Source organism: Pseudomonas sp. TH34 (assembly GCF_016650865.1).
In the GTDB taxonomy this organism is placed as follows: domain Bacteria; phylum Pseudomonadota; class Gammaproteobacteria; order Pseudomonadales; family Pseudomonadaceae; genus Aquipseudomonas; species Aquipseudomonas yamanorum.
The window spans coordinates 173015-230685 of record NZ_JAEKFB010000032.1; the positions used below are offsets into that span (position 1 = coordinate 173015).

The following is a 57671-nucleotide window of genomic DNA, read 5'->3' on the forward strand; positions in this document are numbered from 1 at the left end:
CCCGATGATCAACCAGCTCGGGCTGGATCTGTTGTTGTTCAGCTTTATCGAGAAGACTGTGATCGACACCCTGGGCAAGTTGAAGCGTGCAGGCATTGATATTCCCATCGCTATCAACGCTTCGGCACGCACGCTCTGCGCCCATGGCCTGGCCACGAGACTTGCGCAAAAGATGCATCGGGCGGGGTTGCCTTGCAAACGCCTCAAGATCGAGCTGACCGAAGACTTGGCGCCCGACAGCGAGCTGGCCCTTTCAGCCTCGATCACTGCTTTGCGCGCCAAAGGCTTTCCGGTGTCCCTGGACGACTTCGGTGCCGGCGCCGCGACGTTGTCCCTGCTGTCACGCATGCCATTCGACGAGATGAAGATTGACGGAGCCCTGGTGCGTGCGGTGGGCCAGTTTGCCCACTCTTCAGAAATCATCTCGGGGATCGTCGGCCTGGCGCAGTTGTTCAATATCAACTTGATCACCGAAGGGATTGAAGATACCGAAAGCATCGAGTTGCTGAGCAGGCTGGGCTGCAACACCGGGCAGGGTTTTGCTCTGGCCCGGCCCATGGAGAGCGATGTATTCCTGAGCATGATCACCGCCTAGGGATGCGCTTACGTCCATTATTCCTGCAAACATCGCCTCGCGTGTGCTGAAACAATCACGGCGTGGTTAAACGGTATCTTCACCCCTGCTGGAGCCGAATTGAGAGATGGTCTTTAATCAATTAGTTATCCGGCTACTTTCGAGTGTCCATTGGCATCCATGAAAACCATACGCATAGCGATCCTTGATGATCATGCAGTGGTACGCCACGGCCTTGTCAGCCACCTCGCCGAAGAGTCATCCATCGAGATTGTTGGCGTCTATGAAACCAGTCGCGAACTGATACGCGGCATGGCGACGATGCCCGCCAACGTCTTGCTGCTGGACTTTGCTCTGGGACGGGATGAACTCGACGGCGTCTCCCTGATTCGCGCCTTGCGAAGCCGCTTCCCTGACTGTCGTATTCTGGTGCTATCAAGCCATCATGAGTCGGCTACCGTTTCGCTTGCCTTGCGTGTAGGAGCGCGCGGTTTTGTAGGCAAAGATGAGGGACTGGGAAGCCTGGTGAAGGCGATTCGTACCGTTGCTTCGGGCGCCATTTACCTGAGTGCCGATATGTCTTACCAGGTGGCCGACGCAGCCAGGCCCGGCGAGTTGACGCAAACGCCTATCAGCGACAACGCCTTGCAGCGAGCGGCATTGTCGGCACGTGAGCAGGAAGTGATCCGCTGCTATCTGGAAGGCATGACCGTGACGGAGATCGCCGAGAAGTTCAATCGCAGTATCAAGACCATCAGTACGCAAAAGGCCACGGCTTTTCGCAAACTTGGGGTCACCTCCAATAACGGTTTGTTCAAGATCATGAAAACCCTGGACTAGACATGATGACCAGGAACCGCGTTCGTTGGGGCACCAGCCTGTGCCTGTTAATGGCCGCAACATGGGCTAACGCCGGCGCGCGGCCTCCCGGACCTGATTTAAGCGTCGAGGAAAGAGTCTGGATCGAACATCATCCGGTATTGCGTGTCGCCGTAGTGGGCAGTCTTTCTCCAATCGAATACGTGGAGAACGGCCGCCTCAAGGGGCTGTCAGCTGAATACTTGCAGCTGATTGCCCACAAGACCGGCATGAAGATCGACTACGTTTCCGCTCACTCGATCCAGGATCGCATAGAGCTGCTGATGACCGGTAAGGCAGACCTTATCTCCACTGTCAGGCTTAATGGGCCCGGAGGTAAAAATCCTCGGCTGCTGCTGACTTCAGCCTATTTGAATACCACCACGGTCATCATCACCCGCACCGGGCGCCCGCCTCTTTTCGAGGCCGAACAGCTGGACCGGTTGACCGTGACCCTGCCCTACTTCGACCGCTACAGTGATTTTCTCGCGACGAAGGCACCTGGGGCGAAACTGATCATCGGCGGCAGCGCCATGGCGATGCTGCAGCAAGTTGCCGAAGGAACCGCTGACGCTGCGGTTGCCACCGAAGCCTATCTGCTGCCGTTCCTCTATCGACAGTTCCAGGGCCAGCTGCAGATATCCGGGGTGCTCACCGGTATGGCATCGCAAATTGGCATGGGTACTCGAAAAAACGAGCCTTTACTGCACTCAATCATCCAGAAGACGCTGGACTCGGTCACCCCTGACGAAGTTCGCGTCCTGCACGCTAACTGGCTGCGCGAACATGCCACCCAGGAACTGCCGCTCAGGGAAGTCGTATCCCACTACCCTCACGAGATCGCGTTAATTGTCCTGGTGGTAGTGCTATTGCTCATCACGATTTACCAAACCCAGCGCATGCGTCAGCGCGCCGAGCGCAACGAACGGGAAAAGGCGATGTTCCTGGCCGTAATGAGCCATGAAATCCGCTCGCCGATGAACGCGGTGGTGGCTGCCGTCGAACTGCTGCGCAACACGCCACTGGACAAGCAGCAACAGCACTTTGCCGACTTGGCCAACCACGGCGCTCAGTCGTTATTGAGGCTGCTCAATGACGTACTGGATATTTCCAAGCTTGATGCCGGACAGGTCAGACTCGACTACGAGCCGGTGAACATCTACACCCTGGTGCATAACGTCGTTGACCTGCATCGCTTGCGGGCCCAGGAGAAACATCTATCGATCAGCACCGATGGCGAATCCCACCTGCCGCTGTTGATGCTCGACAGCACCCGCATTGGGCAAGTGCTGCACAACCTGCTATCCAATGCGATCAAGTTCACCGAAATCGGTGGCGTGGAAGTTGCCTATGTGATCAGTGACCTGCCTTCATCGCGCAACAAGCAGCTGCGCTTGACCGTCACCGATACCGGTATCGGTCTGAGCCCGGAAAGCCAGGCTCGCCTGTTCCAGCCTTACAGCCAGGCAGCACAATCCTATAAGCGCTCCGGTGGCACAGGCCTGGGGCTGGTCATCTGTCGCGACTTACTCAAACTCATGGGCGGCACCCTCACGCTGGACAGTTCGCTGGGCAACGGAACGCGCGTTGAATTGTCGTTGACCGCGGAGTTGGCGCCGCCCGATTCGACGGAGGCTGAAACCGTACTCCCCGCTACAAGCTGGTCAGCGGCATCCTCACCAAAGGCCTTGCGCGTTCTGGTAGTGGAGGACACCGTCGCCAACCAGGCCGTATTGCGGGCACAGATCGAAGGCTTCGGCTGCACCGCGGTGATCGCCAGAGATGGTGCCCAGGCCGTGGACTGCTTTGAACAAGGCACCTACGACCTGATCTTGATGGACTGCGACTTGCCAGACCAGGACGGCTATTCGCTGACCCGTCTGTTCCGCATGATCGAACAGGATGCCGCACAAACGCGTTGCCCCATCATTGCGATATCCGCCTCTACAGGCAACGGGCACGTCACACGCTGTTTTGATGCGGGCATGGATGGCATCCTCAGTAAGCCGATCGGCCTCGGAAAATTACAGGATGCCATCGAGTTATGGTGCGGCGTAACGCTGACGTTACTGCCACAACCCTTCGCCCACCGGTACACGGTGGACCACCAACAGATCCGTGAAGCGTTGGAGCGGGATCTACAGGCGCTGCTTGAAGGTATGGTGCTACAGAGACTGGAGCCTGCCCTGCACGCCACCCACCGTCTTCACGGTGCTGCACGCAGCATCGAGTGGACAGCGGTGGCCCGTGAATCGGGGCAGTTGGAGGTCCTGCTCAGAGCGGCCACGCCGTGGAGCGACCCAAGCTACCTCACGACCTTGCAGGCGCTGATTCACGAGTTCCGCACCACTACGTTCAGTCACCCTGTTTCCGAGTATCCCGCTCCTCCTCCGCTGGATTGAGATTCGTGCCTGTGATTTCAGAGCAGTCTGATTGGATCCCCCGCTCTCGCGCCTGAAAATCGGCCGTGTCATCTGACGACAAACTCAACCGCACCCAAGGTTTGACTGATGGATCCTTTGCACGAGATTCAAAGACGGCAACTCAGGCTGATCGAGTCAGCGTCCATCAACGAAGCCTGCGCGATTGACTTGCTGAGCCTGTTGCGCAGATTGACAGCGGCCGAAGCCAATAATGTCCTGAATATGATCACGCTGCTGCAAAGCGAGGCGGAATTCCTGCGCAGGCTTTCGAAAGAAATGGCCATCCGGGATTACGGGATGCTCGCTGGTTAGCGTGATCACACGTGGCCTGAGTGTCGCCACCCCGTCAAAAGCCAAACAACTCACTCCCCACGAGCGCTTTTAGCTCCTGGATCCTGATCACGTACGACGAGGGCAGTTGTGAGCTGTCATTCAAGCCGTCCTGCCGGCCTCAGTCACCATAAGTGACAAGTCCCTGGATTTCGGTAGTTTTCCGTAGAAAAGAAAAAGACGCCGAAGCGTCTATTGCATAAATCACAGGCAAAAAAAAGCCACTCGTTAGAGTGGCTTCTTCTTTGTGTTTGGAGCGGGAAACGAGACTCGAACTCGCGACCCCGACCTTGGCAAGGTCGTGCTCTACCAACTGAGCTATTCCCGCGTCTTGGTGATGCGCATTCTATAGAATCCTCATCACCCGTCAACCCCTTGATTCAAAAAAGTTTTATTTCTTTTCAACCTCGGTGCGCAGATGCGGCCAGGCGGCGCGCAAATATTGCAGCATGGACCACAAGGTCAGCCCCGCGGCGATCAGCAGCAAGGCGTAGCCCAGCAATACCCAGAAGGAGAAATCCGACGGGTTGGCCAGCAGGATCACCAGGGCAAGCATCTGCGCCGCGGTTTTCCATTTGCCCATGTTGGACACGGCCACGTGGGCACGGGCGCCGATTTCGGCCATCCATTCCCGCAGGGCCGAGACGACGATCTCGCGACCGATGATCACGGCCGCCGGCAAGGTCAGCCAGAGGTTGCCATGTTCCTGCACCAGCAGCACCAGGGCGACCGCTACCATCAGTTTGTCGGCCACCGGGTCCAGGAACGCGCCAAACGGCGTGCTCTGCTCCAGGCGGCGGGCCAGGTAGCCGTCCAGCCAGTCGGTGGCAGCCGCGAAGGCGAAGACCGAACTGGATGCCATGTAACTCCATTCGTACGGCAGGTAAAACAGCAAAATGAAAATCGGAATGAGCAGGACGCGTAGTACGGTGATCAGATTAGGGATATTCATCGGCACAACTGGCTACGAGGTGAGAAGGCATTCTACTCGCTGTGCAGATTTGCATAAATCAACTCTGCGAGCTTTTTACTGATACCGGGAGCTTTGGCTATTTCTTCGATGCTGGCACGGGACAGCTCCTGCAAGCCACCAAAATGTTTTAACAAGTCCCGCCGCCGCGTTGGCCCGACCCCCGCCACCCCTTCCAGGGTTGAGGTACGCCGGGTCTTGCCACGTCGGGCGCGGTGGCCGGTGATGGCGAAACGGTGGGCTTCGTCGCGGATCTGCTGGATAAGATGCAGCGCCGGGGAGTCGCCCTTCAAAGTGAACTCATGGGCGGCATCATTCAAGTACAAGGTTTCAAAACCGGCCTTGCGGGTGGCCCCCTTGGCCACGCCGAGCAGGATCAGGTCGGGCACCGCCAGTTCATTGAGCACGTCGCGGGCCATGGACAGCTGGCCCTTGCCACCGTCCACCAACAGGATGTCCGGCAGCTTGCCCTCGCCGTCCTTCAGTTTGCTGAAGCGGCGGGTCAGGGCCTGGTGCATGGCGGCGTAGTCATCGCCCGGGGTGACGCCTTCGATGTTGTAGCGCCGGTAGTCGGACTTGATCGGTCCTTCTGGCCCGAACACCACGCAGGAGGCCACGGTGGCCTCACCGCTGGAATGGCTGATGTCGTAGCACTCGAGGCGCTGGGGCGGCTCGTCAAGGTTGAGGACTTCGGCCAAAGCGTCAAACCGTGCGGCGACGTGCTGCCGGTTGGCCAGGCGTGCGCCCAGGGCCTGTTCGGCATTAGTCACGGCCAGTTGCTGCCAGCGGGCCCGGGTGCCGCGTACGCGGTGGCTGATGTCCAGCTCGCGGCCGCGCAATTCGTGAATCGCTTCGATCAGCGCCGGGAAGTCCTCGTGCACCACGTTGACGATCAGTTCACTCGGCAGGTCGCGCTCGGGGCTGCTGACGTAGTACTGGCCAAGGAACGCCGCCATGACTTCGGCGACCTCCTCTTCTATACCGGTCTGGGGGAAGAAGTTCTTGCTGCCCAGTACCCGGCCGCCGCGCACGCTGATCAGGTGCACACAGGCGCCGCCCGGGTTGACGAAGGCCGCGATGACGTCGACGTCACCGGTGCCGCCCTCCATGCTCTGCTGGTCCTGCACGCGGCGCAGCAGGGAGATCTGGTCGCGCAGTTCGGCGGCGCGCTCGAAATCCAGGGTGCTGGCCGCTTGCTCCATGGCGCCGGACAGTTCATCGGCCAGGGCGTTGCTGCGGCCTTCGAGGAACATCACCGAATGGCGCACGTCCTCAGCGTATTCCGCAGGCTCAACCAGACCTACACATGGCGCCTTGCAGCGCTTGATCTGGTACTGCAGGCATGGGCGGTTGCGGTTCTTGTAGAAACTGTCTTCGCACTGGCGCACGAAAAACGCCTTTTGCAACAGGCTCAGGCTTTCGCGGATGGCGCCGGCGCTGGGGTAAGGCCCGAAGTACTTGCCCTTCTGCTTCTTGGCACCGCGATGGATGCTCAGGCGTGGGAAGTCGCCGTCCGAGAGAAACACGTACGGGTAGGACTTATCGTCACGCAGCAGGATGTTGTAGGGCGGCCGCCATTCCTTGATCAGCGTCTGCTCAAGGAGCAGCGCCTCGGTTTCATTGGCGGTGATGGTGGTTTCCACCTGGGCGATACGCGCCACCAGTGCCGCCGTCTTCGTTGCCAGGCCGGTCTTGCGGAAGTAACTCGCCAGGCGGCTCTTCAGGTTCTTGGCTTTACCGACGTAGAGCAGGCGCGCTTCGCTGTCGAACATGCGATACACGCCGGGACGGCCACTGCAGGTTGCAAGGAACGCACTCGGATCGAATTGGACCTTTATTTCAGGAGCTGTCATTTCAGGCGCTGGCATCTACCATACCGTGGCGTACCGCCAGCAGGGTCAATTCAACATCACTGCTGATGGAAAGCTTTTCGAAAATCCGATAACGGTAGGTGTTCACGGTTTTCGGCGACAGGCACAGCTTGTCGGAGATCGACTGGACTTTTTGACAGCCGACAATCATCAGGGCGATCTGGATTTCCCGCTCCGACAGCGCATCGAACGGCGAGTCGCTGGTGGGCTGGAACGACTTGATCGCCAGCTGCTGGGCAATCTGCGGGCTGATGTAGCGTTGGCCGGCAAATACCAGGCGAATGGCCTGGACCATTTCCGCCAATCCCGCGCCTTTTGTCAGATAGCCAGCCGCGCCCGCTTGTAGCAGCCGTGTAGGAAAAGGATCTTCCTCACACACGGTCACTACCACGACTTTGATATCCGGATGGCTGCGCAACAACTTTGTAGTGGCGCCAAGACCGCCGATCCCAGGCATCTTGACGTCCATCAAAACCACATCGGGCTTCAACTCCCGGGCCTTGATCAGGGATTCCTCCCCTGACTCGGCCTGGCCGACTACTTGCAGGCCATCGATGTCAGCCAGCATTCGTGTAATGCCTGTACGAACGAGATCATGGTCATCGACTACTAGCACCCTAATCAAGCAGACACCTCGCGATATGGTCTTATAGGTTGCTGAACACCTTAGCAAAAAACCACGGCGCAGACCTAGCTGCAAGCGTCATATATATAGAGTTTCAATGCACAACGGGCCGCCGCCGAGTGGCGGGCGGCTCAATTTCCTGGGTAAAAGGTCAGGAATCCGGGGCCGATGACCGGTTTTTTCCATTGGTGGAGAGTGAATGCTCGGCCAGGGTAGAAGTCAGGCGATGGATTGCATCCTGGTCTTCCTTGAACATCGCACGGTAGTTGCCCAGCACTTTTTCTTCGATTTGGCTCAGATTTTCCAGTTGGGTCGGCGTCGGCGTGCCGGTCAACACGTACAGGATATCGACACCTTTTTCTGCCACCCGGGACAAGTAATCGGCCTTGGGCGCACGGCCGCCATTTTCGTATTTCCCCTGTGCGTTAGCTTCTACACCTCCTATTTCACCAAAAGTTTTCTGCGACAGGCCAAGTCGCTCTCTTTCTTGCCTTAACCGGAAACCGATTCCACTCATTTGGATGTATGATCCTATTTGGCACACCCCAAGAGGTGACACACTCATCTCGTTTTACACAAACTTGAACGGTTTTGAACTATGCCCGGTATTCGCACTGCTGCACAAGCCAAGGCTTGGCTGGAACATCAAGGTAAGTCTGTTCAAGCGTTCGCCCGGGAACATGGCGTGGACCCGGCAACCACTTATCAAGTGCTCGCTGGGCGCAAAAAGGGACGGCGGGGAGAAGCCCACAAGGTCGCGGTCCTGTTAGGCATGAAGGACGGGATCATCCCGGTTGAGGACGAAACCGTAAGGCAAGATCAGGAAGTCATTTCTTGAAGTCAGTATGCGCTTATTAAAACCAAGTGCCTGTTTTCCCAAAATTGGCAGTACTCACACCTGATCACGGCCGGCAATTGCGCTCCATGCGCCAGAAGCAATCCTCCGCATCTACGATTTCCAGGCCCTTGCGTTGATACAGCCGTCGCGCCGGGTTGGTCTTGAAAACGGTCAACCGTAAAAGACCCAGCCCTTCCGCGCGCGCCTTGTACACCATCTGCTCGATAACCCAGCCGCCAGCCCCTTGATGACGAAACGCCTCAAGGATGTGCAATTCGCGGATATACAACGCTTTGGGGTCACGACTCAGACTGATGAAACCCAGCACCTGGGTATCGCGACAGATCAACCAGTTTTCCCGACCCGCCCAGGCGGTATCGAACCCGGCATCGGACCAGGACAAGTCGTATTGGCGATAATAGTTGCCCATGGCCTGATGGGTCAGGGTTCGGGCGAAGGCCAGGTGCTGGCTGGTTGCAGCCTGTAGTTGAAACGCCATGTGCCTGCGCCTCCTAAATCGCCACCTGTTCCCCGCGCCATTGGCCAGCGCTGCTGCGACGTGCAATCACCAACGAATCGCCCACACCAGGGGCGGCTGCGATCAAAGTGCCGTCAGCGCCCCAAATCGCACTGCGTCCGGCGCAGGTCCAGCCACCGGTCGGGCCACCGTGATTGGCCATCAGCACCAGCATTTGGTGCTCGGCGGCGTAGCCTTGTAGCAACGTCGTATCGGGAGCGTAGCCGCCTTCGCTGATCAGCACACCCGCAACGTAGATATTCGCCCCGGCTTCGGCTGCCTGCCGTGGGTGGCTGGGGTGGGAGAAGTCTGCACATACCGCCAGGGCAATCCGGTCGTTACCCCATTCAAGGGCGGCCCCGCCCTGCCCTGCAGCAAAGGCCGCTTCTTCACCGGGATGCAGATGCTGCTTGGTATAGACCGCCACCGAACCATCCGGCCCCAGCACCAGCGCGCCGATCAACACCTCACTGCCGGCCCCCAGGCGAATCGGCATGCCCACCACGGCGGTGATGCGCAACTCACGGGCCATCTCCCGCAGCGGCGTCAATACTTCATCGTCAGGCGCAATCGCCAATCCGGCGGCCAACGCTGGTTCGTACCCCGTCAGCGACAGTTCCGGAAACACCAGCAATTGCACACCATGCTCTGCCGCCGTGCGCATGAATGCCAAGTGACGCGCGATATTTCCGGGCACGTCGCCGGCAATGGAGATGGATTGGGCAGCAGCAATCGTGAAGGCAATCATGGTCGCATCCAGGCAATCATCGTGAAGTCCGTGCAGCATATCGACACTTGGGTCATAGCCGTAAGTACCCACACTCAATAGAAATTACTGATTGAATCCACCCGCTCGCCTCAGTTAAGCTCCCACCATCATTTGGAGACACACCATGTTGCAACTCACCCACATTCAGGTTTGCCCTGCTGCCAGCGCCCAGCGCTCGGTCGTGGCTGCCCGTGTGAGCGGTTTGAGCGCACTGGTCAGCTTTTATTTTGGGTATTGGTTTAGCCACTGGCGCGCCTGATACCTGAAATCGGCGCCCACTACTCAAGGGGTCGCCTACCAGAGAAATCTAACCCCCGGTCGGCTCCCCGACCGGGGGTTTTGTTTTTTCAGCCCTTATTATTTTTGCCACACACCGAACACTTAAAGGACTCACGACATGAACTACGCCACCTATTACCGCTACGACACCTCCACCGCCTGGCGATTTAGCAAGCTCCGTTCGGGACAGCCTGCCGCCTCCGATCGGTCACCTATTGGTGGCAAGCCAACACTCGTAGCCAATACGGCCAATTGTCGAACACCCCAGTAGGGCAGAGCGTGCGGGAACAGCCCGCTGCTTGCCCAGGAAGCCCGAATATGAACTCCTCGATCGCCGCTCTGCCTGTTTCTACCCTGTCCTGCGCCAATGAAGCGCTGACCCAGCGTTTGCCCAGTGCCCTTGAGCTCAAGCACCAACTGCCCCTGAGCCCATTCCTCAACGAACAGATCCACGCCCATCGCCAAGCCGTGCGCGCCATTCTCAAGGGCGAAGACTCTCGCCTGCTGGTGATTGTCGGTCCGTGCTCGATCCACGACCCGGAATCGGCCATGGAATACGCGCGCAACCTGAAAAAACTGGCCCATGAAGTCAGTGACCAGATGCTGCTGGTGATCCGCGCCTACGTCGAAAAACCCCGCACCACCATCGGTTGGAAAGGCCTGGCCTACGACCCGCACCTGGATGGCAGCGACGACATGGCCGCAGGCCTGACCCTGTCCCGGGAACTGATGCGTGAAATGCTGCGCCTGGGCCTGCCGGTCGCCACCGAGCTGCTGCAACCGATGGCTGCCGGCTACTTCGATGACCTGCTGAGCTGGGTCGCCATTGGCGCGCGCACCACCGAATCGCAGATCCACCGCGAAATGGCCAGCGGCCTCGGCATGCCCGTGGGCTTCAAGAACGGCACCGACGGCGGCGTCGCCATCGCCTGTGACGCTATGCGCTCCGCCGCGCACCCGCACCGCCACTTCGGCGTCGACAGCCAGGGCCATCCGGCGATCATCCAGACCCCGGGCAACCCCGATACCCATCTGGTATTGCGCGGCGGCCACCGTGGGCCGAACTACGATCGTCAGAGCGTGGCCCAGGTACACGCCGACCTGGCCAAGAGCAAAGTCGCGCCGCGGATCATGGTCGACTGCAGCCACGCCAACAGCGGCAAAGACCCGCTGCGCCAACCGGCAGTGTTCAACGACGTGCTGGAGCAGCGCTTGCAGGGCGACACGTCGCTGATCGGCATGATGATCGAAAGCCACCTGTTCGAAGGCTGTCAGCCGTTGAGCCCGTCGATGAAATACGGCGTGTCGATCACCGACGGCTGCCTGGGCTGGGACGGCACGGAGCAGTTGCTGCGCAGCGCTGCCGAGCGGCTGCGGGCACACAATCCCGCCTGACAATGAAGATCAAATGTGGGAGCTGGCTTGCCTGCGATGGCGGTGTATCAGTTACCTGACAGGCTGACTGATGCACCGCCATCGCGGGCAAGCCCGGCTCCCACACTGGTTCTTCACTGAGTTCAGGCTAGTGGATAAAGAGCCTCATCAAACTGCGCCAACTTCGGAAACACCAACGGCTGGTCATCCGCCAACCCTTCCAATCGCTGCTGGTAACGGTGCAGAAAATCCTGCCGAGCCTCGGCGCTGATATACGGCACATGCCACGCCACAAACGGCTTGAGCACTTCAAATCCGACATACGCCAGCGTGCCACGCAGAATCGGCCGCAGCATGTCCTCCAACGGCCCATGAATCGCCCCCTCGCCAAACATATGCTCGCGTCCGCCGAGGGTCACCGTGACCAGCGCTTTCTTGCCCGCCAGCCCGCCCTGATCATAAAACCGCTTGCCGCCGTAACACACGCCCGACACCAGCACCCGGTCAATCCAGCCCTTGAGCATCGCGGGCGCCGAGAACCAGAAGATCGGGAAGTTGAGGATCAGCAGATCAGCCCACAGCAGCTTGTCCAACTCCTGCTGGATATCCGCCGCGATGGATTGGCTTTTCACCCCCAGGCGCTGCTCCAGGGCATACACCAGGTAGTCGGGGTTCTCCCGGGAGGTGAAGTCCGAGGCGCTGGCTACGGGATTCCAGTTCATCGCGTACAAATCACTGACCTGCACCTCATGCCCCTGCGCTTGCAGGGTGGCGATGGCCTGGTCACGCAAGGCCGCGGTAAACGACTGCGGCTCGGGATGGGCATGGACAATCAACACCTTCATAAAAACTCCTCAAGAAGTTAGGGCGGCCCGTTCGGCCAGCAAATGGTCGAGCCAGTCGGGGTCCATTTCCGGCTCCGATGAAAACAGCAGGCCGGTGTAGTCCTGATACGGCGGGGTGAAGATCGCGCTGCGGCTGCCCTGGTCCACCACCCTGCCCCGCTGCATCACCACCACTTCGTCGGCAATGGCGCGCACCGTGGCCACGTCATGGGTGATAAACAGGTAGGCCACGCCCAACTGCTGCTGAATTCGATTGAGCAGTTTCAGCACGCCCTCGGCGACCAACTGATCCAGGGCCGAGGTCACTTCGTCGCAGATGATCAGTTGTGGGTCGGCCGCCAGGGCGCGAGCGATGCAGATCCGTTGCTTCTGGCCGCCGGACAGTTCTCGGGGCTGACGCTCCATGAACGTGGCCGGGTCCAGCTCGATCATCTCCAGCAACTCGGCGACCCGGGCGCGCATGGCCTTGCCCTTGAGGCCGAGGTAGAAGGTCAGCGGCCGGCCGATGATGTCGACGATGCGCTGGCGCGGGTTCAACGCGGTATCGGGGATCTGGTAGATCATCTGGATCCGTCGCAACTGCTCCTTGCTGCGCCGACGAAAGTCCGCCGGCAACGCTTCACCGTCATACAGCACCTGCCCCGCCGTAGCCGGCAGCAACCCGGTAATCAAGCGTGCGGTGGAGCTTTTGCCGCTGCCGGACTCACCGATCACCGCCAACGTCTGGCCGCGATGCAAGCTCATCGACACGTCATGCAGCACCGGCTGATGCCCGTAGCTGGCGCACACCTGACGCACTTCCAGCAACGGCACCTGCTGCTGCGGACAGGCCTTGGGTTCGGTGCGAAAGCTGCGCACCGCCCACAGGGATTTGGTGTAGTCCTGCTGCGGGGCGCTGAGCATGGTGCGGGTCTCGGCCTCCTCCACCAGCTTGCCGTGGCGCAGCACCATGATGCGGTCGGCCATCTGTGCGACCACCGCCAGGTCATGGCTGATATACAGTGCGGCGCTGCCGAAGGTTTTTACTGCATCGCGAATCGCCGCCAGCACTTCGATCTGGGTGGTGACGTCGAGGGCGGTGGTAGGTTCGTCGAAGATGATCAGGTCGGGGTGGCAGGCCATCGCCATGGCGGTCATCACCCGTTGCAGTTGCCCGCCGGACACCTGATGCGGATACCGTTGACCGATGGTTTCCGGATTGGGCAGGCGCAGCACGCGGTACAACTCCACCGCATCCCGTTCAGCCTGGGCGCGACTGATACCGCCATTGATCACGGCGGTTTCCACATGCTGGTCAATCAGCCGGTGGGCCGGGTTGAACGACGCGGCGGCGCTCTGCGCAACGTAGGCAATCCGCAGTCCTCGAAGCTTGCGCAAGGCTTCGGGTTTGGCCTGCAGCAGCTGAATGCCGTCAAAGCACACCGAGCCACCGGTGATGCGGCAACCGTCGCGGGCAAAGCCCATGGCCGCCAGGCCCAGGGTTGATTTACCCGCGCCAGACTCACCAATCAACCCCAACACCTCGCCCCGCTGCAAGGTCAAATCGATGCCCTTGATCAACGGATGCCAGGCGTCTTCGTAATGCCCTTCAATCTGCAGGTTGCGGATTTCCAGCAATGGCTTGTCCATCCTCAACACTCCTTCAGGCCGCTGGATTTATGCAGCATCCAGTCGACGACAAAATTCACGCTGACGGTGATCAACGCCACTGCCAGCGCCGGCAGCAACGGGCTGATATCGCCGAAGGTAATCAGCACCGCATTGTCGCGGACCATGCTGCCCCAATCGGCGGTGGGCGGTTGAATGCCCAGGCCAAGGAACGACAGCGCGCTGATAAACAAAAACACGAAGCAAAAGCGCAGGCCGAATTCGGCAATCAACGGCGCGGCCGCGTTGGGCAGCACTTCGCGGGTGACCAGCCACCAGAGCCCTTCCCCGCGCAGCCGCGCGGCTTCGACAAAATCCTGCACCACCACGGTCATCGCCACGGCCCGGGACAGGCGAAACACCCGGGTGGAATCCAGCAGTGCAATCACCAGCACCAGCGAGGTGGCATTGGTGCCCACTACGCTGAGAATCAGCAAGGCGAAGATCAGTTGCGGGATCGCCATCAGGATGTCCACCACCCGCGACAACCCTTGATCGACCCAGCCGCCCTTGATCGCCGCAATCAAGCCGCTCAAGCCACCCAGTAAAAACGCCAGCACCGTCGTCAAAAAAGCGATGCCCAGGGTGTTGCGCGCGCCATACACCAGGCGGCTGAACATATCCCGCCCGAGGTTATCGGTGCCCAGCAGGAACTGGCCGCTCCAGGGTGCAAACCCGTCGCCCACCACCTGGGTTTCCCCATAGGGCGCGAGCACCGGTGCAAACAGCGCCACCAGCACGTACAGCACGATGACCAGCAGGCCGAACTTCGCGCTCAATGGCGCCCGGGCCAGTTGTGTGAGAAGGCTCATGGTCTACCCCTTGGGATGCATCAGGCGTGGGTTGGTGGCGATGGACAGCACATCGGCGCCGGTATTTAGCAGGATGTAGGTGGCAGCAAAGATCAGGCTGCACGCCTGCACCACCGGGATATCGCGCTTGGACACCGAGTCCACCAGCAACTGGCCGAGACCCGGGTAGACAAACACCACCTCCACCACCACTACGCCCACCACCAGATACGCGAGGTTGAGCGCGATCACGTTGACGATCGGCGCCAGGGCATTGGGCAACGCGTGGCGCCAGATAATCCGCGACTGGCTGATGCCCTTGAGCCGGGCCATTTCGATATACGGGCTGGCCAGCAGGTTGATCAGCGAGGCGCGGGTCATGCGCATCATCTGCGCAATCACCACCAGGCTCAGGGTGGCCACCGGCAGCACCGAACGCTCGAGGATGGTGCCGAATGAGGCGTCCGGCGCCAGGTTGGACAGGCTGGGAAACCAGCCCAGCTTGACCGAAAACACCAGGATCAGCAGGTAGGCGACGAAGAACTCCGGGAACGACACCGCGCTCAGGGCCGAGGTGTTGAGCAGGCGGTCGAACCAGCTATTGCGGTACAGCGCGGCAAGCATGCCCAGCACCAGCGCCAGGGGCACCGAAACCAGCGCGGCCAATGCCGCCAGGCGCAAGGTGTTGCCCAGGCGTGCGCCGATCAGTTCGGCGATGGGCCGCTGGTTGGCCAGGGACGCGCCGAGGTCGCCGTGCAGCAGGCGCAGCAGCCATTGCACGAAGCGGCTCAGGGGCGGCAGGTCCAGTCCCAACTGCGCCCGAAACGCCGCCACGGTTTCCGGCGTAGCGGACTGGCCGAGCATGGCCTGGGCGATATCGCCGGGCAGCATGCCGACCGCCAGGAAGATGATCACCGAGACGGCGAACAACGACAGCAGGCCAAGGGCGAGGCGTTGGAGTACCAGTTTGAATAGGCTATTCATGTTCGGTTCTCATGAGTTGGGCATGTGCTCGAAGGCGACACAGGACCAATGTGGGAGCGGGCTTGCTCGCGAAAGCGGTGTATCAGCCAATACAGATAGAGACTGATCCACCGCATTCGCGAGCAAGCCCGCTCCCACATTTGATTGGTGGCGTTTCTGAAATCTTCACGCCTGCCACCACCGCTCGATCAGCCGCAACCCATCCAGTTCCCCATACGGCGCCGTCAGCGGTCCATGGCTGATGCGGTTCGAGCGGGCCGCCACGGAGCTGGCGAACAACGGCACAATCGCCCCGCCGTCGTCCCGGCACAGGCCCTGCATTTCGTTGTACATCTCCTGGCGCAGCGGCGCGTTCATCTCGCCTCGTGCTGCGTTGAGCAACTGGTTGAAGCGGTCGTTATCCCAATGGGTTTCGTTCCACGCCGCGCCCTTGGCGTATCCGATGCTGAACATGCGGTCGGCGGTCAGGCTGCTGTACCAGAACGAGGTGGTGAATGGCTGCTTCATCCAGATGTTGGAAAAGTACCCGTCCGCCGGCTCGCGCACCACGTCGATATCAATCCCGGCCTGGCGTGCCTGTTCCTTGAACAGCACCGAGGCGTCCACTGCGCCGGTGTAGGCGGCATCGGAAGCTTGCAGGCGCACCTTCAGCGACTCGACACCGGCCTTGCGCAGGTAGAAGCGCGACTTGTCCGGATCGTAGGTACGCTGCTCGAGGGCAGCGTTGATAAAACGGCTGCCGGGCTGGATCGGATGGTCGTTGCCCACCAGGCCATAGCCATGCAGCACCGAGGCCAGCAGGGTTTCGCGGTTGATCGCATGCTTCATCGCCATGCGGATGTCGTTGTTCTTGAACTCGTTGCTGTCGCAGAGCATCGGGAAGGTGTAGTGCTGGGCGCCTTTGGTTTCTTCGATGACCAGCGTGGGATTGCGCTTGAGCAAGGCCACGGTTTTCAGGTCGACCTTGTTGATCACGTCCACTTGCCCGGTGACCAGCGCATTGACCCGCGCTGCGCCGTCGGCAATCGCCAGCAGCTCGGCGCTGGCGAAGTGTGCCCTGCCCGGCTTCCAGTAATCAGGGTTGCGCTCCAGGTCCATGCGAACGCCGGGCTCGAAACTTTTCAGGCGATAGCCGCTGGTGCCGATCCCGGCCTGCCAGTCGGCGGCACCGTCCTTGGCGGGCATGATCACCAGGTGGTAATCGGCGACCACATAGGCGAAATCGGCATTGCCCGAATGCAGTTCGAATACCACCGCATCGCTGCCCTTGGCGCTGACACTGGCCACATCGCCGATTACCGTTTTGGCCGCCGACGTGGAGTTGGCTGCCAGGTGATGGTTGATCGAGGCCACCACATCGTCAGCGGTCAGGCTTTTGCCGTTATGGAAGGTCACGCCCTGGCGCAGCTTGAAGGTCCAGATGCGCGCGTCGGGCGTCGACTCAAAGCTCTCGGCCAATTCGGGGATGGCGCTGCCGTCCACCGCGATTTCCGTGAGGGTGTTGTACACCGCCGAAAAGCCGACGAAGGTGAAGGTGTCGACCCAGGAGCCTGGGTCGCGGGAGTCGGTGGTGCTGCCGCCGGCCAGCCCCATGCGCAGCACACCGCCCGCCTTGGGCGTGGCCTCTTCGGCGAAGGCCTGCAGCGGCAGGCCTATGGAAAACGCGGCGGCCACGGCACCGGCTACGGCGCTGTGTTTGAGGAAATCCCGTCGGTGCATCGCTTGAGTCATTTTGTTGTTGTTTTCGCTCATGGTGTTGCTCCTCTAAAGGTTCACACAGGCATGCTTCAACTCGATCAAGGTCACGCCGTTGCGCTTGAAGCCGTTACGCAAATCCGTCTGCAGCTCATCCAGGTTCTGCGGCTCGCTGACCGTGCAGCCGAACGCCCGCGCCAGGGCGGCGAAGTCCGGGTTGCGCGGCAGTACGCCGATGGGTTCGATGTCCAGGTTCAGCATGTCGTCGCGAATCTGCCCCAGGGCGTCGTTGTTCCACAGCAACACCACCAGCGGGCTGTCCAGTTCTTCCACCGCTGTGGCCAGTTCCTGGGCGGTGTAGAGAAAGCCGCCGTCGCCCACCAGCACCAGGCCGGGCCGCTCCGGCGCGCCGAACTTGGCGCCGATACCGGCCGGCAGGCCGTAGCCCAAGGTGCCGTAGCCGGTGGGATGCAGCCAACTGCGGGTGGCATTGCTGGGGAAGGTGTAGTTACCGGTGTAGGCCAGTTGGGTCATGTCACTGCTGATGAAGGCATTGGTGGGCAACTCGGCGGCGACGCGGTCGAGAATCGCCTGGTGAATCCGTTGCAACGGACCATGGCCGCTGCTGACTGCCTGGCGTAACGTCGCGACCGCAGCGGTGGCGGCATCCACGTTGCGCGGCGTGGCTGGCAAGCGTTCCAGCAAAGCCAGCGTCGTTTGCCGGGCATCACCGTGCAACGCGACGGCGCAAGGATAGAAATCGTTGAACTTGCGCGGGTCGATATCCACTCGCAGCAGCTCGCCGTTAATCGGCAGGCGCTCACGCCAAAAATCCGTATCGGCCATTTCTGTACCGATGGCCAACACCACGTCCGCCTCGGCGATGAGCTGCCAGCCGGGCTCGACGCACAAGGTCGAACCGGCATTCAGCGGATGCGCCACTGGCAACAAGCCCTTGCCGGCAACACTGCTGAAAAACGGCGCCGCCAACTGCGTACTCAAGCGCTGCAAGGCATCGGCGGCCAACAGTGCGCCGCCACCGGCAATCATCATCGGACGCTTGGCCACAGCCAGTTTCGCCACGGCCTGATCGAGGCTTTCCGCCGATGGCAGACCTCGCCCGGGACGGCGCACCACCTCATTGCTCCAGTCCCGTTTGATCGGTGCCGACAGCACATTCAGTGGCACCGAAATATGCACCGGCCGTGGCCGTTCACTGTCGAACACCGCGTAGGCCCGCGCGATCAACTCCGGCAAATCCTCGGCGCTCAACGCCACCGCCGAAAACGCGGTGATGGGCGCGGTCATCGCGCGCTGGTCCTGGGTTTCATGCAGGCAACCCCAGCCCTTGCCGAGGCTGGCGGTGTGGTTGACGCTGGAAATCACCAGCAGCGGAATCGAGTCGGCGTACGCCTGGCCGATCGCCGTGGCGGCATTGGTCACCCCTGGCCCGGTGATGATGAAACACACGCCTGGCTTGCCGCTGACCCGCGCATAACCGTCGGCCATAAAGCCGGCGCCCTGCTCGTGGCGAGTCAGCACATGCCGAATGCCACTGCCGGGTAAGCCGCGATACAACTCCAGCGTGTGCACGCCGGGAATCCCGAATACGGTGTCGACGCCATAGTTGGCCAGCAATCGCACCAGGGCCTGGCCGCCCGTCAAGGTTTTGCTTTGCATTGTCATCTCCTTCACACCTGGGCGAGACGGATCAATGCATCGACCGCCGTGGCGCCCCGGGCATTGACCAGCAATGGGTTTACATCGAGTTCCAGCAACTGCCCGGCGTTGGCGCAGGCGTAGTCGGCCACCGCACGAATCGCCGCCACCAGCGCCTCCATGTCGGCCACTTCCCGCCCGCGAAAGCCTTGCAGCAATGCGGCGCTGCGCAGGCTGAGCAAGGCATTGCGGATCGCATCGTCGGTGGTCGGCAGCAACAGGCTGCGACTGTCCTTAAGCAATTCCACCAGGATTCCACCGGCACCGATCACCAGTGCCAGGCCGAAATCGTTTTCGCGTTTGATGCCCACAATCAGCTCGGCCAACGGCGGCGTGGCCATGGATTCCAGTAGCAGGTGATCGAACGGTACACCCGGCGCGTAGGCAGCAATCCGCTCACGCATATGGGCCAGGGCCGCAGTCAAGGCGAAGCCGTCCCTCAGGTTGAGCGCCACAGCGCCCGCCTCGGTTTTATGCGGGAGGTCGGCACTGACTGCCTTGAGTACCAGCGGATAGCCCAGCACTTTGGCATCGGCGATGGCCCGCGCTGGCGTGCTCAAGACACCGGCCGGCGTGGTCAGGCCGAAAGCACGCAACGCCTGCTTGGAATCCCACTCGTTAAGCGACTGTCCGAGTGCTTCCAGCGCTTGCGGGCACAGCGGCACCAGTACCGATTCGCCACGGGCCAACAGCGCCCGGCGATTGTTTTGGTAGTCGGCAATCCGGCCCCAGGCCGCCAGCGCGTCTTCCACGCCCTGCAACGCCGCAACACCTTGTGCATGCAGGCGCTCGCGAGCGTGAGCCGGCAACAATTCGGGGAATGCCGAGGTGACAAAGCCGGTCTTGCCATGGCGAGTCAGCGCACTGCAAAACAGCTCCAGCAGCAGGTCGCATTCCTTGCGCTCACCGGTAAATTCCGCCGGGTAGTCGAGCACCAGCATCGCCGCATCCGCTTCGGTGCGCAGTGCCGTATCGAGCATGGTATTGAGGGCTTCGCTGTTGCCCCAGATGGCCGTGGTGAAATCCAGCGGGTTGACCAGGTTGGCGTAGCTCGGCAGTACCTGCGCCAGTTCCGAACGCTGGCCCTCATCGAGTTTGGGCAGGCTTAAATCGTTGCGCTCGGCGTAGTCGGCAATCAACCCGGCATCACCACCGGAACAGGCCAGGGCGATCAGGCTGTTGCCCGCCGGCAAGTTACCGCAGGCCGCAGCTTTCAGGGTTTCGACAAAACTCACCGGGCCACTGACCCGGATCACGCCCAGGCGCGCAAACAGGCTGTCGTACAACGCGTCTGAACCCGACAACGAACTGGTATGACTCAAGGCCAACTCGGCGCCGATCTGCGACACGCCGGTTTTCAGGGCGATGATCGGAATGCCTTTTTCCAGGGCCTTATGGGCCGCACGGGCGAATCCCGGCACATTCTTCAAGCCTTCCAGGTGCAAGCCGATGGCCGTGACGCGCGGCTCGTCGAGCAGCACATCCATCAACTCGGCAACCCCCAATTGTGCCTGGTTGCCCACCGACGCCATATAGGCCACCGGCAGCGAACGGTCGCTCATGGACAGGTTGTAGGCAAAGTTGCCGCTCTGGGTCAGCACCGCAACGCCCTTCTCTACCGGCTTGCCGCCATGGGCCACCGGCCACAATGCCGAGCTGTGCAGGTAATCCAGCAGGCCATAGCAATTGGGGCCCAGCAGCGCCATCTCGCCAGCCGCCTCGAGCAGTTGTTGCTGCAAGGCCTGGCCCTCGGCGCCGGTTTCGGCAAACCCGGAGGCGTAGCAGATGGCGCCACCGGTACCTATGGCCGCCAGTTCGGCGACACAGGTCAGGGTCAGCTCGCGATTGGTAGCGATAAACACCGCGTCCGGACCGCACGGCAAATCGGCCACGCGACGCACGCAGGGAACGCCATCAAGGCTGTCATGTTGCGGGTTGACCAGCCACATCTGGCCGTCAAAACCACCTTCGGCGCAGCGCTTGAGGGCACGGGCCATGCTGCGCCCACCGACAAACGCCAGGTGACGGGGCGCCAGCAGGCGCTTGAGATTGTCGCGAATAGCCTGGGACATAAGCGTTCTCCCACCCGATCAGCGCAACAGCGGCCGCAAGAGCTCGCGGGCAATAATGTGGCGCTGGATTTCCGAAGTGCCTTCCCAGATCCGTTCGATCCGCGCGTTGCGCCAGATGCGCTCCACCGGCCCTTCGTCCATCAAGCCCATGCCGCCGTAAATCTGCACGGCCTCATCAGCGACCTTGCCCAGCACCTCGCTGGCAAACAGCTTGGCCATGCCGGCCTCGCCGTCGGTCATGGTGCCCTGGTCCATTTTCCAGGCAGTGTTCAGGGTCAGCAGTTCGGCCGCGCGGATTTGCGTGGCCATGTCGGCGAGCTTGAACGAGATGCCTTGATAGGTGCCGATGGGCTGGCCGAACTGTTTGCGGTCGGCCGCCCATTGCAGGGACACGTCCAGCGCACGCTGGGCCTGGCCAACGCAGTTGGCGGCCACCATCACGCGGCCTGCGGTCAGCCAGGCGTTGGCGACCTCCCAGCCTTTGCCGACTTCGCCGAGGACTTTTGAGGCTGGCACGCGGCAGTCGTCGAAGAACATTTCATAGGTGTGGTAGCCGCGGTTGCTGACGCACTTGGGACCTCGGCGAATGGTCATGCCCGGCGTGCCACGGTCCACCAGGAACGAGGTCACGGCGTTGCGTTGGCGACCGTTGTGTTCGTAGGTGTCGGTAACGGCAAACACGATGGCGAAATCCGCGTGGCCGGCGTGGCTGATGAAGTGCTTGCTGCCATTGAGCACAAAGTCATCACCGCTGCGCACGGCGCGGGTCTTGATCGCATTGGCGTCGGAACCGGCCCCCGGTTCGGTCAGGGCAAAGCAATCGATCTTCTTGCCCTGCACGCACGGCAACAGGTACTCGCCAATCTGCGCGCCGGTGCAGGCCATGAGGATTTTCGAGGGCCGGGCGACAAACACATGCAGCGCCCAGGAGACCTTCGACAACTCCCGTTCGATCAACGCCTGGGACAGGTAATCCAGGCCGCCACCGCCGACCTCTTCCGGCATGTTGAAGGCATAGAACCCGGCGGCAATCGCCTTGTCCCGGATCTGCGCGGCGAGCTCCGGCGAGACTTCATCGGCGCGGTCCACCGCCTCCTCGTGGGGCAACAATTCCTTGGCAACAAAACTGCGTACCGCGTCCACCAACATGTCTTGTTCTTGGCTGGGCTGGAAATTCATGGCGCTACCTGTCGATCGTTCGAGGGGTGTTTTGAGGAGGAATCAGTTGCCGGAGAAGTTCGGTGGGCGCTTTTCCATCGAGGCGCGCAGGGCTTCAGCACCGTCGGCGCTGCGTCCACACAGCAAACCGGCGGCGAGTTCCGCCTGAAGCTGCTCGGGCAGGCTGCGCCCGGCGCCTTCGCGGATCAGGGTTTTGGTCTGGGCAAACGCAAAGGTCGGGCCGTTGGCCAGGCGCGTGGCCAGGTCGGCGACGTGGACGTGCAGTTGCTCGTCGGCAACGACTTCGCCCACCAGCCCGGCGGCCAGGGCGCGGTCGGCGCTCCACAATTCATCGAGGAACAGCAGGCGCTTGGCTTGCTCGCTGCCGATCAGGCGCGGCAGATGCCAGCTGGCACCGGCGTCCGGCGAGTAGGCCATGCTGGTGTAGCCAGCCTTGAAACGTGCCGATTGCGCGGCTACACGCAGGTCGCAGCACAGGGTCAGGTCCATGCCGGCGCCGACGGCCGTGCCGTTGATGGCGGCAACGGTGGGTTTGTCGAGGGTGTGCAGGCGGGTCATCAGGGCGTGGGCGGTTTCGGTCCAGCCGTAGGTTTCGAGGGCGCCACGGGCTTCGGCGTCGGCCCATTCAGCCAAGTCAGCACCGGCGCAGAAGCTGCGACCAGTGCCGGTCAACACCACCACACGTAAGGCCGGGTCGCTGTTGAAACCGTCCAGCAATGCATGCAGGTGCTTGAGGGTCGGGATGTCCAAGGCGTTGCGCTGGGCGCCGCGATTAAGGGTGATCCAGGCAACGCCTGCTTGCACTTGAGTGAGCACGGACGGATCTGTAGTCATGGAATCCTCGAATTATTTTAATTGGCTTGAGGGGTGCGACATGGGGCGATACTAAACGAGTGTTCAGTAAGGAGGCAATCGGGTAACTGCAAATATTTTTCGAGGGGAAAATGCCGGTCCGGACATTGCGTCCAGGCGGCGCGGAATCGTCAGTTCAGGGTTTGATCTGGAAGCGTTTGCGGCCGCCGGACTGCAAGCCATCGACCCAGGCTTCGCAGATCTGGATGCCCTGTTCCGGGGTGAAGGTACCGGGATTGAGCCCCGATTCCAGCCACAGGCCATCGAGCAAGGCGCTCAAAGCGATGGCTGCCAAATCGGCGTCGAACTGCTTCCAACCCTCCTCCTCGGCCATGTCCACCAAAGCCGAGCGCATGATGGTGCGGTACTCGCCATAGGAATGTTCGTGGGCCTGGTTGATCGCCGGGGCCGTCTTGACCGCGCCCCAGAACACCAGCCAGGCATCCAGCAGTTGCGGGTCCAGCAACTCGGGGGAAAACGAGCCGTGAAAGAACGCCGACAGCCGCTCCCGCGGGCTGGGCGGCGCCTTGGCCATGGCGTCACGCAGCAAGTCCATGACTTGCCGGGTGATAGACCGATAGGCCTCGGCCACCAGCTCATCCTTGCCCGAATAGTGATGACTGATCAGCCCCACCGACACCCCGGCCTCGGCGCTGATCTTGCGGATCGACGCGCCCTGGAAGCCGTCGCGCTTGAGGCACACCAGTGTGGCCTGGACCAGATTGGCCTTGCGCAACTCCGGTTCCATACGGGAGAAACGGGATTCCTGGGTCATGAGGCGGTGTCCTTGGGTAGAGTCGGCTGGACGACTCTACCTCACTCCCGGAAACCCGGCGACACCCGATCCAGCAACCGCAGTAATGCCGCCCACGCCAGCTGCATGGCGTCCAGGTCTGCCAGCTCGCCCTCTTCCAATGAGCGGCCAGGCTCATTGAACTGCCGCTCGGTGTATTCACACACGTCTGCAGGCGGCAGGATCAGCTTGCCGCACGCCTGGGCGGCGATCTGGATATCGCAGGCCTTCTCCAGGTAGTACATGCGCAGGAAGGCCTGGCTGACCGTCTCCCCCACCGTCAACAAACCATGGTTGCGCAGCATCAACACCGGTTTGTCGCCGAGGTCGCGCACCAGTCGCTGCTGCTCGTCCATGTCCAGCGCCACGCCTTCGTAGTCGTGGTAGGCAACCTTGCCGTAGAACTCCATGGAAATCTGGTTGACCGGCAACAGCCCGCATTCCAGCGCCGCCACCGCACACCCGGCGCGGGTGTGAGTGTGCAGCACGCACTGGGCGTCTTCGCGGGCGCCGTGAATCGCGCTGTGAATCACAAACCCCGCCGGGTTGACGCCATGGGTCGAAGCCTCGACCGCGCGCCCGTCCAGGCCGATCTTCACCAGGCTGGACGCCGTGATCTCCTCGAACATCAGCCCATAGGGGTTGATCAAAAAGTGATGCTCGGGCCCGGGAATACGCACCGAGATATGGGTGAAGATCAGGTCGCTCATGCGAAAGTGCGCGATCAGCCGGTAGCAGGCAGCAAGCTCTTCACGCAGCTGTCGTTCGGTGGCCCCAGTCATTTTTATTCTCCAGGCGGGTGGTTGATGTGGCTGACGCTAATCCAGTCGCCAGTAAAAAAACAAGTTGATTTTTTACTGAGGCTGACCTCCTATAGAAAAATAATAACAACAGCGCCTAGAGTATCCGCACCATGTCGCCCCATGCCTTTCCGCATCTTTTTGAACCGTTGACGCTGCGCGGCAAACGCCTGAAAAACCGCATCATGTCCAGCGGGCACGACACCTCGATGCCCACTGACAACCGGGTCAACGAGCAGTTGATCGCCTACCACCGGGCACGTGCCGAAGGCGGTGTCGGGCTGATTGTGTTGCAGGTGGCCGGCGTGCATGACAGCGCCCGCTACACCTCCCATGTGCTGATGGCCACGGATGACAGCTGCATCGACGGCTACCGCCAACTGGCTGAAACCTGCCATGCCCACGGCACCGTGGTGCTGTCGCAGATTTTCCACCCGGGACGGGAAATCATGGAGTCGGCGGATGGCTTGCTGGCGGTGGCTTACTCGGCGTCAGGGGTGCCCAACGAGCGGTTCCGGGTGATGCCGCGCGCCCTTGACCAGTTGATGATTGACGAGATTGTGGCCGGCTACGGCGCGGCGGCGAGGCGCCTACATCAGGCGGGGATTGACGGCGTGGAAGTGGTCGCCAGCCATGGGTATCTGCCGGCGCAATTTCTCAACCCGCGAGTGAACCGCCGCACCGATGGCTACAACGGCGAGCTTGAACAACGCCTGCGTTTCCTGCGGGAAATCATCGCCGCAGTACGGGCAGAAACCGACGAACAGTTCATCATCGGCCTGCGTATTTCAGCCGATGAGCGCGACCCCGAAGGCCTGACGGAAGATGACTCCCTGGCGGCCGTGCAACAGCTGCAATCACAGCTGGATTATGTGCACATCGTCGCCGGCACCTCGGCTTCCCTCGGTGGCGCGATCCATATCGTGCCGCCCATGGCTATTGCTCCGGCTTACCTGGCGACAGAAGCCGCAACGTTCAAGGCCAGCCTGTCGATTCCGCTGTTCGTCACCGGGCGCATCAACCAGCCCCACGAGGCCGAGCTGATGCTGCAGCGCGGCCAGGCCGATGTATGCGGCATGACCCGCGCGTTGATCTGCGACCCGCGAATGCCGGCCAAAACCTCAAGCGGCCATGCCGAAGATGTACGGGCATGCATCGCCTGCAATCAGGCCTGCATCGGCCACTTCCACAAAGGCTTGCCGATCTCCTGCATCCAGTACCCCGAGACCGGCCGCGAATTGCAGTTTGGCCAGTTGCAACCGGCATTGCGACGCAAGCGGATTATGGTCGTCGGCGGCGGTCCGGCAGGGATGAAAGCCGCGGCCGTGGCAGCGCAGCGCGGCCATGAGGTGACCTTGTATGAAGCCAGCGCTCAACTGGGCGGCCAGGTGCTCCTCGCACAGTTACTGCCACGGCGCAGCGAGTTTGGCGGCGCCAGTACCAACCTGCAGCGCGAGATGGAACTGGCCGGGGTTCGCGTGGTGCGCAATACCCGCGTCGACCGTGCTTTGGTGGAGCGCGAACAACCCGAGCTGGTGATCGTCGCCACCGGCGCCGAACCCTACTGGCCGGCCTTCGAACGCGGCGGCGAGCTACAGGTGGTGGACGCTTGGCAAGTGCTGCGCGACGAGGTCCCGCTGGGCCGTTCGGTGGTCGTGGTGGACTGGCGTTGCGACTGGATCGGCCCGGGCATCGCCGAGCGCCTCACACGCGCCGGCCATCAGGTGCAGCTGGCGGTGAACGGCACCCATTGCGGGGAAAACCTGCCGTTGTACGTGCGGGATCAACTGGCCGGTGAACTGCACCGGCTGGGCATTCCCATCATCCCTTACGCTCGTTTGTATGGCTGCGACGACACCACCGTCTACCTGCAACACACCGCCAGCGGCGAGCCGATGCTGCTGGAAAATATCGACACCCTGGTGTTGTGCCAGGGTCACCAGCCGGTGGACACTCTGGGCGCAGAACTGGAAGGCCTGGTGGCGTTCAGGCGCATCGGCGATTGCCTGGCGCCGCGTACCGCCGAAGAGGCGATTTATGAAGGATTGAAGGTAGCGTGGGACATTTGAACGACCAACCGCCACAGCTGTTTCTCGGCACCCGCATCCGTGGCTTGCGCAAGGCCCGGGGCATGACCCTCACGACCCTGGCCGAGCTGAGTGAACTGACCGCCGGCTACATCAGCCAGCTGGAAAGAAACCTCGCCTACCCGTCGATCCCGGCCCTGTTCAACATCGCCCGCAGCCTGGGGGTGACGATCCAGTGGTTTTTTGCCAGCGAGACCACGCCAGCCGCGGAGGATGAAGGGTTTGTGGTGCGCAGGAACAATCGCCAGAGCATTCACTATGAGGACGGGATCGTCGACCAGTTGCTGACGCCCCTGCCCAATCATCAATTGGAGATGCTGCACTCGCGCTTTCCACCGGGCACCTATAGCCAGCAGAGCTATAGCCATGAGGGTGAAGAGGCGGGTTATGTGTTGAGCGGAACGTTTGAGTTATGGGTGGGCGAGCGGCATTTTCAGCTGGCTGAAGGGGACAGTTTCAGCTTCTCCAGCAGTGAGCCCCATCGGTATGGCAACCCCGGGAAGGTGGATGCGGTGGTGATTTGGGTGATTACGCCGCCGACGTTTTAGACCGTTGGTGTGAATGGAGACGTTTCCTACGGGAACTGGCGACGCTGGCACGCCGGCCATCAATGGCGGGGGTCAAGGCCGCTTGCTATAAAAACGACTACATCTTTTCGAGGTCGTCGCCATGTTTGGATTGTATTCGTTGTTTGCCGGTAAGCCGACTCAGGATGACTTGGATACGGTGGAAGCCATCAAGTCGAAAAGAACCATGAGGATTGAGGGAGAATGGGGTATTTCAGTCTCCGCCGAAGAAGTCATGGAATCCGAGGCCTACAAAGAAGCAATTCGCCAAGTCCGCAAAATGGAGGCCAATGATTCATGGGCCTGCTGATCATTTTTCCGTTACTGGTCAGCGGTTATCTGGTGTGTATCAAGCATCCTTATTACTACTGCCGGCTGCATCGTTTTGAAGGGCAGTTACTCTATCTACAGGTTGCGCGACTGGGACTGGTTTGCCTGGTCGTCGCCAGCCTGACAAGTGCCTTGATTCTGGCATTGTCCCAACAGGCGGTTTACGTCGCAGGCCGTGGGGTTGCAACAGACTATGGCCGCTATCTCGGCGCCTTATTGGTACAACTCGATATTGCCAACGAAAAGAATGCCGCACTTTGGGTTTTCTGGCTGCAGACCGGCTTGACCACCCTGGTCATTCCTTCTCTCTGGGCAAGACTTTATGTCAACGCGAAGAAAAAAGAGCTGAAGTTGAAATCCGATGAACAACTGAACTGCCGGCTCGCCCTGAACATCCTTGAAGGCACACCTTTCAAATACCTGCTCAGAGAATCCATCCAGAAGTACACGCCTTGCATGTTCAGCTTGAACGATCGAAAGGTGTACGTAGGCATTGTCGTATTCGTTGGCATGCCCACCGAGTCAGAAGGAATGGACCATGCATTTACTCTTCTCCCCCTGCTTAGCGGCTACCGTGACAAGGACACACTGGAAGTCACCCTGAGCACACGTTATTCAGATAGCAGCCACCCAGCCCCCATCATGCTGATCCAGGAAAACGTAGTCTCTGTCACTCGCTTCGATTTCACCACCTGGAACACTTCACACGCTCGAAAGAACCGCCCACCTCAACAGGAGCCGTTCTTCAATCACCGCTCCATCCGTACGACAAAAGCCTCAAGCGCCTGCGCCTGAGGTTTTAAAATAAGCCAGAGGCTGCGCTTCGGGTTTCAGTGCACACAAAAACGCAACACTGAACTGCACCGATTGTGATGGCCGCGCCACATCGGGGTTTATATAGTCGTTCCTACTGCAACCCGCCATGAGCCAGCCGGCCCATCACAAGGAAGCGTTCGATGACTGACCTGCATACCCTTACGGCCGCCGAACTGTTGGCGCAATTTGCCAGCCGGCAACTCGCGCCCATCGACTACTACGACCAGCTCCTGGCCCACATCGACCGCTGGGAGCCGCAGATCAACGCGCTCTATGCCTTCGACCCGCAACAGGTACGCCAGCAGGCCCAGGCCTCCACCGAGCGCTGGAACAAGGGCCAGCCCAACGGTGCCCTCGACGGCGTACCGGTGACCCTCAAGGAATTGATCGCCACTGAAGGTGTGCCTATCCCCCTCGGCAGCGCCGCCACCCGACTGACCCCGGCCCTCAGGGACGCACCGCCCGCAGCCCGTATGCGTGAAGCAGGCGCGATTATCCTGGCCAAGACCACCAACCCGGATTTCGGCATGCTGTCTTCCGGCCTGTCGAGCTTCCACGGCATCACCCGCAATCCGTGGAATACCGCCAACAACACTGGCGGTTCCAGCTCCGGTGCCGCCGCTGCAGCCGCCGCCGGTTACGGCCCGCTGCACGTGGGCACCGACATCGGCGGCTCGGTGCGCCTGCCTGCCGCCTGGTGCGGCCTGGTGGGATTCAAGCCGACCCTGGGGCGCATTCCCATTGACCCGTATTACACCGGCCGCGCCGCCGGGCCCATGACCCGCACCGTCGACGACTGCGTGCTGCTGATGCAACACCTGGCCCGCCCCGATGCCCGCGACGCCACCAGCCTGCCGCCACTCGCCACCCAGTGGAGCAACCAACCGTTGTCGGTCAAGGGCCTGCGGGTCGGCCTGATGCTCGAGCCTGGCGTGGGCATGCAGCCTGAAGGCTTCGTGTGTGAAGCGGTGGAACACGCCGCACGGCTGTTCGAAGCCCATGGCGCCAAGGTCACGCTGATCCCGCCGATCATGGACCGGGCACAACTCGACGGCCTCGATCATTTCTGGCGCGCCCGGCAGTGGGGCGACTTGTCCGCGTTGAGCAGCGAGCAGTTCGACAAGGTCTTGCCGTATATCCGCGACTGGGCCGCGCCAGGCGCCGAGATCAGTGGCGTACAAGCGGTGAAGGGTTTCAACCAGACCTTCGAGATGCGCCGCCGCGCCGCGCAGGTGTTCACCGAACTCGACCTGGTGCTGTCCCCCACCAACCAGGTCAACGCCTTCCCGGCCGAGTGGCCTTCACCCAGCAACAACCCGCAACTGCCGTTCGAGCACATTGTGTTCACGGTGCCCTGGAACATGGGCGAACAACCGGCGCTGTCGATCAACTGCGGTTTCGCCGCCGATGGCATGCCTATCGGCTTGCAGATGATCGCCCCGCGTTTCGCCGATCAATGGCTGCTGCAAATCGCTAAAACCTACGAGAGCTGGCGTGGCGCAATCCACCACTGGCCGAATCCTTCCTGACTTTGACGCTGTAAGAACTGCCCACCCACACGCCAGCTCCGGGCCTACACGGCCGGGAGCTTGGACGACCTATAACTAAATCGAGGGGCTGGTATGCACACTGAGCAATTGACACGATCCGATCCTGATCACGCACCCGAAACACCGTCCCCGGACGCCGGCAAAAAGAGCATTTTTGCCGTGGTCCTGGGTAACGCCGTGGAGTTTTTCGACTTTGGTGTGTACGCAACCTTTGCGGTGATGATCGGCCACACGTTTTTTCCGTCCGACAGCGCCTTCGTCAGCTTGATGCTGTCGGTCACCGCGTTCGGTATCGGCTTTATCGTCAGACCACTGGGCGCGGTGCTGATCGGCGCCTACGCCGACCGCGTCGGGCGCAAACCGGCTATGCTGTTGACCCTGGTGATGATGGCCGTGGGCACCGGCAGCATCGCGATATTGCCCGGCTACGAGACCATCGGCATCGCGGCGCCGATCCTGCTGGTGCTCACCCGCATGATCCAGGGCCTGGCCTGGGGCGGTGAAGCCGGCCCCGCCACCACCTATATCCTCGAAGCGGCGCCGCCCCACAAACGCGGGACGTACGCCTGCTGGCAAGTGGTTGCCCAGGGCGTCGCGGCCATGGTGGCCGGGCTGGTAGGGTTCACCCTGACCAAAGTCATGTCCCCGGAAGACCTCAACAGCTGGGGCTGGCGCGTACCCTTTGTGTTCGGCCTGCTGGTATTGCCGATCGGCATCTACATCCGTCGCAACCTCGCCGAAACCTTCCACGGCCACGGCGAGCAGACCAGCACCGGCGACTTGGTGCGGGAAGTCTGCGGCAAGCACCGACGGGCATTGGTACTGGGGTTGCTGATCCTTTCCGGCAGCACCATCACCCAGTACTTCCTCAACTACATGACCACCTTCGCCCTCACCGAGCTGAAGCTGCCCACCAGCATCTCCATGCTCTCGACCCTGGTGGCCGGCGCCGCCATGGCCGTGTGCGCGGTGGCCGGCGGCATGCTCTGCGACCGCTTCGGGCGCCGGCTGATCCTGATCACACCGCGGGTGGTGTTGCTGCTGATCCTGTTCCCGGCCCTGCAACTGATGACCGAACACCCCAGCCCGGCGACCTTCCTGCTGACCCTCGCGGTACTCTCGGGCCTGCACGGCATGAGCGGCGCGGCGTTGATCGTGCTATTGGTGGAAAGCTTCCCGAAATCCGTGCGTTCCACCGGTTTCTCCATCGTCTACGCCTTCGGTGTGGCAGCGTTTGGCGGCACCGCGCAGATCATTATCACCTGGCTGATCGGCACCACCGGCGACCCAATGTCACCGGTCTGGTACCTGTTGATCGCCAACCTGGTGTGCCTCACGGCCGCCTGGTTCGCCAAGGAAACCCGCCCGTCGCTGCCCGGCAGCCCGGCCCGCGAAACCCGGCTCACAGAAGCTTCGGTTCGCTGAATACCTTTTCCCACTGTCCCGCGTCTTTTCGCCACCGACCGGCAGCACCTGAGGGTCTGCCGGGACGGTCGCCTTACGTCTGATTTGTATGGGGATTTACCATGTATTCACGTCTTTTACTGGCCGTCACCCTGGCGTCCAGCACCCAGGCTTTCGCCCAAGAGAACGCTCAAGCCAGCGCACCGGGCTTCCTCGAAGGCAGCACCCTGGACCTGAACCTGCGCCACTACTATTCCAACCAGCACACCAAACGCACCACCCACCTGAGCATCAAGAAAGCCGGCGGCGTCGAGCCCACCCGCGTGCGCGAAACCTGGGTCCAGACCAGCATGCTCAAGTACAGCTCCGGCTACACCCAGGGCCTGATTGGCGTGGGCGTGGATGCGGGAATCTTCAGTGCGGTCAACCTGGAGCGTGGCCACGGCAAGGTGGCCAATGGTGGCGACCGAGTGCTGGTAGACGGCGACGGCGATGCGATTCCCACCTGGAGCCGCCTGGGTGTGGGCGACGTGCGTTTGCGCCTGTCCAGCACCGAGATCAAGGCGGGCCGGCTGATGACCGACAACCCGATCCTGCGCTACAAGGACAACCGTGCCCTGCCCTCCAGCTTCCAGGGCGTGGGCCTGTTCAGCAACGAATTCGACTGGCTGTCGGTGCAGGGCGGCAGCTTCGAGCGGGCGATCCCGCGCACCGGCACCGGTGCCGAAAAGCTCACCACCACCTTCGGCAACCGCGCCTACAGCGGCGCACGCATCAGCTACCTGGGGGCCACGGTCAAACCGGGTTACGGGCTGGAGGCCAGCGTCTACGCGTCGCGCTTCGAAGACATGTGGGACCAGACCTACGTCGGCCTGACCCACCGCATCGGCGACAAAAGCGACATCGCCTTAAAGACCGCCTTCAACTACTACCACACCAGCGATTCGGGGGACAAAAACCTCGGCTACATCGACAACAACGCCGCCAGCCTGGCCTTCACCGCCACGCACCTGGCCCACAGCCTGACGCTGGCCTGGCAGCAGGTGTTCGGCAACGAATACTTCGACTACGTGTGGGAGTCCACCGGCAACTACATGGCCAACTCGCTGTACTCGGACTACAACGGCCCCAACGAAAAATCCTGGCAACTGCGCTACGACCTGGACTTCGCCGCCTACGGCGTGCCCGGCCTCACCGCCAGCCTGTGGCACGCCAAGGGTTGGGACATCGACGGCACCCATTACGACGGCGACCGCAACGGCCACAACACCGGCTACAACGTGCGCAGCCTGGATGGCGCCAAGCACAACGAAAACGGTTTGATGGTGGCCTACGTAATCCAGTCCGGCACCCTCAAAAACACCGTACTGCGCACCATCGTCTACAACCACCGCGCCAGCGGCGGGCAGATTGACGGCAGCTACGATGAGTTCCGCCTCGTCGCCAATGTGCCGATCAACATCTTCTGAGGCTCAGGCTCAGTTCAGCGAACAACGCTGCATCGCCCCTGCCAGCATCTCCTGGCACTTGAGCACCGCCACCGAGCGGGGGCGGTTGCGGTACACGCAGAGGTCGATGCGGATGCGGCCGAGGTCTTCATCGGCGATCGGCACGGCGACCAGGCCGTCGCCCAAGTCCCGTACGTCTGCCTCGACCTGGGGCAGAATCAGCACCGCTGCCCGTTGCCGGGCCAGGCTCTTCTGCACTTCCAGGGAGCTGGTGGTGAACACGGGTTCGAGGGTGACTCCGCGTTTTTTCGCGGCCACTTCCAGGGCCTGGCGCACGCCGTAGGCCGAGTCGGGAATCGCCAGGGGCTGGCCTTGCAGTTCGCTCAATTCGATGCTTTCGCGTTGGGCGAAGGGGTGTTCGGCGCTGACCAGCACCCGGTGCCACAGCTGGCAATGGGCAGTGACTTCGACGTCGGCGCGTTCTTGCAGGTAGAACGCCAGGCCCAGGTCTGCCTCGCCGCTGCACAGGGCGTCGAGGGTGGCCGATGCACTGGCGATTACGATGTTGAAGGTGACCTTGGGATGGGCGCGGTAGAAGGTGGCGAGTACCGGGGCGAGTACGGTGGAAACGATACTTTCTGACACATGGATGCTGATGTTACCGGCCACCTGGCTTTGGCGGCTGGCGATGACTTCGCGTACCTGGTCGAGGCCGCGCAGGGTTGAGGTGACTTGTTCGGCCAGGCATTCGCCCTCGGCGGTGAGGCGGATGCCGCGGGGGCCGCGTTCAATAAGGGCGGCGCCGAAGAAGTGTTCCAGGTGTTCGATCTGGCGGCTGACAGCGGTTGGGGTGACGTATAGACGTTCGGCTGCCTTACGCAGGGAGGCGCAGCGGGCGACCTCGTGGAAATATCGCAAGGCGCGTAGTTGCATGGGGGGTGCTCCTTTTTTGGGGTTGGGGTTTGGGGGGTACGCAATTACTGCGCCATGCATGTGTACATATCCGTTGCTGCGGTAACGGCGGCTTATGGTTCCGCTCTTACAGCGGCTCACTTTGGAAAAGCCCCAAAGTAAGCAAAGGGCTCTGCCCCGCCTGTCGGCGCCTCGCTTAGGCTCGGCGTTCCCTCACTCCGGCATTGCTCCGCGGGCCGCCGCGACGGGCCATCCATGGCCCGGCGCGGCTAAACCGGCGTCCTGCCGGTTTACCCGCTCCGCAATACCTGCGTTCGGCCTCGGGCTTATTGGGGCAGTCAGATCAAAATCAAAAGCAAGAGCACAGCGGCCTACCGGCCGGCTTGAGTGTTAAAAGCAAAGGCAAGATCCAGAGCGAAAACCAAATCTGAAGCTGATGCAGCTCTGCTTTTTTGTGGGAGCTGGCTTGCCTGCGATGCAGACAACTCGGTTTTTCAGATACACCGAGGTGATGCCATCGCGGGCAAGCCAGCTCCCACATTTGGACCGTGCCCGCTTTAGATTTTGATTTTGCTCTTCAACACTCAAGCCGGCCGGTAGGCCGCTGTGCTCTTGCTGTTGATCTTGATCTTAGGCGCCCCGTTAAACCACGCTGGCCGAACGCAGGCTTTGGAGCGTGGGTAACCCGGCAGGACGCCGGGTTAGCCGCGCTGGGCCAAGGATGGCCCATCGCGGCGGCCCACGCTCCAAAGCCGGAGTGAGGGCACACCGAGCCTAGGCGAGGTGCCGAGTGGTGGGGCAAGAGCGTTTTGCTTACTTTTGCGCTCTTCAAAAGTGAGCCGCTGTAAGAGCGGAACCATAGGCGGCCGTTACCTAAATAACGGATATACACACCCCCACCATTTACGACCCATCCAAACCAAAAACGACCCCCTCCGTTGACGCCCCACCCCAAACCCCTATTAAGTACTATTAATGCGCATTAATAGGATCAATCACCCACCATGCTAAGCCGCCCATTGCGCCGCAAACGCCAGAAGCTCTCCGACGTGATCGTCGAGTCGGTCAAACGCTCAATCGTCACCGATGCCCTCAAGCCCGGCGACCGTTTGCCCACCGAACGCGAACTGATGGAAAGCTTCCAGTGCTCCAAAGGCTCCGCCCGCGAAGCCCTCAAGGCGCTGGAAGTCGAAGGCCTGGTGAACACCCGCACCGGCCCGAGCGGCGGCGCCTATCTCAACCAAGCCGGCACCGAACCCGCCAGCCGCGCCCTGCGCAACTACCTGCACTTCCAGCACCTGGACGGCGAGCAGGTCTACCAACTGCGCAAAGTCATCGAAGTCGAACTCGCCGTCTCCGTGCTGGGCCGCCTGAGCGAAGACGACTACCGCGCCCTCCAGGACAACGTCGATTTTTGCAGCGCCCCCGAAGACAGCGAAGCCGGCCAACGCGAACAACGCATCGCCGAACTGGAATTCCACAACCTGCTGGCCAAGGCCTGCCCCAACCCGCTGCTGAGCTTCATGGCGCAATTCCTCAACGACCTGCTGCGCGACCTGGTCGTCCTGAAAAAAGCCTACAAACCCAAGCGCAAGCAATTCGACGCCGCCAACCTCGACTACCACAAGCAACTGCTGATCGCCTTCCGAGCCGAAGACGAAGCCACCGTACGCAGCCTGATGCACGAACACATGTGCGACGCCGAACACCACATGACCGCCCTTGAAGGTGAGGTCAGCCCGCACTTTCTACTGGAGTTCGATCACAACCACTGACACCCCCCAACCCCCAATAAAAGGCCTGCCCACAGGCCGTGCTCCACCGTATCGCCATTGCCACTCCTGCCAATAACTAATCCAGGGAGTCACCCCATGCAGCGTCGTACGTTGTTGAAAGCCAGTCTCACCGCAGCCGCCGCCCTCAGCCTCCCGCTGAGCGTGCGTTCTGCATTCGCCGCAGAGCCCTTTACCTTTTACGGCCTCAAGTCCATGTCTGGCGCCTTTGCCAGTTATGGCAAATTTGCCGACATGGGTTCACGCCTCGCGGTGGAACAACACCCCGAGCTGCTCGGCCGCCCGCTGGTCTACAAAGTGATCGACACCGAAGGCAACGCCGGCAAGGCCGTGCGCAAGGTCCAGGAAGCGATCCAGCAGGACGGCGCACGCTTTTTCCAGGGCTGTACCCTGTCGTCTTCGGCACTCGCGGTGGCCAAGGAAGTGAGCAAGGCCGGTGGCGTGTTCATGACCCCGGTGGGCGCCGATGAAGTCACCGGCAAGGACTGCAACAGTGCCACCTTCCGCTGGTCGGTACCCACCTACGGTGCGATCCGCGAGACCCTCGTGCCGCTGATCAAGCTGCTGCCCGACGCCAAGCGCTGGTACACCATCACCCCGCAATACGTATTCGGCGAAGCCCTGCTCGAAGGCGCCAAATCGGTGCTGGCCGAGCATGGCCTGGAACACGCCGGCAACAGCTACCACTCGCTGCAGGAGCAGGAATTCTCCGGCTACCTGACCAACGCAATCGCCGCCAAACCCGACGTGCTGGTGCTGCTGAACTTCGGCAGCCAGTCGTCCAACACCCTGCGCCAGGCGGTGAACTTCGGTATCAAGGAGCGCATGAAAGTGCTGCTGGTGTGGTCCGCCGGCCTAGATCAGTTCCAGGAGCTGGGCAGTGACGTATTGGAAGGCGTGTACCTCGGCGCGCAGTACTGGCATCAGGTCGACACCCCGCTCAACCGCGACCTGGTGAAACTGACCAAGGCCAAATACGGCATCAACCCCACCTACCCGCTGGCCGCTGACTACATCAGCACCAAGGTCATGCTCGAAACCATCATCTCCACCGGCAGTTTTGACGGGCCGACCGTGGCCAAGGCCATGCAGGGCCTGAGCTACGAAGGCCCCACCGGCAAGGAGTCGATCCGCGCCGGCGACCATCAGGTGATCAAGGATTACTACCTGCTGGTGGGCAAGGCCGCCGGCGACATGGCCGACAAGGATGACCTGGCCAAGGTGCTCAGCTCCGGCCAGTCGTTCCCGCCGGTGGAAGCCACGGGCTGCGTGCTCGGCTGATCCGCTGAAAATCTACTGGTGACACAGCGCAGGGCCGCTCATGCGGCCGCCTGCCGAGGGTTCCTGCATGCTTAATCTTTACCTGTTCCAGATTCTCAACGGCCTGGGCCTTGGGATGATTTACTTCCTGATCGCGGTCGGCTTGACGATCATTTTCGGCCTGCTGAACTTCGTCAACTTCGCCCACGGTGCGTTCTTTTTGCTGGGCGCCTACATCTGCTACACCGCCGTCAGCCTCACCGGCAGTTTCTGGCTGGCACTGCTGATTGCGCCGCTGGTGGTGGCCGCGCTGGCCTGGGTGATCGAGCGATTATTGATCCAGCGGATTTATCACTTGCCGCACATGTTCCAGATCCTGGTAACGCTGGGCATCGCCCTGATCATCCAGGAAGCCAGCGTGATGATCTGGGGCCCGGTGGGCAAAAGCGTCGCCGTGCCGGAATTACTGCGCGGGGTACTGGTGGTCGGCGATTTCGTCTACCCCTACTACCGGCTGTTCCTGATCGTGTTCTCCGGCCTCGTTGGCCTTGGCCTGTGGCTGCTGCTGGAGCGCACGCGCTTCGGCGCCCTGGTGCGCGCCGGCAGTGAAAGCACGGAAACCGTGTCCCTGCTGGGCACCAACATTTTCCGCCTGTTCTCCATGACCTTCGCCCTCGGCGTGGCCCTGGCCGGCGTTGCCGGTGTGCTGTTCGCGCCGTTGCGCGGCGCCCAGCCCTTTGTCGGCCCGGAAATCCTCGGCGTGGCCTTCGTGGTGGTGGTGATTGGCGGCATGGGTTCCTTCAGCGGCGCACTGGTCGGCGGCCTGTTGGTCGGCGTGGTGCAAAGCCTGATGACCACACTCTGGCCCCAGGGCGCGAGCCTGATGATCTACGGCGCAATGGCCGTGGTGATTCTGGTGCGCCCTTACGGCCTGTTCGGGAGAGCCTGACATGAGCGAGAAAAATCCCCTGCCGTTCGCCAAAACCCAGTCGCGCTACATGCTGCTGTTGGTGCTGGCGGTATTGATCGGCTTACCGTTGATTTTGCCCTCGGCGACCCTGGCCACCGAGATCCTGATCTTTGCCATGGCGGCCCTCGCCTGCAACCTGCTGCTGGGTTACACGGGGCTGCTGTCGTTCGGCCAAGGCATCTTCTTCGGGGCCGGCGCCTACTGCGCGGCGTTGCTGATGATCCACCTGCAACTCGGCCTGTTCAGCGCATTGCTGGGCGCTGCGGTCGCCGGTGGTTTCCTGGCGTTTCTGGTGGGCGCCCTGGCGATCCGCCGCACCGGCATTTACTTCGTGATGCTGACCCTGGCCTTCAGCCAGATGGCCTACTTCGTCGCCTACACCCTGAGCGACTGGACCGGCGGCGACAACGGCCTGCTCAGCGTGCCGCGCCCGGAAATCCGCATCGGTGACACGGTGCTGTTGTCCCTCACCGATGCCCGCGCGTTCTACGGGTTTGTCGCGGTGCTGTTCCTGCTGATCTTCATCGGCGCGCGCCGGGTGATCGCCTCGCCATTCGGCAGCACGTTGATGGCGATTCGCGAAAACGAAACCCGCGCTTCAGCCATCGGCTACGACACCCGCCACTTCAAGATACTGGTGTTCGTACTGTCTGGCGCCGTGACCGGGATTGCCGGGGCGCTGTACGCGATGCTGCTGCACTTTGTGCCGCTGTCGAATATCGACCTGGCGATGTCCGAGAACATCCTGATCATGACCATCGTCGGCGGCACCGGGTCGCTGTTCGGCTCCTTGCTGGGCGCCGGCTCCATCGTGCTGCTGGGGGACTTCCTGTCTGACCTGTGGCCGCGCTGGCTGATGCTGCTGGGGGTGATTCTGATCCTGGTGGTGATCTTCATGCGCGGCGGTTTGTGGGGCGGTTTGTCGACCCTGTTCGAACGTGTGCGCGGCAGCCGCAAGGCCGACGTTGTGACCAAGGAGAAGCTGTCATGAGCATCCTGTTGGAAACCAAAAACCTGGAACTGGCCTACGGCGCATTCCACGCGGTGAACGGCGTCAACCTCAAGGTGGAAGCCGGCACCATCCACACCATCATCGGCCCCAACGGCGCGGGCAAGACCAGCCTGTTCCACTGCCTGACCGGCGAGCGCCAGGCCACTGCCGGGGCGATTCATTTCGACGGCAAGAACCTGATGCGTAAGCCGGCCCACGGCCGCGTCGGCCTGGGCATGGCCCGCTCGTTCCAGCTCACCAGCCTGTTCCAGAACCTCAGCGTGCGCGAGAACCTGCGCCTGGCCGCCCAGGGCCGCGACGGTGCCCGCGCCCTGAACTTCTGGCGCCGGGTCGACAGCAAGCGCGAACACCTGGAGATGGCCGACCATGTGCTGGAACGCCTGCAACTCACCGCCCGCGCCGACACCCTGGCCGGCGAGTTGTCCCACGGCCAGCAACGGGTGCTGGAAGTCGGCATGTCGATCTGCTCCAAACCCAAGCTGCTGATGCTCGATGAACCCACCTCGGGCATGGGCATCGACGACATCCCGATCATGACCCAACTGATCAGCGACCTCGGCCGCGACCATACCGTGCTGTTGATCGAGCACAACATGAGCATCGTCATGTCCATCAGCCAACGCATCACCGTGATGAGCCACGGCCAGATCCTGGTGGAAGGCACACCGGAATTCGTGCGCGCCGACGAGCGCGTGCGCACCGCCTATTTGGGAGAAGCCGCCTGATGCTGACCGTCGACAATATCCATTCCTACTACGACAAGAGTCATGTCCTTGAGGGCGTGTCCCTGACCGTCAATCCCGGCGAACTGGTGACCCTGCTGGGGCGCAACGGTGCCGGCAAGACCACCACCTTGCGCAGCATCCTCGGGATTATCTGCCCGCGCCAGGGCCAGATTCACTTCAATGGTCAGCCACTGGTAGGGCAGAAAATCTTCGAAATCGCCCGTCAGGGCCTGGCACTGGTACCGGAGAACCGCGGGATCTTCCGCCTGCTGACCGTCGAGGAAAACCTGCGCATCGCGGTGCGCAAGACCAGCCGCTGGCAGATGGAAGACGTGTACGGCATGTTCCCGCGCCTCAAGGAGCGCCGCAAAAACGCCGGCCACGCACTGTCTGGCGGCGAGCAGCAGATGCTCGCCATCGCCCGCGCCCTGCTCAACGATCCGAAGCTGCTGATCCTCGATGAACCCACCGAAGGCCTCGCGCCGGTGATCGTCGACGAGCTGGTAAAGATCCTGCGCAAGGTCAAGGAAGACGGCCTGCCGGTGCTGCTGGTGGAACAGAACCTGATGGTCTGCGACAAGCTCGCCGACCGCCATTACGTCCTCGAACAAGGCCGCGTGGTGTACGAAGGCAGTGCCGAAGCCTTCCGCGCCGACCCGACGATCAAGAACCGTTACCTGGCCCTGAGTGCCTGACCGGAGACTGCTGATGAATAGTTTTGCGCAACCGCTCCAGAGCAACGCCCCGCTGATCAACCGCGACCGCCTTTGGCAATCGTTGATGGACCTCGCCCGCCTGGGCGCCACGCCAAAAGGTGGCGTATGTCGCCTGGCCCTCACCGACCTTGACCGCCAGGCCCGCGACCTGTTTGTGCAATGGTGCGAGGCGGCCGGGTGCAGCGTCAGCGTCGACGCCATCGGCAATATCTTTGCCCGCCGCGCCGGGCGTAATCCGGCACTGGCGCCGGTGATGACCGGCAGCCATATCGACACCCAGCCTACCGGCGGCAAGTTCGACGGCTGCTATGGCGTGATGGCCGGCCTGGAAGTGATCCGCACCCTCAACGATTTGAACCTGGAGACCGAAGCGCCGATTGAAGTGGTGGTGTGGACCAACGAAGAGGGCTCGCGTTTTCCGCCGTGCATGATGGGTTCCGGGGTATTCGCCGGTAAATTCGACCTGCAGGAAACCCTCGACAAACAGGACGAGCACGGCCTGTCAGTGGGCGCCGAATTGCAGCGCATCGGCTATGCCGGTTCCCGTGCGGTACTGGGTCATCCGGTAGGCGCCTATTTCGAGGCGCATATCGAGCAAGGCCCGGTGCTGGAAGACCAGGCCACCACCATTGGCGTGGTCATGGGCTGCCTGGGCCAGAAGTGGTTCGACCTGACCTTCACCGGCGTCGAGGCCCATGCCGGCCCCACGCCGATGCACCTGCGCAAGGACGCCTTGGTAGGCGCGGCGCAAGTGGTCAGCGCGGTGAATCGCATCGCCCACGAACAACAACCCCATGCCTGCGGCACAGTCGGTTGCCTGAGCCTGCATCCAGGCTCACGCAACGTGATTCCCGGCCAGGTGCACATGACCATCGACCTGCGCCACCTGCACGCCGACAAGCTGCAAGCGATGGTCGACGAAGTGCGCCAGGTGATCGAAGCGACTGCCGAGCAACACGGGCTGAGCTTTGAACTGACGCCTACCGCCGACTTCCCGCCGCTGGACTTCAACCCCGCCTGCGTCAACGCCGTGCGCGAGGGTGCAAGCGCTCTGGGCCTGAGCCATATGGACATCGTCAGCGGCGCCGGGCATGACGCGATCTTCGTCGCCGAACTGGGCCCTGCCGGGATGATTTTTGTGCCATGCGAAGGCGGCATCAGCCACAACGAAATCGAAAACGCCGCGCCGGATGACCTGGCGGCGGGCTGCGCCGTGTTGCTGCGGGCCATGGTCAACGCGGCGCAAGGAGGGAAAGCGGCATGACGGATATCGCCAACCTGACCGCTGTTGAGCTGCTGGCTCTCTATCGGGATAAACGCCTGTCGCCGGTGGAAGTCACCGAAGACGCATTGCTGCGAATCGAACGCTACAACCCGGCGGTCAACGCCTACTGCCACGTCGACCCGGAAGGCGCCTTGAACGCGGCCCGAGCCTCGGAACAGCGCTGGCTCAAGGGTCAGCCGTGCGGGGCGCTGGACGGTGTGCCGGCGTCCATCAAGGACCTGACGCAGACCCTCGGCATGCCGACGCGCAAGGGTTCGCGCACCACCTCCGCCGAGGGCCGGTGGGAGGTGGATGCGCCCTTCTCGGCCTTCATGCGCAAGGCCGGCGCGGTGCTGCTGGGCAAGACCACCACGCCGGAGTTCGGGTGGAAAGGCGTCACCGATAATCCGTTGTATGGGATTACTCGCAATCCGTGGGACACGCGCATGACGGCGGGCGGTTCGTCCGGCGGTGCCGGTGCGGCGGCGGCCTTGAACCTGGGCGTGCTGCACCAGGGCAGCGATGCCGGTGGCTCGATCCGGATTCCCTGCGCATTCACCGGCACCTTTGGCATCAAGCCGACTTTCGGTTATGTGCCGCAATGGCCGGCCAGTTCAATGACTATTTTGTCTCACCTGGGGCCGATGACCCGCACCGTGGAAGACTCGGTGCTGATGCTGCAAACCATCGCGCAACCAGACGCGCGGGACGGTTTGATCGGCGCGCCCCGGACCACGCCATGGTTGCAGGCTGGGGCTGACTTGAAGGGCCTGCGTATCGCCTATAGCCCGAACTTCGGTTATGTGGACGTGGACCCGCAAGTGGCCAGGGTCGTCGCCAAAGCGGTCGAAGGCCTGGTGCAGTTGGGTGCCCATGTTGAGCAGATTGATCCGGGGTTCAGTGATCCGCTGGAGGTGTTCAATACCCTGTGGTTTGCCGGTGCGGCGCGCCTGGCCGGGCCGTTAAGCGATGCGCAACGGCAACTGATGGACCCGGGGTTGCTGCGCATTGCCCGACTGGGCGAGCAGATCAGCCTCAGTGACTACAGTGCGGCGCTGGAAGCACGGGCTGCGCTGGTGGCGCGCATGGCGGCATTCCATGAACATTACGATGTGCTGGTTTCGCCGATGATGCCGATCACCGCGTTCGAGGCCGGGCATAACGTGCCGCCGGGCTCGGGCCTTGGGGAGTGGATGGAATGGACGCCGTTTACCTATCCCTTCAACCTGACCCAGCAACCGGCGGCGTCGGTGCCGTGCGGGTTGGCAGCGAATGGGTTGCCGGTGGGGTTGCATGTGGTGGGGGCGCGGTTTGCGGATGAGCAGGTGCTGAGAGTTTGCCAGGCGTATGCCAAGGCTTTTCCAACCGAGCACCTGCAAGCCCCAAAAACCCCAACCTGAAATGCAATCAAACTGTGGGAGCGGGCTTGCTCGCGAAGGCGGTGTGTCAGTCACCGGATATCTTGACTGACACACCGCCTTCGCGAGCAAGCCCGCTCCCACATTTTTGTCCGTATTCCAATCATCAACCCCTACAATGCCTCCTATCATCCAAGGGGGTTTCATGGACATCGAACTGGCACGCACCTTCCTCGAAATCACCCGCTGCGGCAGCCTCGCCGCGGCGGCCGAGAAGCTGCACGTCACCCAGACGGCGATCACCGCCCGCGTCAAGAACCTCGAAAGCCAGCTCAACAGCACCCTGTTCGTGCGCAACCGCGCCGGTGCGCGCCTGACCCCGGACGGCGAGGCCTTTGTGGTCTACGCCAACCAGCTGGTACAAACCTGGGAAGCCGCCCGCCGCGACCTGCCGTTGCCCGATGGTTACCGCAACGTGCTGCACATCGGTGGCGAAGTCAGCCTGTGCAACCCGTTGATGCTCGGCTGGGCCCAGGCCTTGCGTGAACACATTCCCGGTCATGCCCTGCGCACCGAGATTCGCGAGGGCGAGTACCTGTTGCGCCAACTGGAGCTGGGAGTGCTGGACGCTGCACTGGTGTTCCAGCCGCAATACTGGCCGGGGTTGCAGGTGGAGCAGGTGCTGGAAGAAAAACTGATCCTGGTGCAGCTGGCGGCCCGGCCCGAGCCCTACGTGTACATCGACTGGGGCCAGGGCTTCCGTCAGCAACACGACGCGGCCCTGCCGGACAAAGCCCGCGCCGCCCTGAGTTTCAATCTCGGGCCGTTGGCCTTGCAGTACATCCTGGAGAATGGCGGCGCCGGGTATTTCCGTACGCGGGTGGTGCAGAGCTACCTGGACAGCGGTGTGATGGAGCGGGTGCCCAAGGCGCCCGAGTTCAGCTTTCCAACGTACCTGGTGTATTCCCGCGAGCGCGACTCGGCGGTTTTGCAGCAGGCGCTGGGCTTGCTGCGGGCGGTGGTGGAGGCGGAAAAGGATTGGTCGCAGCGCTGGGATCCGGTGATTTGATCCCGTGCACATGGTAGCCTCAGGTTGTTTTCTCCTGGTTTCCCCCTGCCGATGAACAAGAAAAAATCCGTCACCATCAGCGACATCGCCAAACGGGTCAACATGACCACCATCACGGTGTCCCGTGCGCTGAGCAAACCCGACCTGGTCAAGCCCGCCACCCTGGCGCGGATTCTCGAGGTGGCGCGAGAGCTGGACTACGTGCCCAACGCCTTCGCCCGCGGGCTCAAGCGCAGCGAAAGCCTGATCATCGGCGTGATTACCGCCTCGGTGGACAACCCCTTCTACAGCGAGATGATCAAGGCGATTTCCCGCGAGGCGAAAAAGCACGGCTACACCATCATGCTGGTGGACACCGATGAGCTGGAAGAACTGGAAAGCAAGGCGGTCGACACCCTGCTGGGCTACCGCGTGGCGGGGATTATTTTATCGCCGGTCTCCGATGAGCCCAGCTACCAGCCGGACTACCTGGAGCGCCTGGGCAACGGCAAGACCCCGGTGGTGTTGCTTGACCGCACCATCCACGAGAGTCCGTTCAGCCGCGTGGTACTGGACAACTACCACAGCGGCATCGAGGCGGCGCAGTACCTGGTGCGACAAACCCCTAACCTGAAACGACTGCTGGTGCTGACCGGGCCGGAGCATTCGCGCATCACCATGGAACGCATCAAGGGCTTGAAAGAAGTCCTGGCCGATCACCCGCAGGTGCAGGTCGAAGTGTGTGCCGGCGACTACACGCTGATGCCCTCCTACCTGCACACCCTCGACTACCTGGCCGAGCATTCGGCGCCGGACGCGATCATGGGCTTCAACCAGTTGATCACCCTCGGCGCGTTGCGTGCGTTGCGCATGCACAACATCCCCCACGAAAGCCTGACCATCTGCGGCATCGACCGCCTGCCCTTCGCCGATATCTTCGGCGTGCCGATTGCCTGCGTGGCCCATGACGCGTCACTGGCCGGCAGCAGCGCAGTGCGACTGCTGCTGGACCGCCTCGAAGACCCGCACAAACCGCGGGACAAAGTCGTGATCGCCGGCAAACTGGAGAACGGCTAGCGGCTGGTATAGCCGCCATCGATCGGCAAGCTGACGCCGCTGATCATGCTGGCGGCATCGCTCAGCAGGAACAGCACCGGCAGGGCCACCTCCGCCGTTTCGGCAAACCTCCCGAGGGGAATCGCCGCCAATGCCGGGTCGCGCTTGGCCGGTGCCGACCATGCCATCTGCGCCATGGGCGTCAGGGTGACGGTGGGGTTGACGCTGTTGACGCGAATCCCGAAGCGGCCCCATTCCGCGCATTGCACCCGGGTGATGGCGTCCAGTGCGGCCTTTGAGGCGCAGTAGCCAAGGTGATCGTCCAGCGCTACCAGTGAGGCCTGGCTTGAGACGTTGACGATGCTGCCGGGAATCTTGGCTTCAATCATTGCAGCGGCGATACGGCTGGCGACCTGGGCGGCGGCGCGGGCGTTGACGTTCATCACCTGATCGAAGGCTTCGGCGCTGATGGCAGCCGCCGGCTCCAGGCGAGAGATGCCGGCGCAGTTGACCAGGCCGTGCATCGGCGGCAGGCCTTGCAGGGCCAGGTCCAGGGCGGTGCTGTTGGCGATGTCCAGGCACAGGGTTTCGCAGCCGAGTTGGGCCAGGGACTGGGCGTCACGGCCCAGCGCGAAAACCTCGGCGCCGCTGGCGATCAATTGCAGGGCGATTTCCCGGCCGATACCGCTGCTGGCGCCGGTGACGAGGATGCGCTGGTGGGTAAAGTCGAAGGTAGCGTTCATGGCAACTATTCCAAAACCAATAGAGATCCAATGTGGGAGCTGGCTTGCCTGCGATAGCGGTGGGTCATTTAGCCCACTTGGTACTGATGCAGCGCCATCGCAGGCAAGCCAGCTCCCACACTTTTGATCGGTGTTCGCTTAAGCGTTCTGCAGGCTGTGCATCACCGGTTTCAGCGCCGGATACAGCTCCAGATAGCTGGCAAATGCCCGGTCATACACCCCGACATTCCCAACCTCCGGCTCCGCCCGCAGCTCCAGCTGCACCCAGCCCTTCTCCATCTCCCGATCATCCACCAACCCCACTGCGTGGGCCGCCAGCAACGCCGCGCCCAGTGCTGCCTCCACCTCTTGCACGATGGTGTAGACCGGGTAGTGGGTGATGTCCGCAATAATCTGCATCCACAAATCCGAATGGCTCGCCCCACCCACCACAATCAACCGTGGATCAAGGGAATGCGCCCCACGGGTGCCCGCTTCGATATTGTGTCGCAGGGCAAAACTCACCCCTTCGAGCACCGCGCGGTACAGGTGGATACGGCTGTGATACAGGTTCAGTCCGACAAAGCTGCCGCTGGCCCGGTCATCCCACACCGGGCTGCGTTCGCCCATGAGGTACGGCAGGAACAACAGCCCTTCACTGCCCGCCGGGATCTTCGCGGCACTCTGCTCCAGCAGCCACAAACTGTCCTGGCCGGTCTCCCTGGCCTGCTGCTCTTCGGCCTGGCAGAACTGCTCGCGAAACCAGCTCACCGACGCCCCGGCGGTAATCGCACCGCCGAAGATGTACAGGTCTTGATGGCCGTTATAGACGTGGGGCATGCTCACCAGGCCATGGCGCGCGTCCACCTGCTGATTGAGATAACCCCAACACATGCTGGTGCCAATCATCGCCACGTGATTGCCCGGTCGCGTCACTCCTGCCGCCAATGTGGCCATGGCCGCATCCACGCCTCCGGCAAGGATCGGCGTACCCGCCTGCAAGCCCAATCGCCGGGCCCATTCCTCGAGCAAACCGCCGACCACTTCACCGGAATACAGCAAGCGCTCCGGCATCATCGCCAACGGAATCCCAAGCGCCGCCAGCATTTCGGCCGACCAGCCACGCCGGGCCACATCGTAGACGCCACCGATATTGCCAGCGCTGCTGTGATCCACCGCCAACTCACCGGTCAGGCACCAGTTGATGTAGCTGTTGGGCGGCAGCAGGTAACGGGTGTTGGCCCACACCTGCGGCTGGTGTTGCTTGAGCCAGAGCATCTTGGTGAAGCCGTAGTAGCTGTCCACCGAGTTGCCGGTGACCGCAAACAACCGCTCCAGGTCCACATGCTCGCGCACCCATGCCACTTGCTCGCCCGCGCGCCGGTCCATCCAGATCAGGCACGGGTGCAGCGGCGTGATCTGCGCGTCCACGGCAATTCCGGAGCCGCCATACAGGCTGCTGATGCACAGCGCCTTGACCTGCTCTTTCCCTACGCCAGCCTTGGCCATGCACTGGGCGACGCAGGTCTCGACCGCATCCAGCCAGACCTGCGGCCACTGCTCGGCCCAGCGCACTTTCGGGGTATCCACACGATACCCTTGGCTGTGCTGGGCGATGATCAAGCCGTCCGCATCCACCAGCAGCGCCTTGGTGCTCTGCGTGCCGATGTCCACACCCATTACGTAGTTCATCTCAGACCACCGGCTTCAGCAGCACCTTGATCGACTTGGTCGAGTTGGCCAGCTCAAACGCCTCGGCCCAGTTATCCAGCCCGAAGTCATGGGTCACGATACCCTTGGAGGTCACCAGGCCGCGCTCGAACAGGTCGATCGCCACCGGGTAGCAGTAAGGCCCCAGGTGCGCGCCGCGTACGTCCAGCTCCTTGCGGTCACCGATGATCGACCAGTCGGCGCTGGTCTCAGCGCCAAACACGCTGAACTCGACAAACCGCCCGAGCTTGCGAATCAGATCCAGGCCTTGGGTAACGCCCGCTGGTACGCCAGTGGTTTCGATGTACACGTCGCAGCCGTAGTTATCGGTCAGGCCATTGATGATCTCCCGGGCATTGTCCCGGGACGGGTTGATCACCACGTCGGCACCGTATTTCTTCGCCAGTTCCAGGCGCTCGTCGACCATGTCGATCACCACCAGTTTCTTCGGCGTTTTAAGGGCGGCCACTTGCACCATGCACAGGCCCAAGGTGCCGGCACCGGCGATGACCAACACGTCATCCAGCTGAATCTCACCGCGGTTGACGGTGTGAATCGCACAGGACATCGGCTCGATCAGCGCCGAATCTTCCAGGGACACCGACTCCGGAATCTTGTGCACGATGGCGGTCTTCGGGATGCGCATGTACTGGGCCATGCCACCTTCGGCCACTTCACGCTGGAAGCCGAAGATGTTGTGCACCTCGCACATCCAGTACTTGCCGGACTTGCAGAAGCGGCACTTGCCACACGGTACGATCTGCTCGGCGATCACCTTGTCGCCGACCTTCACTTCAAAGTGCTCCTCGGCGCCCTCGCCCGCTTCCACCACGTAGCCAAAAAACTCATGCCCCGGCACCACCGGCGCCTTGACCCACGGGTTGTCGCCGCCCCAGAACATCGCGGCGCCCGAGTGGCATTTGCAGTCACTGGCGCAGATGCCGCAGGCGGCGATGCGGATCACCAGTTCATTGACCCGCGCCTGGGGTTTGCTGATGCGTTCCAGGCGGTAGTCTTTCGGGCCGTGGCAGACGACGGCTTGCATTTCGTTGTGCTTTTCCATGATGTGCGGACCTTTCTTGAGCATGAGAGAACCCATCGCGGCCACCATGGCCGCGTGGAGATAACCGGTTTACTTGTGGCGCTGACGGCTGATAAAGATCGCCAGCAAAATGATCCCGCCCTTGATCACACTCTGGACGTAAGGCGAGACCCCGAGCATGTTCAAGCCGTTGTTCAACACCCCCAGCAGCATGGCGCCGAGCAAGGTGCCGACAATCACCCCGCGCCCGCCGGCAATCGAGGCGCCGCCCAGAACCACGGCGGCAATCGCGTCGAGCTCAAACGACACCCCCGCATTCGGCTGGCCGCTCATCAAGCGCGAGGTCAGCACCAGCCCGGCAATCGCAGCGGTAAACCCGCTGATGCCATACACCAGCAGCTTGAAGCGCGCCGCCCGCACACCGGACAGGCGCACCGCTTCCTCGTTGCCGCCAATCGCGTAGATATAGCGGCCGATGCGGGTGTGTTGCAGCAGTACATAGGCCGCCAGGTACGTCACCAGCATGATCAGGATCGGCACCGAGATGCCGAACAGGCTTTCGCGGCCAAAGAAGCCAAACCACTCCGGCAGACCGGAAATCGGATAACCGTCGGTGTACATCAGGCCAAACCCACGGGCGATGCCCATGGTCGCCAGGGTGACGATGATCGGCGGCATGTGCAGGTAGGCGACAAACAAGCCGTTGCCGATGCCGAAGGCCACGCCGACCAGCATTCCGGCGCCAATCGCCAGGCCCGGCGGCAACCCGGCGACCATCAAGCCGGCGGTCAGAGTGCCGGACAAGGCCATTACCGGCCCCACCGACAAATCGATGCCGCCGGTGAGAATCACGCAGGTCATGCCCACCGCGATAATCGCGTTGATCGACACCTGGCGCGCAATGTTCGACAGGTTGTTGGCGGTGAGGAAATTGTCGCTGGCGAAGATCATCACCAACGTCACCACCAGCAGCCCGACAAAGGGATAAAACGCCGGTGAGCGAATCAACCGCGCCAGGTTCAGCCGCAGCCGGCTCGGCCCCACGGCATTAATGGACGTATTCACTTGAACCCCCTGTTGCATGGCGCATGACCTCTTGAGGATTGACGGCAGACGCTTCCAGTACCTTGACGATGGCGCCCTTGTGGAACACGGCGACGCGGTCGCACATGCCGATGACTTCCGGCAGTTCCGAGGAAATCATGATGATTGCGTAGCCTTGTTCCGTGAGGCTGCGCATCAGCGCGTAGATCTGTGCCTTGGCGCCGACGTCGATGCCACGGGTGGGTTCGTCGAATACCAGCACGTCGCAGTGATGGTTGATCCAGCGGGCAATCACGACTTTCTGCTGGTTGCCGCCGCTGAGGTTGAACACCCGGCTCTCGCCGCTGGGGGCCTTGATCGACAGCTGGCGCATCAGGGCTTCGACACTGGCGCATTCCTTGTCCTTGTCGATCAGGCCGCTGGCGTTCTGGTATTTGGGCAGGTTGTTGAGGGAGATGTTTTCGCGAATGCTGAAGTCGGTGATCAGCCCTTCGGTCTTGCGGCTTTCCGGCAGCAGGCCGATGCCATGGGCCAACGCCTGGGCCGGGTCGTCGAGGGTGATTTTTTCACCCCGCAGCCATACGTCTTTGCTCACCGACGGCAGCGCGCCCATCATGCCCAGCGCCAATTCCGTGCGCCCGGAACCCACCAGGCCGGCAAAGCCGAGAATCTCGCCCTTGTGCAATTCAAAATGGTTATGGGGGCCGTTGCGCACCAACTGGATGTCCTTGACCTCCAGCAACAGCGGCCCGCGTTCGCTGGTGGGCTTGGGTGGAAAGCTGCATTCCAGCCGCCGCCCGACCATCATTTCCACCAGGCGGTCGATATCACTGTCGGCCACATCGGTGACGCCCACATTGCCGCCGTCGCGCAGCACGCTGATGCGGTCGCACACCTGGAAAATCTCCTCCAGATGATGGGAGATAAAAATCACCGCCACACCCTGGCGCTTGAGCTCACGCATGATCTCGAACAGCAGCTCGGCTTCGCTCGGCGTAAGGGTCGCGGTGGGTTCGTCGAGTACCAGCAACCGCGCATCCAGGGCCAGGGCCTTGGCGATCTCGACGAACTGCTGCTCGGCCACACTCAGGTGCTTGACCGCGCATTGCAGGTCAATGCTGACGCCGAGGCGCCTGAACAACGCCTCGCTGGCCTCGACCATTTCGCGCTTGCGCAACAGGCCAAAACGGTTGCTCAGCTCATGGCCGAGGAAGATATTTTCCACTGCCGTGAGGTAGGGAATCAGGCTGAACTCCTGAAACACGATACCGATACCAGCAGCAATCGCATCACGGTAGGTCGCGAACTGCCGGGCCTCGCCGTCGATCAGGATCTGCCCTTCGTCCTGGTGCTCGACCCCGCCAAGGATCTTCATCAGGGTCGATTTGCCCGCGCCATTTTCCCCGAGCAAGGCATGAATCTCGCCCCGCTGCACTTCCAGGTTGATCGCCTTGAGGGCTTGCACCCCCGGGTAGCGCTTACAGATATTTTCCAGCTTCAGAAGACTGCTCATACCGCCGACCTCGCATTCAGATGGATGACCTGTGCCCCACGCCTGGCGCGGGGCCTGGGTGTTTTACCAACTGAAATCCTTGGCTTTGGCCTGGTCGATCAGGGTGATGTCCACCGGGATCGTGGCGGGCACTTGCGAGCCCCACTTCTTGGCCAGGGCGATGCCCAGGGCCAGGCGGATCTGGTCACGGGGGTATTGCGCGGAGGTGGCGATGAATTTGCTGCCGGGTTTCTGGATGGCCTTGATCGCTTCCGGTGCGCCGTCGACGCTCACCAGTTTGACGTCCAGGCCACTGGCTTCGATGGCCGAGAGTGCGCCGAGGGAGCCGTTGTCGTTGACGCTGAAAATGCCCTTGAGGGTGGGCTGGGCCTGCAGCATGTTTTCGGTGACGGTCAGCGCCTGGTCACGTTCCTGCTTGCCGTTCTGGATGCTCACGATCTTGATGTCCGGGTGCTTGGCCACAGCTTCTTTGCAACCGCGGACGCGTTCCAGGATCGGTACGACGGCGATGCCGTCGAGGATGGCGATATTGCCTTTGTCACCGATGTTCTTGGCCAGGTATTCGCAGGCCTGGAAGCCGGCGTCGAAGTTTTTCGAACCGACGAAGGAGTCCAGTGGGCCTTCGGCTTGGGCGTCGACGGCGACCACGACTACACCGGCGGCGTGGGCGGATTTGACGGCTGATTGCACGCCGACCGAGTCGGTGGGGTTGATCAGCAGGATGTCGATGCCCTTTTGCAGCATGTCTTCGACGTCGCTGACCTGTTTGGACACGTCGTGGCGGGCGTCGGTGATGATCAACTGCGCACCGATGGTCGCCCCGGCTTCCTGCAGGGCGTCTTTCATGGTGACGAAGTAAGGGTTGTTGATTTCCTGGAAGGACGCCCCGATGCGGATGGGGGCGGGTTTGGTGTCGGCTAGTGCCAGGCCAGAAGTTCCAAGATTGATGCTCAGAGCCAACAAACACAGGGTTTTCGGAAGCATTTTCATGGTAGGGATCTCTGTTTTGTTTTTATTTTTAGAGCAAATGTTATCGTTAACATTTTGTAAGAAGCTAGCAAAGAAATTCGGGGGTCGCAAGGGGTGTTTGATCGGGGGTGGCGGGGGTGGTGGACATATCCGTTGCTGCGGTAACGGCCGCCTAGGGTTCCGCTCTTACAGCGGCTCACTTTTGAAAAGCGCAAAAGTAAGCAAAACGCTCTTGCCCCACCACTCGGCTCCTCGCCTAGGCTCGGAGTGCCCTCACTCCGGCTTTGGACCGTGGGCCGCCGTCATGGGCCATCCCTGGCCCAGGACGGCTAACCCGGCGTCCTGCCGGGTTACCCACGCTCCAAAGCCTGCGTTCGGCCAGCGTGGTTTAACGGGGCGCCTAAGATCAAGATCAAAAGCAAGAGCACAGCGGCCTACCGGCCGGCTTGAGTGTTGTAGAGCAAAGGCACAAGCCAAATCAAAAGCGGGCACGGTCAAATGTGGGAGCTGGCTTGCCTGCTATAGCATCAACTGGGTGTACCTGATGCACCGAGTTGTCTGCATCGCAGGCAAGCCAGCTCCCACAGAAAAGCAGCTCTGTTTTCGCTCTGGCTTTTGATCTGGCTTTTAACACTCAAGCCGGCCTGTAGGCCGCTGTGCTCTGCTTTTGATCTGCTTTTGATTTTGATCTGCGGGCCCCGTCAACCACGATGGCCGCAAGTAGGCACGGTGGAGCGGGTAAATCGGCAGGGATGCCGATTTAGCCGCGCCGGGCCAAGGATGGCCCGTCGCGGCGGCCCGCGGAGCCGTGCCGGAGTGCGGGCATGCCGAGCCTAAGCGAGGCACCGAGTGGTGGGGCAAAGACCTTTTGGTTACTTTTGGGGCGTTTGCCAAAAGTGACCCGCTGTAAGAGCGGAACCATAAGCCGCCGTTACCGCAGCAACGGATATGTACACCTTCAGGCCCGACTCCGCAGCCACTGCATAAACCCTTTCTTAACCGGCACCACAGGCGCCTCCTGCGTCAAACTCTGAGCCGCATGCAACCTGAAATCCAGCAGGCTTTTCATAGCCTCACTGATGTCATGCCGAGCATCCAGACAAGGCTTCAGATACTCCTTCTCAATCCGGTACAACGTACAAAACGTCTTCGCCGAAAAGTCCGCAGGCACACCCTGCTCCGACAAAATCCCGGCCTCACCAATCACCTCCCCAGGCCCCATTCGCCCGGCTTCAAACTTGTGCCCAGCCTTGGTCAACATCACCGAAATCACCCCGGACTCAATGATAAACAGGTGATCACTCACCTCCCCGCCGGCAAAATCATCTCACCGGCGCGAAAGGTCTGCAGCGTCATGTTCTGGCTGAACGTCTCCTTCTCCTCCTGCCTCAACGTCGAGAAAATCGACGAACTCTCCAACAACGCCCGAGCCCGGGAAACCGTCACCGGCGCATTACTCTCAGCCGCCGACAACAAACTCACCCCCGCCGCCTGCAAATGCCGAAACGCCAAATCATAAAGTTGGTTACGCACCTCACGCTTGAGCGCCATCGCCGGCACAAACCCGCTGATCTCATACTCCACCCCACCACTGGCCGAAGTCTTGAACGCCACACTCGGCGCCGGCTTGGTCAACAACGGCCGACACCCCTGCATCGCCCGCTCCAGCGCATCCAGCACGGTTTGCGGCCGCGCATGGGGGCTGACCTGCAGGCTGACTGCCAGGCCAAACATATCCGCCGGGCGCGAGAAGTTGATGATCTTGGCCTTGGCCGCCAACGAATTGGGCACCACCGCCAGGCTGCCCTGGGAGGTTTGCAGTTGGGTGGCGCGCCAGTCGATGTCGATCACCCGGCCTTCGGTGCCGTCGATGGAGATCCAGTCATCCAGTTGGTAGGGCTTGGTGGTGTTGAGGACGATGCCGGAAAACACGTCGCTCAAGGTGCTTTGCAACGCCAGGCCGACGATGATCGCCACCGCGCCGGAAGTGGCCAGCACGCCCTTGACCGGCAGGTCGAGCACGTAGGCCATGGCCGCGATGATCGCGATCAGGAAGATCACCGCGCCCACCAGGTCCTGCAACAGCCGCCCGGTGTGGCCGACCCGCTGCATCATCACCGCGCCGAGTAATACCGTGAGGGTGCGCGCCGCAAACAACCACCAGCCGATCTGGAACGCCGTCGCCGCCAGGTGCAGCGCCACGTTGTCGCCGAACGGCGCGACCTGCATCGGGTTCATGCCTTCGTTGAACAGCACGGCGCTGAACACCGCAAAGATCACCAGCCGCGCCGCCAGCTTCCAATTGGCGAAATCGGCAGAGATCAGGCGCCATACGGCGATGTCGATCAGCACCAGCGCCAAGGCACAGAACATCGGGTGATCGGAGATAAATGAGGGCATTCAGGCGACTCCAGGGCGAATGCCATGAAGATCGCATGAAATGCCTTTGGAGGGTATAGCGCCCTAGCGCTGCATCTGCCCGAATTGCCCGGACTGATAGTCAGCAAACGCCTGGTGGATTTCCTGCTCGGTGTTCATCACGAACGGGCCGTGACCGACGATGGGTTCGTCGATCGGCTCGCCGCTGAGCAACAGCACCATGGCGTCGTCGCTGGACTCGAGGCGCAGTTGCGTGCCATCGCGCTCAAACAGCGCCAACTGCCCTTCACGCGCCACTTCAGTGCCGTTGATCCACACCGTGCCGCGCAACACCACCAGCGCCGTGTTGCGCCCGGCGTGCAGGTCCAGCGTCACAGAGCGGCCGGCTTTGAGGCGCATATCCCACACGTCGATCGGTGTGAAGGTGCGAGCCGGGCCTTTGACCCCGTCGAACTCGCCCGCGATCAGGCGCAGGCTGCCGGCGTTGTCGGCCAGGGGCAGCGTCGGAATATCGCCATCGAGAATGGTCTGGTAACCGGCGTCGGTCATTTTGTCCTTGGCCGGCAGGTTGACCCACAACTGGACCATTTCCAGGGCGCCACCGCTGCGGGCGAACGCCTCGGAGTGAAACTCCTCGTGAATGATGCCCTTTGCCGCAGTCATCCATTGCACATCGCCCGGGCCGATGGTGCCGCCGGCGCCGGTGGAATCGCGGTGCTCGACTTCGCCCTTGTAGACGATGGTCACGGTTTCAAAGCCGCGATGGGGATGCTGGCCCACGCCGCGCCGTTGCTCGGTCGGGGTGAATGCCGCAGGACCGGCGTGATCCAGCAACAGGAACGGGCTGATCTGCTTGCCCATGGTGTCGTAGGAAAACAGCGTGCGAACCGGAAAGCCGTCGCCGACCCAATGGGCGCGCGGGCTGGTGTAGATGCCGATGATGTTTTTCATATGTGTCTCCAGTAATGGATACACCTTAAATCCGATACCAATTCAGCGCTAGACGGCAAAACCGGCCTTGATCGTCCCATCAGTGGAACAAAGATCCGGGGGCTGGATTATTTTATATTTCAGCCATAATATGGCGAAAAATATTACGCACGTAATTTTTAGCTCACCCCGCCCCACGGAGCCCGACATGAACCCTCTCCCCCTGCGTCTTCTCACGCCCCTGGCCCTGTTAGCGGTACTCAGCGGCTGCAACAACAAGGCCGACCCCGTCGCCGAAGCGCCCCTGCCCCGCCCGGTACTCGCTGCCAAGGTCGAAGCCGCCGGCAGCCAGCAAAGCGCCTACACCGGCGTAGTGGCCGCACGCACGGAAAGTGACCTGGGATTCCGCGTCAGCGGCAAGGTGATCGAGCGCAAGGTGGATCCCGGCCAGCACGTCAGCCGTGGCGACACCTTGCTGGTGCTGGATATCGGCGACTTCGAACTGGCCCTGCGCTCGGCCAAAAACCGCGTCAATGCGGCCCAGGCGCAACTGCGTCAACGGCGGGATGACGAATCCCGCTACCAGCGCCTGGCGAATACCGGTGCCGTGTCGCGGCAGATTTTCGACCAGTCCGCCACCAACCTGCGGGTGGCTGAAGCCGAGCTGGCCTCGGCGCAATCCGATGCCAGCCAGATCGAAAACCGCCGCACCTACTCGGTGCTCAGGGCCGACAGCGACGGCATCATCACCGACGTGCGGGTGGACCGCGGCCAAGTGGTCGCCGAGGGGCAAGTGGTTGCGCGCCTGGCCCACGACGGCGCCCGGGAAGCCATCGTCAACCTGCCGGAAAACCAGCGCGGCCAGGCGTCGCAAAAAGCCCTGGCCTTCCCCTTTGGCGCCCCTGAGCAGGCCGTGACCGCCACCTTGCGCGAGCTGTCCGCCAGCGCCGACCCGACCACCCGCACCTACCGTGCCCGCTATGTATTGCACGGCCCCGTCGACCGCTTCGCCCTCGGTTCGACCATCACCGTGCGCCTGCAAGGCGACGGCCAGGCCCAACAGACCCGCGTGCCCATCGGCGCACTGCAGGATGCCGGCAAAGGCACCGGTGTGTGGTTGATCGGCGCCGACGACAAAGTCAGCTTCGCCCCGGTCAACGTTGCCAGTCTCGGCCAGGAAGACGCGTTGCTGGACAGCGGCGTGAGCCCCGGCCAAGTGGTGGTCGCCCTTGGCGCGCACCTGCTGCACAGCGGTGACGCAGTACGTCTGTTGCCGGCCCAGGTATTGGCCCTCAACCGTCAGCAGGAACCCTGATAATGCGCGGGATCAACCTCTCCGAACTGGCGGTCAAGCATCGCGCGGTTACGCTGTTCCTGATCATCGCGATCCTCGCCGCCGGGGTCTTCGCCTTTGGCAAGCTGGGGCGCGCCGAAGACCCTTCGTTCACCGTCAAAGTCATGACCATCACCGCCGCCTGGCCCGGCGCCACCACCCAGGAAATGCAGGAACAAGTGGCCGACCGCCTGGAAAAACGCCTGCAGGAACTGGACTACTACGACCGCGTCGAAACCATCGCCCAGCCGGGTTATATCTCGATGCGCATGACGTACCTGGAGTCCACCCGCCCCAGCGAGATTCAGGACCTGTTCTACCAGACCCGCAAGAAACTCAGCGACGAAGCCGCAAAGTTGCCCAAGGGCGTGATCGGGCCGTTCTTCAACGATGAATACTCCGACGTGTACTTCTCCCTCTATGCGCTGGAGGCCGAACACCTGCCACACCGGCAACTGGTGCAAATGGCCGAGGACATGCGCCAGGGCCTGCTCAACCTGCCGGGGGTGAAGAAGGTCAACATCCTCGGCGAGCAGCCACAGCGGGTCTTCGTCGAGTTTTCCTATGAGCGCCTGGCTACGTTGGGCATCAAGCCCGAACAGATCTTCGCCGCCCTCGCCGCCCAGAACGCCGTGGCGCCTTCAGGCTTTGTCGAGACGGCCGGGGCACGCGCCTATATCCGCATCGATGGCGCTTTCGACAGCCTGGCGCTGATCGAAAACGTCCCGCTGGAAGCCAACGGCAAGCTGCTGCGCATCGCCGATGTGGCCACCGTCAGCCGGGGCTATGAAGACCCGCCCAGCTACCGCATCCGCCATCAGGGCGACCCGTCGCTGATGCTCGGGGTGATCATGGAGAAGCACTGGAACGGCCTGGAACTGGACAAGGCCCTCAAGGCCCAGGAAGCGA

General features: G+C 61.8%; 51 protein-coding genes, 1 tRNA gene and 1 pseudogene (2 of these 53 running past the window's edge). 26 read left to right on the plus strand and 27 right to left on the minus strand.

The window, feature by feature from the left end; genetic code table 11:
* The 4 genes from JFU58_RS25015 to JFU58_RS25030 form a co-directional block, all read left to right on the plus strand.
* A protein-coding gene (locus JFU58_RS25015) for an EAL domain-containing protein (protein WP_201142650.1) crosses the window boundary here: on the plus strand, positions 1-595 show its 3' portion. The gene continues 710 nt to the left of window position 1, outside the view; 595 of the gene's 1305 nt are visible here — the last part of the coding sequence; the start codon falls outside the window, past its left edge; the stop codon is at positions 593-595.
* A 159-nt stretch (positions 596-754) separates the two neighbouring features.
* Entirely contained in the window at positions 755-1414 is a 660-nt protein-coding gene (locus tag JFU58_RS25020; protein ID WP_201142651.1) for a response regulator transcription factor, read from the plus strand.
* A gap of 2 nt (positions 1415-1416) precedes the next feature.
* Positions 1417-3834 (plus strand): ATP-binding protein, encoded by a 2418-nt coding sequence (locus tag JFU58_RS25025; protein WP_201142652.1) that lies wholly within the window; start codon positions 1417-1419, stop codon positions 3832-3834.
* 108 nt (positions 3835-3942) lie between these two features.
* A complete protein-coding gene (locus JFU58_RS25030; RefSeq protein ID WP_063028970.1) occupies positions 3943-4167 on the plus strand; it encodes a hypothetical protein in 225 nt (74 codons plus the stop codon).
* A 270-nt stretch (positions 4168-4437) separates the two neighbouring features.
* Here JFU58_RS25030 and JFU58_RS25035 read toward each other — a convergent pair.
* The 5 genes from JFU58_RS25035 to JFU58_RS25055 all read right to left on the minus strand — a co-directional run bounded on the left by JFU58_RS25035 (position 4438) and on the right by JFU58_RS25055 (position 8168).
* Positions 4438-4513, minus strand: a tRNA-Gly gene (locus JFU58_RS25035).
* Positions 4514-4576: 63 nt separating this feature from the next.
* On the minus strand, positions 4577-5137 hold the full coding sequence (pgsA, locus tag JFU58_RS25040) for a CDP-diacylglycerol--glycerol-3-phosphate 3-phosphatidyltransferase (protein ID WP_003208929.1): 561 nt from the start codon (positions 5135-5137) through the stop codon (positions 4577-4579).
* 32 nt (positions 5138-5169) lie between these two features.
* Complete coding sequence (gene uvrC / locus JFU58_RS25045) at positions 5170-7008, minus strand: excinuclease ABC subunit UvrC (protein ID WP_032899474.1); 1839 nt, start codon at positions 7006-7008, stop codon at positions 5170-5172.
* A gap of 1 nt (position 7009) precedes the next feature.
* Positions 7010-7651 carry a response regulator transcription factor GacA gene (gene gacA / locus JFU58_RS25050; protein WP_008436066.1) on the minus strand — a complete coding sequence of 214 codons (642 nt, stop codon included), beginning with the start codon at positions 7649-7651 and terminating at the stop codon, positions 7010-7012.
* 151 nt (positions 7652-7802) lie between these two features.
* Complete coding sequence (locus JFU58_RS25055) at positions 7803-8168, minus strand: helix-turn-helix domain-containing protein (RefSeq protein ID WP_023658724.1); 366 nt, start codon at positions 8166-8168, stop codon at positions 7803-7805.
* A gap of 81 nt (positions 8169-8249) precedes the next feature.
* Between JFU58_RS25055 and JFU58_RS25060 the strand changes: the two genes are divergently transcribed.
* Positions 8250-8489, plus strand: a complete 240-nt coding sequence (locus JFU58_RS25060) for a DNA-binding protein (RefSeq protein ID WP_003208935.1) — start codon at positions 8250-8252, stop codon at positions 8487-8489.
* A 64-nt stretch (positions 8490-8553) separates the two neighbouring features.
* Here the strand turns inward: JFU58_RS25060 and JFU58_RS25065 are convergent, their stop codons facing one another.
* Together JFU58_RS25065 and JFU58_RS25070 are read right to left on the minus strand one after the other, a co-directional pair.
* Positions 8554-8988 carry a GNAT family N-acetyltransferase gene (locus JFU58_RS25065; protein ID WP_063028968.1) on the minus strand — a complete coding sequence of 145 codons (435 nt, stop codon included), beginning with the start codon at positions 8986-8988 and terminating at the stop codon, positions 8554-8556.
* A 13-nt stretch (positions 8989-9001) separates the two neighbouring features.
* Positions 9002-9754 carry a carbon-nitrogen hydrolase family protein gene (locus JFU58_RS25070; RefSeq protein WP_093210205.1) on the minus strand — a complete coding sequence of 251 codons (753 nt, stop codon included), beginning with the start codon at positions 9752-9754 and terminating at the stop codon, positions 9002-9004.
* Positions 9755-9899: 145 nt separating this feature from the next.
* Between JFU58_RS25070 and JFU58_RS32440 the strand changes: the two genes are divergently transcribed.
* Positions 9900-10034, plus strand: coding sequence for a hypothetical protein (locus tag JFU58_RS32440; RefSeq protein ID WP_017475425.1), 135 nt, complete (start codon positions 9900-9902; stop codon positions 10032-10034).
* Positions 10035-10372: 338 nt separating this feature from the next.
* Positions 10373-11449, plus strand: coding sequence for a 3-deoxy-7-phosphoheptulonate synthase (locus JFU58_RS25075; protein ID WP_093208468.1), 1077 nt, complete (start codon positions 10373-10375; stop codon positions 11447-11449).
* A 122-nt stretch (positions 11450-11571) separates the two neighbouring features.
* Here JFU58_RS25075 and JFU58_RS25080 read toward each other — a convergent pair whose 3' ends face one another.
* From JFU58_RS25080 to JFU58_RS25130, 11 genes are all read right to left on the minus strand, one after another.
* A complete protein-coding gene (locus JFU58_RS25080; RefSeq protein WP_201142653.1) occupies positions 11572-12273 on the minus strand; it encodes an NAD(P)H-dependent oxidoreductase in 702 nt (233 codons plus the stop codon).
* Positions 12274-12282: 9 nt separating this feature from the next.
* On the minus strand, positions 12283-13902 hold the full coding sequence (locus JFU58_RS25085) for an ABC transporter ATP-binding protein (protein ID WP_093208458.1): 1620 nt from the start codon (positions 13900-13902) through the stop codon (positions 12283-12285).
* A 2-nt stretch (positions 13903-13904) separates the two neighbouring features.
* Positions 13905-14732: an ABC transporter permease gene (locus JFU58_RS25090; RefSeq protein WP_003208948.1), complete on the minus strand. Its 828-nt coding sequence runs from the start codon at positions 14730-14732 to the stop codon at positions 13905-13907.
* A 3-nt stretch (positions 14733-14735) separates the two neighbouring features.
* Positions 14736-15695 carry an ABC transporter permease gene (locus tag JFU58_RS25095; protein WP_010173705.1) on the minus strand — a complete coding sequence of 320 codons (960 nt, stop codon included), beginning with the start codon at positions 15693-15695 and terminating at the stop codon, positions 14736-14738.
* Positions 15696-15860: 165 nt separating this feature from the next.
* Positions 15861-17447 carry an ABC transporter substrate-binding protein gene (locus JFU58_RS25100; protein ID WP_201142654.1) on the minus strand — a complete coding sequence of 529 codons (1587 nt, stop codon included), beginning with the start codon at positions 17445-17447 and terminating at the stop codon, positions 15861-15863.
* 12 nt (positions 17448-17459) lie between these two features.
* The gene (locus tag JFU58_RS25105; protein WP_063028956.1) at positions 17460-19070 is read right to left on the minus strand and encodes a 5-guanidino-2-oxopentanoate decarboxylase; all 1611 of its coding nucleotides are present in this window, start codon (positions 19068-19070) and stop codon (positions 17460-17462) included.
* 11 nt (positions 19071-19081) lie between these two features.
* A complete protein-coding gene (locus tag JFU58_RS25110) occupies positions 19082-21181 on the minus strand; it encodes an acetate--CoA ligase family protein (RefSeq protein WP_201142655.1) in 2100 nt (699 codons plus the stop codon).
* Positions 21182-21199: 18 nt separating this feature from the next.
* On the minus strand, positions 21200-22360 hold the full coding sequence (locus JFU58_RS25115) for an acyl-CoA dehydrogenase family protein (RefSeq protein ID WP_017475434.1): 1161 nt from the start codon (positions 22358-22360) through the stop codon (positions 21200-21202).
* A 42-nt stretch (positions 22361-22402) separates the two neighbouring features.
* Positions 22403-23194 carry an enoyl-CoA hydratase/isomerase family protein gene (locus tag JFU58_RS25120; RefSeq protein WP_201142656.1) on the minus strand — a complete coding sequence of 264 codons (792 nt, stop codon included), beginning with the start codon at positions 23192-23194 and terminating at the stop codon, positions 22403-22405.
* A 154-nt stretch (positions 23195-23348) separates the two neighbouring features.
* The gene (locus tag JFU58_RS25125) at positions 23349-23987 is read right to left on the minus strand and encodes a TetR family transcriptional regulator C-terminal domain-containing protein (protein WP_063028948.1); all 639 of its coding nucleotides are present in this window, start codon (positions 23985-23987) and stop codon (positions 23349-23351) included.
* 41 nt (positions 23988-24028) lie between these two features.
* Complete coding sequence (locus tag JFU58_RS25130) at positions 24029-24787, minus strand: class II aldolase/adducin family protein (RefSeq protein WP_063028946.1); 759 nt, start codon at positions 24785-24787, stop codon at positions 24029-24031.
* Between the two features lie 131 nt (positions 24788-24918).
* Here JFU58_RS25130 and JFU58_RS25135 point away from each other — a divergent pair, with 131 nt between their 5' ends.
* The 7 genes from JFU58_RS25135 to JFU58_RS25165 all read left to right on the plus strand — a co-directional run bounded on the left by JFU58_RS25135 (position 24919) and on the right by JFU58_RS25165 (position 33027).
* The gene (locus JFU58_RS25135; protein WP_201142657.1) at positions 24919-26874 is read left to right on the plus strand and encodes an oxidoreductase; all 1956 of its coding nucleotides are present in this window, start codon (positions 24919-24921) and stop codon (positions 26872-26874) included.
* Complete coding sequence (locus JFU58_RS25140; protein WP_172834608.1) at positions 26850-27440, plus strand: cupin domain-containing protein; 591 nt, start codon at positions 26850-26852, stop codon at positions 27438-27440. The genes JFU58_RS25135 and JFU58_RS25140 overlap by 25 nt, the downstream gene beginning before the upstream one ends.
* Before the next feature lie 121 nt (positions 27441-27561).
* The gene (locus JFU58_RS25145; RefSeq protein ID WP_063028939.1) at positions 27562-27768 is read left to right on the plus strand and encodes a hypothetical protein; all 207 of its coding nucleotides are present in this window, start codon (positions 27562-27564) and stop codon (positions 27766-27768) included.
* Complete coding sequence (locus tag JFU58_RS25150) at positions 27756-28583, plus strand: hypothetical protein (protein ID WP_063028937.1); 828 nt, start codon at positions 27756-27758, stop codon at positions 28581-28583. The genes JFU58_RS25145 and JFU58_RS25150 overlap by 13 nt, the downstream gene beginning before the upstream one ends.
* A gap of 161 nt (positions 28584-28744) precedes the next feature.
* Positions 28745-30133, plus strand: coding sequence for an amidase (locus JFU58_RS25155; protein ID WP_201142658.1), 1389 nt, complete (start codon positions 28745-28747; stop codon positions 30131-30133).
* 93 nt (positions 30134-30226) lie between these two features.
* A complete protein-coding gene (locus tag JFU58_RS25160) occupies positions 30227-31579 on the plus strand; it encodes a citrate-proton symporter (protein ID WP_242488328.1) in 1353 nt (450 codons plus the stop codon).
* 101 nt (positions 31580-31680) lie between these two features.
* A complete protein-coding gene (locus JFU58_RS25165; protein ID WP_177025974.1) occupies positions 31681-33027 on the plus strand; it encodes an OprD family outer membrane porin in 1347 nt (448 codons plus the stop codon).
* A gap of 9 nt (positions 33028-33036) precedes the next feature.
* Here JFU58_RS25165 and JFU58_RS25170 read toward each other — a convergent pair whose 3' ends face one another.
* Positions 33037-33939, minus strand: a complete 903-nt coding sequence (locus JFU58_RS25170; RefSeq protein ID WP_063028932.1) for a LysR family transcriptional regulator — start codon at positions 33937-33939, stop codon at positions 33037-33039.
* Positions 33940-34922: 983 nt separating this feature from the next.
* Here JFU58_RS25170 and JFU58_RS25175 point away from each other — a divergent pair.
* The 10 genes from JFU58_RS25175 (at position 34923) to JFU58_RS25220 (ending at position 45141) form a co-directional block, all read left to right on the plus strand.
* Positions 34923-35693, plus strand: a complete 771-nt coding sequence (locus JFU58_RS25175; RefSeq protein ID WP_003215747.1) for a FadR/GntR family transcriptional regulator — start codon at positions 34923-34925, stop codon at positions 35691-35693.
* Between the two features lie 96 nt (positions 35694-35789).
* Entirely contained in the window at positions 35790-36992 is a 1203-nt protein-coding gene (locus tag JFU58_RS25180; protein ID WP_003215749.1) for an ABC transporter substrate-binding protein, read from the plus strand.
* A gap of 67 nt (positions 36993-37059) precedes the next feature.
* Positions 37060-37920, plus strand: a complete 861-nt coding sequence (locus tag JFU58_RS25185) for a branched-chain amino acid ABC transporter permease (protein ID WP_003215751.1) — start codon at positions 37060-37062, stop codon at positions 37918-37920.
* Between the two features lies 1 nt (position 37921).
* The gene (locus JFU58_RS25190) at positions 37922-38932 is read left to right on the plus strand and encodes a branched-chain amino acid ABC transporter permease (RefSeq protein ID WP_177045853.1); all 1011 of its coding nucleotides are present in this window, start codon (positions 37922-37924) and stop codon (positions 38930-38932) included.
* Positions 38929-39678 carry an ABC transporter ATP-binding protein gene (locus tag JFU58_RS25195; RefSeq protein ID WP_177072199.1) on the plus strand — a complete coding sequence of 250 codons (750 nt, stop codon included), beginning with the start codon at positions 38929-38931 and terminating at the stop codon, positions 39676-39678. The genes JFU58_RS25190 and JFU58_RS25195 overlap by 4 nt, the downstream gene beginning before the upstream one ends.
* Entirely contained in the window at positions 39678-40373 is a 696-nt protein-coding gene (locus JFU58_RS25200) for an ABC transporter ATP-binding protein (protein ID WP_008430585.1), read from the plus strand. Before JFU58_RS25195 ends, JFU58_RS25200 begins: the two co-directional genes overlap by 1 nt.
* A 13-nt stretch (positions 40374-40386) precedes the next feature.
* Positions 40387-41658, plus strand: a complete 1272-nt coding sequence (locus JFU58_RS25205; RefSeq protein WP_177072200.1) for a Zn-dependent hydrolase — start codon at positions 40387-40389, stop codon at positions 41656-41658.
* Positions 41655-43058 (plus strand): amidase, encoded by a 1404-nt coding sequence (locus JFU58_RS25210; protein ID WP_201142659.1) that lies wholly within the window; start codon positions 41655-41657, stop codon positions 43056-43058. The genes JFU58_RS25205 and JFU58_RS25210 overlap by 4 nt, the downstream gene beginning before the upstream one ends.
* Before the next feature lie 163 nt (positions 43059-43221).
* Positions 43222-44085 carry a LysR family transcriptional regulator gene (locus JFU58_RS25215; protein ID WP_008430591.1) on the plus strand — a complete coding sequence of 288 codons (864 nt, stop codon included), beginning with the start codon at positions 43222-43224 and terminating at the stop codon, positions 44083-44085.
* Between the two features lie 51 nt (positions 44086-44136).
* Positions 44137-45141: a LacI family DNA-binding transcriptional regulator gene (locus JFU58_RS25220; protein WP_201142660.1), complete on the plus strand. Its 1005-nt coding sequence runs from the start codon at positions 44137-44139 to the stop codon at positions 45139-45141.
* Here the strand turns inward: JFU58_RS25220 and JFU58_RS25225 are convergent.
* From JFU58_RS25225 to JFU58_RS25260, 8 genes and pseudogenes are all read right to left on the minus strand, one after another.
* Entirely contained in the window at positions 45138-45863 is a 726-nt protein-coding gene (locus tag JFU58_RS25225; protein ID WP_177027287.1) for an SDR family oxidoreductase, read from the minus strand. The genes JFU58_RS25220 and JFU58_RS25225 overlap by 4 nt on opposite strands.
* A 138-nt stretch (positions 45864-46001) precedes the next feature.
* Positions 46002-47534: an FGGY-family carbohydrate kinase gene (locus tag JFU58_RS25230; protein ID WP_201142661.1), complete on the minus strand. Its 1533-nt coding sequence runs from the start codon at positions 47532-47534 to the stop codon at positions 46002-46004.
* A 1-nt stretch (position 47535) separates the two neighbouring features.
* Positions 47536-48615 carry an alcohol dehydrogenase catalytic domain-containing protein gene (locus tag JFU58_RS25235; RefSeq protein WP_093210203.1) on the minus strand — a complete coding sequence of 360 codons (1080 nt, stop codon included), beginning with the start codon at positions 48613-48615 and terminating at the stop codon, positions 47536-47538.
* 69 nt (positions 48616-48684) lie between these two features.
* A complete protein-coding gene (locus tag JFU58_RS25240) occupies positions 48685-49677 on the minus strand; it encodes an ABC transporter permease (protein ID WP_177027289.1) in 993 nt (330 codons plus the stop codon).
* Positions 49643-51151 carry a sugar ABC transporter ATP-binding protein gene (locus JFU58_RS25245; protein WP_201142662.1) on the minus strand — a complete coding sequence of 503 codons (1509 nt, stop codon included), beginning with the start codon at positions 51149-51151 and terminating at the stop codon, positions 49643-49645. The genes JFU58_RS25240 and JFU58_RS25245 overlap by 35 nt, the downstream gene beginning before the upstream one ends.
* A gap of 63 nt (positions 51152-51214) precedes the next feature.
* Positions 51215-52141 carry a substrate-binding domain-containing protein gene (locus JFU58_RS25250; protein ID WP_017475204.1) on the minus strand — a complete coding sequence of 309 codons (927 nt, stop codon included), beginning with the start codon at positions 52139-52141 and terminating at the stop codon, positions 51215-51217.
* Between the two features lie 937 nt (positions 52142-53078).
* Positions 53079-54520 (minus strand): annotated as a pseudogene (locus JFU58_RS25255) (mechanosensitive ion channel domain-containing protein).
* 63 nt (positions 54521-54583) lie between these two features.
* Positions 54584-55450, minus strand: coding sequence for a pirin family protein (locus tag JFU58_RS25260; RefSeq protein WP_201142663.1), 867 nt, complete (start codon positions 55448-55450; stop codon positions 54584-54586).
* A 187-nt stretch (positions 55451-55637) separates the two neighbouring features.
* Here JFU58_RS25260 and JFU58_RS25265 point away from each other — a divergent pair, with 187 nt between their 5' ends.
* Positions 55638-56744, plus strand: a complete 1107-nt coding sequence (locus JFU58_RS25265) for an efflux RND transporter periplasmic adaptor subunit (RefSeq protein WP_201142664.1) — start codon at positions 55638-55640, stop codon at positions 56742-56744.
* Positions 56745-56746: 2 nt separating this feature from the next.
* A protein-coding gene (locus JFU58_RS25270; protein ID WP_201142665.1) for an efflux RND transporter permease subunit crosses the window boundary here: on the plus strand, positions 56747-57671 show its 5' portion. Its footprint extends 2147 nt past the window's final position; only the first 925 of its 3072 coding nucleotides appear in the window; it begins with the start codon at positions 56747-56749; its stop codon lies beyond the right edge, outside the window.

Bases quoted from the DNA above. Each gene is read 5' to 3' on its own strand.
- JFU58_RS25020 (WP_201142651.1), top strand. From the start codon at position 755: ATGAAAACCATACGCATAGCGATCCTTGATGATCATGCAGTGGTACGC.
- JFU58_RS25025 (WP_201142652.1), top strand. From the start codon at position 1,417: ATGATGACCAGGAACCGCGTTCGTTGGGGCACCAGCCTGTGCCTGTTA.
- JFU58_RS25030 (WP_063028970.1), top strand. From the start codon at position 3,943: ATGGATCCTTTGCACGAGATTCAAAGACGGCAACTCAGGCTGATCGAG.
- pgsA (WP_003208929.1), bottom strand. From the start codon at position 5,137: ATGAATATCCCTAATCTGATCACCGTACTACGCGTCCTGCTCATTCCG.
- uvrC (WP_032899474.1), bottom strand. From the start codon at position 7,008: ATGACAGCTCCTGAAATAAAGGTCCAATTCGATCCGAGTGCGTTCCTT.
- JFU58_RS25055 (WP_023658724.1), bottom strand. From the start codon at position 8,168: ATGAGTGGAATCGGTTTCCGGTTAAGGCAAGAAAGAGAGCGACTTGGC.
- JFU58_RS25060 (WP_003208935.1), top strand. From the start codon at position 8,250: ATGCCCGGTATTCGCACTGCTGCACAAGCCAAGGCTTGGCTGGAACAT.
- JFU58_RS25065 (WP_063028968.1), bottom strand. From the start codon at position 8,988: ATGGCGTTTCAACTACAGGCTGCAACCAGCCAGCACCTGGCCTTCGCC.
- JFU58_RS25070 (WP_093210205.1), bottom strand. From the start codon at position 9,754: ATGATTGCCTTCACGATTGCTGCTGCCCAATCCATCTCCATTGCCGGC.
- JFU58_RS32440 (WP_017475425.1), top strand. From the start codon at position 9,900: ATGTTGCAACTCACCCACATTCAGGTTTGCCCTGCTGCCAGCGCCCAG.
- JFU58_RS25075 (WP_093208468.1), top strand. From the start codon at position 10,373: ATGAACTCCTCGATCGCCGCTCTGCCTGTTTCTACCCTGTCCTGCGCC.
- JFU58_RS25080 (WP_201142653.1), bottom strand. From the start codon at position 12,273: ATGAAGGTGTTGATTGTCCATGCCCATCCCGAGCCGCAGTCGTTTACC.
- JFU58_RS25085 (WP_093208458.1), bottom strand. From the start codon at position 13,902: ATGGACAAGCCATTGCTGGAAATCCGCAACCTGCAGATTGAAGGGCAT.
- JFU58_RS25090 (WP_003208948.1), bottom strand. From the start codon at position 14,732: ATGAGCCTTCTCACACAACTGGCCCGGGCGCCATTGAGCGCGAAGTTC.
- JFU58_RS25095 (WP_010173705.1), bottom strand. From the start codon at position 15,695: ATGAATAGCCTATTCAAACTGGTACTCCAACGCCTCGCCCTTGGCCTG.
- JFU58_RS25100 (WP_201142654.1), bottom strand. From the start codon at position 17,447: ATGAGCGAAAACAACAACAAAATGACTCAAGCGATGCACCGACGGGAT.
- JFU58_RS25105 (WP_063028956.1), bottom strand. From the start codon at position 19,070: ATGCAAAGCAAAACCTTGACGGGCGGCCAGGCCCTGGTGCGATTGCTG.
- JFU58_RS25110 (WP_201142655.1), bottom strand. From the start codon at position 21,181: ATGTCCCAGGCTATTCGCGACAATCTCAAGCGCCTGCTGGCGCCCCGT.
- JFU58_RS25115 (WP_017475434.1), bottom strand. From the start codon at position 22,360: ATGAATTTCCAGCCCAGCCAAGAACAAGACATGTTGGTGGACGCGGTA.
- JFU58_RS25120 (WP_201142656.1), bottom strand. From the start codon at position 23,194: ATGACTACAGATCCGTCCGTGCTCACTCAAGTGCAAGCAGGCGTTGCC.
- JFU58_RS25125 (WP_063028948.1), bottom strand. From the start codon at position 23,987: ATGACCCAGGAATCCCGTTTCTCCCGTATGGAACCGGAGTTGCGCAAG.
- JFU58_RS25130 (WP_063028946.1), bottom strand. From the start codon at position 24,787: ATGACTGGGGCCACCGAACGACAGCTGCGTGAAGAGCTTGCTGCCTGC.
- JFU58_RS25135 (WP_201142657.1), top strand. From the start codon at position 24,919: ATGTCGCCCCATGCCTTTCCGCATCTTTTTGAACCGTTGACGCTGCGC.
- JFU58_RS25145 (WP_063028939.1), top strand. From the start codon at position 27,562: ATGTTTGGATTGTATTCGTTGTTTGCCGGTAAGCCGACTCAGGATGAC.
- JFU58_RS25150 (WP_063028937.1), top strand. From the start codon at position 27,756: ATGGGCCTGCTGATCATTTTTCCGTTACTGGTCAGCGGTTATCTGGTG.
- JFU58_RS25155 (WP_201142658.1), top strand. From the start codon at position 28,745: ATGACTGACCTGCATACCCTTACGGCCGCCGAACTGTTGGCGCAATTT.
- JFU58_RS25160 (WP_242488328.1), top strand. From the start codon at position 30,227: ATGCACACTGAGCAATTGACACGATCCGATCCTGATCACGCACCCGAA.
- JFU58_RS25165 (WP_177025974.1), top strand. From the start codon at position 31,681: ATGTATTCACGTCTTTTACTGGCCGTCACCCTGGCGTCCAGCACCCAG.
- JFU58_RS25170 (WP_063028932.1), bottom strand. From the start codon at position 33,939: ATGCAACTACGCGCCTTGCGATATTTCCACGAGGTCGCCCGCTGCGCC.
- JFU58_RS25175 (WP_003215747.1), top strand. From the start codon at position 34,923: ATGCTAAGCCGCCCATTGCGCCGCAAACGCCAGAAGCTCTCCGACGTG.
- JFU58_RS25180 (WP_003215749.1), top strand. From the start codon at position 35,790: ATGCAGCGTCGTACGTTGTTGAAAGCCAGTCTCACCGCAGCCGCCGCC.
- JFU58_RS25185 (WP_003215751.1), top strand. From the start codon at position 37,060: ATGCTTAATCTTTACCTGTTCCAGATTCTCAACGGCCTGGGCCTTGGG.
- JFU58_RS25190 (WP_177045853.1), top strand. From the start codon at position 37,922: ATGAGCGAGAAAAATCCCCTGCCGTTCGCCAAAACCCAGTCGCGCTAC.
- JFU58_RS25195 (WP_177072199.1), top strand. From the start codon at position 38,929: ATGAGCATCCTGTTGGAAACCAAAAACCTGGAACTGGCCTACGGCGCA.
- JFU58_RS25200 (WP_008430585.1), top strand. From the start codon at position 39,678: ATGCTGACCGTCGACAATATCCATTCCTACTACGACAAGAGTCATGTC.
- JFU58_RS25205 (WP_177072200.1), top strand. From the start codon at position 40,387: ATGAATAGTTTTGCGCAACCGCTCCAGAGCAACGCCCCGCTGATCAAC.
- JFU58_RS25210 (WP_201142659.1), top strand. From the start codon at position 41,655: ATGACGGATATCGCCAACCTGACCGCTGTTGAGCTGCTGGCTCTCTAT.
- JFU58_RS25215 (WP_008430591.1), top strand. From the start codon at position 43,222: ATGGACATCGAACTGGCACGCACCTTCCTCGAAATCACCCGCTGCGGC.
- JFU58_RS25220 (WP_201142660.1), top strand. From the start codon at position 44,137: ATGAACAAGAAAAAATCCGTCACCATCAGCGACATCGCCAAACGGGTC.
- JFU58_RS25225 (WP_177027287.1), bottom strand. From the start codon at position 45,863: ATGAACGCTACCTTCGACTTTACCCACCAGCGCATCCTCGTCACCGGC.
- JFU58_RS25230 (WP_201142661.1), bottom strand. From the start codon at position 47,534: ATGAACTACGTAATGGGTGTGGACATCGGCACGCAGAGCACCAAGGCG.
- JFU58_RS25235 (WP_093210203.1), bottom strand. From the start codon at position 48,615: ATGGAAAAGCACAACGAAATGCAAGCCGTCGTCTGCCACGGCCCGAAA.
- JFU58_RS25240 (WP_177027289.1), bottom strand. From the start codon at position 49,677: ATGCAACAGGGGGTTCAAGTGAATACGTCCATTAATGCCGTGGGGCCG.
- JFU58_RS25245 (WP_201142662.1), bottom strand. From the start codon at position 51,151: ATGAGCAGTCTTCTGAAGCTGGAAAATATCTGTAAGCGCTACCCGGGG.
- JFU58_RS25250 (WP_017475204.1), bottom strand. From the start codon at position 52,141: ATGAAAATGCTTCCGAAAACCCTGTGTTTGTTGGCTCTGAGCATCAAT.
- JFU58_RS25260 (WP_201142663.1), bottom strand. From the start codon at position 55,450: ATGAAAAACATCATCGGCATCTACACCAGCCCGCGCGCCCATTGGGTC.
- JFU58_RS25265 (WP_201142664.1), top strand. From the start codon at position 55,638: ATGAACCCTCTCCCCCTGCGTCTTCTCACGCCCCTGGCCCTGTTAGCG.